The organism is Lysobacter zhanggongensis, from assembly GCF_046638635.1.
In the GTDB taxonomy this organism is placed as follows: domain Bacteria; phylum Pseudomonadota; class Gammaproteobacteria; order Xanthomonadales; family Xanthomonadaceae; genus Novilysobacter; species Novilysobacter luteus.
Genome location: NZ_JBJXHK010000001.1, coordinates 1 through 54,986, shown reverse-complemented (window position 1 = coordinate 54,986; position 54,986 = coordinate 1). Strand labels below are relative to the sequence as shown.

The following is a 54,986-nucleotide window of genomic DNA, read 5'->3' as shown; positions in this document are numbered from 1 at the left end:
CTCGGCGATTTCGCGGTCGCTGGCCATGAAGGTCAGCGCGTTGGCGAGCTTGAGGTCCTTGCCGCTGCGCACGTGGAAGGCCTTCATGCCGGCGGTGAACTTGCCCGAGCAGATCCGCATGAACGCGACCCGGTCACGATGCTGCGGATCCATGTTGGCCTGGATCTTGAACACGAAGCCGGTCAGCTTGTCCTCGGTGGGCGCCACTTCACGGCCGGTGGTGGCGCGTGGGCGCGGCGACGGCGCGTGGCGGACGAAGAAGTCCAGCAGCAGCTGCACGCCGAAGTTGTTGACCGCCGAGCCGAAAAACACCGGGGTCTGCTCGCCGGCGAGGTAGCGTTCCAGGTCGAACGGGTGGCTGGCGCCCTGCACCAGCTCCAGTTCGTCGCGCAGCTCGGCCAGGGCCGGCGCGCCGATCGCCGCTTCCAGCGCCGGGTCGTCGATCGACGGGAAGATGGTCGAGTCCTGGCGGGTGAAGTTGCGCCCCTGCTCGTACAGGTGCACCTCGCCGCTGACCAGGTGGACCACGCCCTTCAGCCGCTTGCCCATGCCGATCGGCCAGGTGATCGGCGCGCACTGGATGCCCAGCACGCTTTCAACTTCGTCGAGCAGGTCGATCGGGTCGCGGCCCTCGCGGTCGAGCTTGTTGATGAAGGTCATGATCGGCGTGTCGCGCAGCCGGCAGACCTCCATCAGCTTGATGGTGCGCTCCTCCACGCCCTTGGCCACGTCGATCACCATCAGCGCCGAGTCGACCGCGGTCAGCACGCGGTAGGTGTCCTCGCCGAAGTCGGCGTGGCCGGGGGTGTCGAGGAGGTTGACGATGTGGTCGTCGTACGGGAACTGCATCACCGACGAGGTCACCGAGATGCCGCGCTCCTTCTCCAGCGCCATCCAGTCCGAGGTGGCGCTGCGGGTGGTCTTGCGCGACTTCACCGAGCCGGCCATCTGGATCGCGCCGCCGAACAGCAGCAGCTTCTCCGTCAGCGTGGTCTTGCCCGCGTCGGGGTGGGAAATGATGGCGAAGGTGCGGCGGCGCAGGGCTTCTTGGGAAACGTCGGACATGGGCGCGGCGCGCGCGGGCGCACCGGGAGGCAAGGGGAGGGCGCGGATTATAGCGGTTGCCCGAAACTGCCCACGCAGTCACACATGCGGCCATTCAGTCGACGCGGCGATGGCCGATACCGCTAGCGGAGGCGGGACACCGCAGCGCGAGAGGAATCAAGGTGCAGATTGTCATCGTGGGGAAAGAGCGCGGCCGGGCCAGCGAGCTGGAGCAGGCGCTGTCGGATTTCGGGCTGGACTGGAACGCCCGCTGGCTCGAGGACGCCGCCACGCTGCTCGACAACGGCGCAACGGCCGTGGAGGCCATCGACGTCGTCGTTTGCGAGATGCAGGCGGGCGACCGTCGTGGCACCGAGGTACTGGCCGCCCTGCGCGAGCGCCACCCGGAAGCAGTGCGGATCCTGCTGCTCGACGACGGCCAGGACGCCGACGCCCTGCGTTCGATGGCCAGCGCGCATCGCCTGCTGCGGCAGCCGCTGGACGCGGGCGAGCTGATCGAGGCAGTCGAAAGCGTAGTCGAACTGCGCGAACTGCTGGACAACCCGGTGCTGAAGGAGGCGGTGGGCCGGATCGAATCGCTGCCGCCGCCGCCCAAGCTCTACCTCGACCTGACCCAGCTCTTGCGCGACCCCGAGACCAGCAGCGCCGAAGTCGCCGAACTGCTGTCGCAGGACCCGGTGCTAGCCGCCAAGATGCTACGGCTGTGCAACTCGGCGTATTTCTCGGCCGGGCGCGTGGTCACCGACATCCGCGCCGCGGTGACGCGTTTGGGCCTGCAGAATACCCAGCAGCTGGTACTCGCGACCGAGGCCTTCGGGACCCCGGCCGAGGTCGACGGGATCGATCGCGAGGCGATGCAGGCGCGCGCGCTGCGCACCTCGCGGCTGGCCGCGCAGATCCTCGGCGGCTCCAGCGCAGAACTGGCCGCGACCGCCGGCCTGCTGGCCGAAGTCGGCCGGCTGCTGCCGGGGATGCGCAGCACGCTGCCCGACGGCACCGAGCAGAACCCCGAGGGCCCGCATTTCGCCGAGGCAGGCGCCTACCTGCTGGGCCTGTGGGGCCTGCCGATGCCGATCGTCGAGGCGGTTGCCAACCACCACCAGCCGGGCCGCATGCGGATGTCCGGCTTCTGGGTCGCCGGTGCGGTGCACGTGGCCGCGGCGCTGGTCGCCGATTCCCCGGTCGACGAGGCCTACCTGCGATCGGTCGGCCAGATCGACAAGCTGCCGAAGTGGCGGCTGCTGGGCGCACAGCTGTCCGAGGCGGCGTAGCGGGTAGGCGATACCCGCCAGGCGCAGGAGTCTGCCCCCCGGACCCGGGTCTGTAGGAGCGGCTTCAGCCGCGATCCCATGATCGTGCGCCCGTACCACTCCACGATCGCGGCTGAAGCCGCTCCTACAAGGGGTTGGCTGGCGCATCCCGGGCGGCGGGCGGCGCGTCCGCAGCACCGAGATCCAGCAACCCGTCCGGGCCCCCCATCCGGAAGGGCAGCGACACCAGCCGCATGCCGCGGTTCACCTGCACCACGAAGTGCAGGTGCGGCCCGGTGCTGAAGCCGGTGTTGCCGGATACGCCGACCTGCTGCCCGGCGCGCACGTACTGGCCGCTGCGCACCAGCACGCCGCCCGACGCGAGGTGGGCATACAGCGCCATCGATCCGTCGTCGTGCAGGACGCGGACGAAGTTGGCACGCCCGGCGTAGCGGTCGCGGTCCAGCCCGGTCTGGCCGAAACCGCCCTCGGTCTGCATCACCACGCCCGCACGGGCGGCCAGTACCGGCGTGCCGACCGGGGTCGCGAAGTCGATCGCGTAGCGATTTTCCGGGTCGCCGTGGCTGAAGCTGCCGCCGTGCCCCTGGTCGACGCGCGCGGTGCGCGCCTGCAGCGGCAGCCGGTAGACCACGTCGCGCGGGGCCGCGCTGGGGTGGCCGGGCAGGCTGTCCATCCGGAGCTCGAAACCGGTGGCGCGGGTGCGGTCGGGTGTGTACAGCTCGGCGACCAGCGTGCTGGCGCCGGCGGCCACGGTGGCGCGGGCCGGCAAGACCGGACGGCTGTCGACGTTCTCGCGGCGGCTGTAATGCAGCATCACCTCGATCGGCCCGGCCAGGCTGTTGTCGGCCCAGGCGTGCCAGCCCCCGTCGACCGGCTCGATCCGCAGCCGGGCGATCGGCGCGGGCTCGACCGGCACCGGGATGGTGGTGACCCGCGTGTCGGGTGCGGGGCGCCGGTCGCCGTAGTGGGTGACGCCGTCGGCATCCGTCCACCGGTAGACCTGGCCCGCGTGCGCGGGCACCAGCAGGGCGATGGCTACGGCCGTCGTTGCGATCAGCCGTTGGAGGATCCGCGTCCAGGTACGGCTGCTGACCGACGAGGCGTCCACGTCAACCGCCGCACTCCGCTGCCAGCCCCAGCCCGCGCGCGATCAGTTGCAGGTCGAACGCCGCGACCGCGGAGTCGGCATGCACCGCGAACAACGCCCCATGGGGAAACGTCGGGGTGCTCGCGGCATGCACCACCACGCCGTCGGTGAAGGCGGTGGTCTCGCCGCGGAAGCTGCCGGCCGGGCGCAGGCTGTCGCGCTCGAACAGGTGGAACACGGTGCGCGGCTCCAGCTGGTCGACCGCCAGCCAGTAGCCCGTCTCGGCGCTGCAGGCCCATAGCGCGACACCCTCGGCCTCGGCGGCGAACATGTCGTGCGGCAGGCTCTTCCCGGTCGCGCGGCCGTCGAAGCGGTACTCGCGCAGGGTCGAGGCGATGCCGCCGTCGGCGGTCAGGAAGCGCTCGTCGGCGATCAGCAGCCGCTGGCGCGACGGGTCGCCGGCGATCGACTCAACCACGTGCAGCGCGTCGGCGCCGGTGTCGCCGAACGAACCCGCGTAGCGGCTATGCAGCCGGCCGTCGGCGTCGTGGCGCACCCGGTAGCGACGCACGCGCTGGTCGAGCTCGGCCGCCGGCGGGACCACGTCGTAGCGCTCGCCATACATGAAGTTGTCGGTGACGTAGACCTCCAGCTCACCCGGCGCGATCTCGTTGATCCACAAGCCGTACGGACTGCGCAGCTCGGCGTGACCGAAGCTGCCGGTCGGCTCGAACCCGGGCAACGCGAGCACCTGCACGCGACGGTTGTCGCGCTCGGCCACGAACAGGTGGTCGCCATGCACCGCCACGCCGTTGGGGCGGTCGAACCGGCCCTCCCCGGTACCCGGCCCGCCCACGGCGCGCAGCTGCTCGCCGCTGTCGGCGTCGAACACGAGCAGGCGATCACTCGATTTGGCAGTGGCGATCAGCCAGGTGCCGCCGTCCGGGGTCGGCCAGGTCGCGAGCGAGTCGAGCTCGTCGCCCGGCGCGGCGTGTGCGAGGTAACGCTCGGTGAGCGTCACCGGCGCGGGACCGATGGCGGACGTGGAAGCCGGATCCACCACAGGAGCGCCGCCGGGAGCGGGGGAATGGAGCGGCGTGGCGCAGGCCGCGAGCAGCAGGACAGGCGCGAGCAGGGGAAGACGCAGGTTCATGGGCGCGAAGTGTAAGTGCTGCCCGCGGATTTGAACGGGCCGGAAATGGCGACATGGAACCGATTTTATAGATCGCTTCATACGCATGAAGCGATTGACATGATGCGGAGCCGCGAGCAGAATCCGCCGCACATCCATCGAGACCGGCTGAGGGACAGGCCCTTTGAAGCCGGGGCAACCCAGCGGCGCGCAAGCGTCGCGAAGGTGCCAATTCCTGCGGACGCCGGCTGGCCGGTCTCCGGAAGATGGTTGCGCGCGGTCCCTGCGGGGAGCGCGTGTGCCCGTCAGCTCGATGGCTCCGTCCCTCAAAGGAAGCCACCATGAGCCTGCAGATCCTTTCCGTTCCGTCCCCGCCCCGCTCCGGCCCGGCTGCCGCCCGGGTCGTCGGTAACGCACTGGACGCCGCGTGCGCGACCCGCGTCGGCACCCCCCCGGTCGCCCGCGGTGAGATCGACGTTGTCCTCGACCTGCGCCATGCCGGTCGCCGTGCGCTGACGCTCCGCTACGAGCGGTTCGGCGATGCGACGCTGCCGACGGTTTTCGTCGCTGGCGGCATTTCGGCCGACCGCCACGTCGCCGCCAGCGCCGCGCTGCCCGGCCGCGGCTGGTGGGACGCGCAATGCGGCGACGGCAAGGCGCTGGACCCGCGCCGGCACAGCGTGCTCGCGTTCGACTGGCTGGGTGCGGACGGATGCCTAGACGTGCCGCTGGACCCGGCCGACCAGGCCGACGCCATCGCGGCCCTGCTGGACGCACTGCGGGTCGAGCGCCTGCAGGCGTTCATCGGTTGCTCCTACGGCGCAATGGTGGGATTGCAGTTCGCCGCCGCCCATTCCGATCGGCTTGCGCGACTGGTCGCCATCAGCGGCTGCCACCGCTCCCACCCGCACGCGAGTGCGTGGCGCGCGCTGCAGCGACGCGCGGTCGCGCTGGGCGCATTGCAGTGCGACGACAGTCACGGCCTTGCGCTTGCGCGCCAGCTGGCAATCCTCAGCTACCGCACGCCGGCGGAATTCGACCGGCGCTTCGAGGCCGCCACGGTGGTCGGCGACCGGGTACGTGTGGGGGCCGAGGACTACCTCGACCATTGCGGCGCGACGTTCGCCAACCGCTTCGCGCCGACCGCGTTCGTACGCCTGTCGGAGTCGATCGACCTGCAGGCGCTCAACCCCGAATCGATCCGGGTCCCGGTGACGGTGGTGGCGGTCGCCGACGACCGGCTGGTTCCGGTGTCCGATGCGGTCGAGCTGGCCGAGCGCCTGCGCGGCGACACCCGCCTGCATATCCTGCAGTCGCTGTATGGCCACGATGCCTTCCTGAAGGAGGGGCCGGCGATCTCCGCCATCCTCTCCGAGGCGCTGGCCGGCCAGGAGGTGGCGGCATGAGCGTCGACCCGCTCCAGGTCCCCGCAAGCGCCGGCCGCGGGTGTACCACCGCGGTGCGCGCCGGGATCGACCATGACACCGCGTTCGGTGCGGTGACCCCGCCGCTGGTGCTGTCGAGCAACTTCAGCTTCGCCGGCTTCGGCGAGAAGCGCAGCTACGACTACAGCCGGAGTGGCAACCCGACGCGCGACCTATTGGGCGATGCGCTGGCCGAGCTGGAGGGCGGTGCGGGTGGCGTGGTAACCGCCAGCGGCATGGCGGCGATCGCGCTGGTGCTGCACGCGCTGCTCAAGCCCGGCGACCGCCTGGTCGTACCGCACGACGGATACGGCGGCAGCTGGCGGCTGTTCAATGCACTCGCCGACAAGGCGGCGTTCGAACTGGTCACGGTCGACCTGACCGACCCGCGTGCACTGGCCGGGGCACTGGCCGAGCGGCCGGCCGTGGTGTGGATCGAGACGCCGTCCAACCCGCTGCTGCGCATCACCGACCTGCGTTTCGTTATCGAGGCCGCGCATGCCGCCGGCGCGCTGGCGGTGGTCGACAACACCTTCCTGTCGCCGGCGCTGCAGCAGCCGCTCGCGTTCGGCGCCGATGTCGTGGTGCACTCGACCACCAAGTACATCAACGGCCACAGCGACGTGGTCGGCGGCGCGGTGGTGTCGGCCAACATGGGCCTGCACGAGCGCCTGTCGTGGTGGGCCAACTGCCTGGGCATCACCGGCTCCCCGTTCGACAGCTTCATGACGCTGCGCGGACTGCGCACGCTCGATGCCCGCCTGCGCGTCCACCAGGAGAACACCGCGGCGCTGGTCGAGTTGCTGGACGGCCACGCAGCCGTGCGCGCACTGCATTGGCCGGGCCGCGTCGCACATCCGGGTCATCTGATCGCCGCCCGTCAGCAAAGCGGATTCGGCGCGATGCTCAGCGTGGAAATCGAAGGCGGCGAGGCCGGTGTCCGGGCCTTCCTCGACGGGCTGCGCTGCTTCACCCTGGCCGAGTCGCTCGGCGGGGTGGAAAGCCTGGTCGCGCACCCGGCGACCATGACCCACGCGGCAATGCCCCCCGAAGCGCGCGTGGCCGCCGGCATCGGCGACGGGCTGTTGCGTTTCTCGGTCGGGATCGAACACGCCGACGACCTGCGGGCCGATATCGCCGCGGCGCTGGACCGGGTTGTCGCGCTGCAGGGGCAGCCGAAACGGAGCAGCCGATGAGCGTGCATATCGCGGCAGTGCGCGCGCCGCGTTCAACCCGGCGCACCCCGGAGGTGCGACTCGCACTGCTTGGCACCGGCACGGTCGGCACCGCCGTGCTGCACCGGCTGGCCGCGCTGCAGGACGAAGGGCATGGCGCGGGCCTGTCGCTTTGCTATGCGGGCAACTCGCGCTTCGCGGCGCGTTCGGCAGACGGCCTGTGTCCACGCACGATGACCGGCCTGGCGACGAGGCCCGTACGCGGTGGTGAACCGCCCGCGCTCGCCCGGATCGACGACGCGCTGTGCGGCCCGGCCCCGCGCATCGTGCTCGACGCCACGGCCAGCGACGCGGTTGCCGCGCAGCACGCAGGCTGGTTATCGCGTGGCATCCATGTGGTGACGGCCTGCAAGCTCGGGCAGGGCACGTCGCTGCAACGCTGGCGCGCCATCAATGCCGCCAGCCAGTCCGCCGGCAGCCACTACGGCGACAGCGCCACCGTCGGCGCCGGGCTGCCCCTGCTGCGTTCGATCCGCGACCTGCGGGCCGGTGGCGACCGCATCCACGCGGTTGCCGGCGTGCTCTCCGGATCGCTGGCGTGGCTGTTCAACCATTACGACGGCAAGCGGCCGTTCTCGGGCTTCGTGCGTGACGCCCGCGACGCGGGCTACACCGAACCCGACCCCCGCGAGGACCTGTCGGGCGAGGACGTACGACGCAAGTTGCTGATCCTGGCCCGCGCCGCCGGCGTGGAGCTGGAGGCCGACGCGGTCGAGGTCGGATCGCTGGTGCCGCCGGACCTGGCACAGGTAGAGGCAGACGAACTCGACACCCGGCTCGAAGCGCTCGACCGGCCGCTGCGCGAGCGCTTCGCCGAGGCGTATCGCCGTGGCGAGAAGCTGCGTTTCATCGCCCGGCTTCAGGACGGCCGTGCGCGCGTCGGGCTGGAGTCGCTGGCCGACGACCACCCTTTGTGCGGCGGAACCGGTACCGACAACCGGCTAGCGATCTGGTCCGACCGCTACGGCACGCAGCCGCTGGTGATCCAGGGCCCCGGTGCCGGGGCCGGCGTCACCGCGGCGGCGCTACTGGACGATGCGTTGCGCATCGCCGCACAGTCCGGGGCGATCAGCACTCGATGACGTTGACCGCGAGGCCTCCGCGGCTGGTTTCCTTGTACTTGTCCTTCATGTCGTTGCCGGTGTCGCGCATCGTCTTGATGACCTTGTCCAGCGAGACCTTGTGCTTGCCGTCGCCGCGCATCGCCATGCGGCTGGCATTGATGGCCTTGACCGAGCCCATCGCGTTGCGCTCGATGCAGGGAATCTGCACCAGGCCGCCGATCGGGTCGCAGGTCAGCCCGAGGTTGTGCTCCATGCCGATCTCGGCGGCGTTCTCAATCCGGCTCGGGCTGCCGCCGAGCGCCGCGGTCAACCCCGCGGCGGCCATCGAGCAGGCCACGCCGACCTCGCCCTGGCAGCCGACTTCCGCGCCCGAGATGCTGGCGTTCTCCTTGTAGAGGATGCCCACCGCGGCCGCGGTCAGCAGGAAGTCGCGCACGCCCTGCAGGTTAGCGCCGGGGATGAAGTGGTCGTAGTAGTGCAGCACCGAGGGGATAATGCCGGCCGCGCCGTTGGTCGGCGCCGTCACCACGCGGCCGCCTGCGGCGTTCTCCTCGTTGACCGCCAATGCGAACAGGTTCACCCAGTCCAGCATCGTCAAGGGGTCCTCGGTCGCGGCTTCCGGCCGCGCGACCAGCTCGGCGTGCAGCAGTGGCGCGCGCCGGGTGACGTGCAGTCCGCCCGGCAGCGTGCCGGACGAACGGATGCCGCGGTCCACGCACGAGCGCATCGCCGCCCAGATCTCGTCGAGCCCGGCGTCGATCTCTGCGCGCGTACGCCAGACCTGCTCATTGGCATACATGAGTTCGGCGATCGTGATGCCGTGGGCCGCCACCTGCGCCAGCAGCTCGTCGCCCGAGTTGAACGGGTAGGGCACGTCGGTCGTGTCGGCCACGATCCGGTCCTCGGCCGCCTCGTCCTGGTTGACCACGAAGCCGCCACCGACCGAGTAGTAGTCGCGCGTCGCAATCACTTCGCCATGCGTGTCGTAGGCGGTGAAGCGCATGCCGTTGGTGTGGAACGGCAGCTTCTGGCGCTTGTTCATGATGAGGTCGTGCTTCTCGTCGAAGCCGATCTCGTGGCGGCCGAACAACCGGATCCGCTTGCTCGCGCGGATGCGCTCGAGCGCCGACGGGATCACGTCCGGGTCGATCAGGTTGGGCCAGTGGCCCTCCAGCCCCATCAGCACCGCCTTGTCGGTACCGTGGCCGCGGCCGGTCAGGGCGAGCGAACCGAACACCTCGGCGCGCACCCGCGCGGTCCGCGCGAGGTCGCTGCCGTCACCCGCGCCGCCCTCGATCAGCCAGCGCTCGATGAACCGCGCGGCCGCCCGCATGGGGCCCACGGTGTGCGATGAGCTCGGCCCGATGCCGATCTTGAACAGGTCGAACGTGCTGACAGCCACTGCGCCGATGCTCCCGCCGACGGTGTCGGCCACGGGGCCGGTCGGGGGACGCGGCCATGGGCGGGTATTCTACGGCCCCGCGCTCGCCGCTTAAGGCTTTGCCAGCCGTTTCTCCATGCCCGACGCCGCCACCGATGCACCCGTGCTGGTCCTGTTCCAGCGTGATGACTGCCACCTGTGCGACCTCGCGCTGGAGGTACTGGCCGCGGCGCACTCGCCCGAATTCGAGAGCGTGTTCATCGACGGGGACGCGTCGCTGGAGGATCGCTACGGCGCGCGCGTGCCGGTGTTGCGCGCCCCGGCCGCCGGTCGCGAGCTCGACTGGCCGTTCGACGTGGCGGGCGTGCGTCGTTTCCTCGTGGACGCGCCGGACGAACCGGACGTGCCGCGGCCTCCGACGCGGTGAGGATCAGTCGACCGGCTGCAACCGTACCTTCGTGCTGATCGCAACCGGGTTGGGCAACAGCGACAGGTCGGCCCAGTCGCCACCGCCGACATTGAAGTCGAGCCGCTGCACCGTCGCCTTCCCGTCAAGCACCGCGGTCGCGCCATCGGTGAACGTGAATGTCAGCGTGACCGGATGGACGACGCCGCGCAGGCTCAACTCGCCGTCCGCGGCGTAGCGGCCATCGCCCAGGTCGCGGAATCCACTGGCGGTATAGCGCGCCTGCGGGAACTTCGACACCGCAAAGAAGTCCGGTCCCTTCAGGGTCGAGTCGCGGTCGGCGTTGGCGGTGGTCGCGCTGGCAAGCGGGATCACGACGTCGAGCCGGGCCGCCGCGGGATCGGCCGGATCAAAACTGAGCGTGGTGGTGAACTGGCCGAAGTGGCCGCTGAACACCTCACCGTCGTACTGCGTCGCGAACGCCAGCGTGGAACCGGGGGCCTGCACGTAATCGGCAGCAGATGCCGGTGCGACGGCCAGCAGCAGGGCGGCGGCGGACACGGGCACGGAAAGGCGGGCAACGGCGGGACGCGACATCAGGAAACTCCGGGATCGGTGGGGCGACGGCGCCGCGGCAGCATCCGCCGCAGGGTGTCGTCGCGCTGGAAGACATGGTGGTAGAACGCCGCGGCGGCATGGCCGATGACCACCAGCAGCAACACCCAGAACAGCCATTCATGTGCGGTCTGGCCGAAGTCGCTGAGCGCCTCGTCCGGCGGGCTGAGTTTCGGCACCTCGGCCAGGCCGTACCAGCGCAGCGGCCGCAGCCCGCTGGCGGAGTCGTACAGCCAGCCCGACAGCGGCATCGCCAGGATCAGCGCGTACAACAGCCAGTGGGTCACCGACGCCACCCGCGCCTGCCACGTCGGCGTGCCCGGCAGCGGCCGCGGCGCGCCGGCGTAGAACCGCCAGCCCAGCCGCAGCACCACCAGCGCCAGCACGGTCAGCCCGGTCGACTTGTGCATGTCGTACACCCAGAAGTACTTCGGCGACCGCGGCAGGCTGTCCAACGACAGGCCGACCACCGACAGCACCACCAGCAGCACGACGATCACCCAGTGCAGCAACTGGCTGACGCCGCCCCAGTGGTCGGGTGGATTCTTCCAGCTCATGGTTGTTCCCCTGGCGCGGTGGTGTCGTGGTTGGTCGGTCCTGCCTGCGCTTCGCTGAACAGGCGTTCGGCGAACGAGCGGCTGGCGCGGGTGGCTTCGGCTTCGATGCGCAGCTCAACCGTGTCGCCGATCATCGACGGCCACGCATCGAGGCCATGCGCGCTGCGACTGAGCGTGGCGGTCGCGGAAAAACCGGCGGTCTGCCGGAACGGCGGCATCGGGTGGCGCTCGACCGCGTTGGCGGTGACCTGCATGCACAGCGGGCGGGTGACACCGCGCAGGGTGAGGTCCCCGCACACTTCCGCCCGGCGCGGGTCGAGCGCGGTGACGGTGTTGGAGACGAAGCGCGCGGTGGGGTGGGTGTCGCCATCGAGCAGGTTGGGCGCGAGCGCCGCCCGGTTCCAGCCGGCGTCGCCGAGGTCGAGCCGCGTGATCGGTAGTTCGACCACCAGCCGGGCTCCGTCCCACTCGCCGGGCGTGTAGAGCAGGCCGCCCTCGCTGCCCGAGACGGTGCCGATGGCGCTGGAGAAGCCGGCATGCGAAACCGCGAACACCACCCGCGTGTGGACCGGGTCGAGCTTCCACGCGTCCGGTTCGGCGGCCTGGGCGGTTCCGCCGAAGCCCGCGACGCAGGCGAGCACCGCCACCGCAAGGCGACGCAGGCACACGGTTGCAGCGGCATGGAGGGCGGAAGACGGCATGCCCGGGATTCTAGGCGCTGCTGTCGGGCCGCGCCCACAGGGCGGTGGTACGGACCGTTTCAGCCATGACTTGCCGCGCGCCGCCCGATCGCCGAGGCTGTCGCCAGGGGAGGCGGCCTGGCCGCCGCGCGTAACCATGGAGGGGACGATGCGCATTGCGAACCGTAAGGCGGCGCTGGCCGCAGGACTGATTCTGGGCGTGGCGGCGGCGTCGGCCGCGGGTGCCACGCCTCCGGCTGCCTCGAGCGTGCAGCCGTCGATCCCCGAGATGCCTACCTTGCGCCATGTCGACGTTGCCGACGGGCTGCCGTCGAGCAACATCAACAGCCTCGCGCGCGACCCCGGCGGCTACCTGTGGCTGGCCACCACCGACGGGCTGGCACGTTACGACGGCATCGGCATGCGGGTCTGGCGCCACGTGCCCGACGACCCGGAATCGCTGCCTGGCAACTACCTCACGGTGCTCCACGTCGCGCCCGACGGCCGCGTCTGGGTCGCGCCGGAAGGCCGCGGGCTGAGCGTGCTCGATCCCGCCGCCGGCGACGGGTTCCGCCACTACCGCAGCGCGACCCACCCGGCGATGGGCAGTGACGAGGTCTGGGCGATCGCCAGCCAGGGTGGCGCGCTGTGGTTCGGGACGTTCGGCGGCGGCCTGCACCGGCTCGACGCCGATGGCGGCATCACGCGGCACGTCTCGCGCGAGGGCGACCCGCGCAGCCTGCCGTCCGACATCGTGCTTTCGCTCAACGTCGATGCGCACGGCGACCTTTGGATCGGCACGACCGCGGGGCTGGCGCGCTGGACCGGCGAGGGATTCGAGCGGGTGCCACTGCCCGGCGCGTCACCGGCGCCGACGGTGTTCTCGGCCACGCCGGTCGGCGACAGCCTGTGGGTGGGCGCGAGCACCGGCCTGTTCGAGCTGACCGGCGACCACCGTTGGCGGCAACCGGCGTGGTCGCCGATGTTCGAGTACCCCAATGCGGTGTTCGGGGTGCTGGCGGGGCGACGTGGGGAGCTGTGGCTGGCCAGCCACCGCCAGTTGTGGCGGACCGCCGGTGGCGAAGTGCCGGTGCCGGTGCCGGTCGGCGCCAAGGGCCCGGTGCTGCCGATGTACCAGATGCTCGTACAGCCCGACGGCGCGATGTGGTTCCCGGTGCCCGGTGTCGGGCTCGGTTACCTTCAGCCGGACTGGCGGCGGATCGCACAGTTCCGCGGCGCCGGCGACGGACTCGCGGCGGGGTTCTATCCCGCGGTCGCGGTGGCGCGCGACGGCGGTGTGTGGCTGGGCGGCGAGCGTGGTGAGCTGGAGCGGCTCGGGCGCGATGGCGCGGCGACGCCGGCGGGCAACGCATTGCTGGAGCGCCTGGGGGGTGCCCAGGCGATGTCGCTGCTGGAAGCCGCGGATGGCGCGTTGTGGCTCGGCCAGCGCCGGACCCTCTTCCGGCTCGACCTCCATCGTGGCCGCGTTGCGAGCTGGTCCGCCGGCGACGGCCCCGATGACGCCCTCGCCGGGCCGGTCGACCTGATCGCGCAGGCACCCGACGGCACGGTCTGGGTGTCGTTCGCCGGTGCCGGCCTGCAGCAGCGCAACCCGGCCACCGGCGCGCTGCTGGCGACGGTGGTGCCGGGTCCGGAGCAGGGGCTGGGCATGGGAGATACGGAAGCGCTGGTGTTTGATCCCGGCGGCCGGGCCTGGATCGCCACGGCGCAGGGCGTGCGGCGGTGGGATGGCGACAGCGGCCGGTTCGAGGCGCCCGCGGGCATCGCCGTCGATGACCGCGTGTTCGCGCTCGGTTTCGCGCCTGACGGAAGCCTGTGGCTGCAGCGGCTGTCCGGACTGGAGCAGTACCGCGCGACGGGTGACACCTGGCACCGCGTCGCCCATGCCGGCACCGCGCAGGGCATTCCCGCCGCCGAAGCCGCCGGCTTGCAGGTCGACCGCGACGGGCGCGTGTGGCTGGCGACCCGCCGCGGGCTGTTCCGCTGGGACCCGGGCAGCGACCATGCGCGGCGGTTCGGGTTGCCCGATGGCCTGTCGAGCCAGGAGTTCGTCGACCGCAGCCTGGTGCTGTCGGAAGACGGCGTGCTGACCGCGGCGCTGGCCGACGGCGGCGTGGTGATGGTCGACACGTGCGTGCCAGATCCGCCGCCGCGGCAATCACCCCTGCACGTCGACCGGGTGGAGGTGCGGCGGCAGGGCGACTGGGTCGCGCTTGACCCGCGCGCTTCCCTGCAGGTCGGCCCCTCCGACCGGGAGCTGCGCGTACAGCTGCGCCTGCTCTCGTTCGACGACCCGCAGGCCAACCGCTACTACACGCGGCTCGATGGTTACGACGACGACTGGGTGTCGCACGGTGCAAGCGGCGAACGCGTGCTTGCGGGGCTGCCACCGGGTGCGCACGTGCTCCGCGCGCGGGCGATCGATGCGTCCGGCAATGTGGCCGACGAGCAGGTGCTGGCCTTCACCGTGCAACCGCCGTGGTGGCGCACCGGCTGGGCTGCGGCCGGCGCCTTCGGGCTGCTGCTGTTGCTGTTGTGGGCTGCCGCCGACCGATACCGCGCACGCCTGCGCCAGCGCCACGCGTGGCAGCGCGCCGAGCACGAGCACGAGGTCTCCCGCCAGGCGTCGCTGGCCAAGACCCGCTTCCTCGCCACGCTCGGCCACGAGGTCCGTACCCCGATGACCGGCGTGCTGGGCATGACCGAGCTGCTGCTGGACACCTCCCTGGCGCCGGTGCAACGCAACTACGCCCAGTCCATCCGCGACGCCGGGCAGCACCTGCTGCGACTGGTCAACGATGCACTGGACCTCGCCCGTATCGAGTCGGGCAAGCTCGCCCTGGCCGAGCAACCCTTCGACCTGCGCGCGCTGGTCGACGAGGTCGTGGCCATGATCGAACCGTTGGCGCGGGCGCGGGGCCTCGCGTTCCGGCTCGAGATCGCCAACGACGCGCCGCGCAATCTCCTCGGCGACCCGGTCAGGGTGCGGCAGATCCTGCTCAATCTGCTGGGCAACGCGATCAAGTTCACCGGCGAGGGCTGGGTGGCGCTGGAAGTGGGCAGCGCTGGCGACACGGACGTGGTCCTGTGCGTCGCCGACAGCGGCCCCGGACTCAACACCGAGCAGCAGGCGCGGCTGTTCCGCCGTTTCGAACAGGCCGACGGCGCGCGAACGGCCGCGCGTTATGGGGGCAGTGGGCTGGGCCTGGCGATATGCCAGGAGCTGGCCGCGGCAATGGACGGCGCGATCACGGTCGACAGCAGCCCGGGCAATGGCACGCGGTTCGAGGTGCGCCTTCCACTGCCCCGTGTGGAACCGCCCGCCCGCCCGGTGTCGGACGGACCGGTCCCGGTAGTGCCGCACAAGGTGCTGCTGGTGGAGGATGACGCGATGGTGGCCGAGGTGATCACCGGCCTGTTGCGCGCGCAGGGCCACACCGTCGTGCATGCGGGGCACGGACTGGCGGCACTGGCCGAGGTGGCGTCGGGTGGTTTCGACGTCGCGCTGCTGGACCTGGACCTGCCCGGCATGGACGGTCTCGCGCTGGCGCGGCAACTGCGCGGGCAGCGGTTCGACGCGCGACTGGTGGCCGTCACCGCCCGCGCGGAGGCGGAGGTGGAGCTGCTGGCGCAGGCGGCCGGTTTCGACAGCTTCCTGCGCAAGCCGGTCACCGGCGCGATGCTGCGCGCCGCGCTCGAGGCCGGCGACGCGGATCTCGCCCGCGGAGCACTCGATTACGCGTAGGCCGGCACGAGCCGGCTACGCGCCGGGGCCGTGGGTGTCAGCGCGACGTCGGCCCGCTGCCGAACAGCACCCGGCGCTCTTCGTCCGACATCGGCCTGTCGCGCTTGTACGCGTCGCCTTCGACGTAGGTGCGTTGCGCCGCCGGACGCTCGTTGATGGCATCGAACCAGCGGTGCAGGTTCGGGAACGCGGCCAGGTCCTGGCCATGCGATTCGTACGGCCGGATCCACGGGTGGCAGGCCATGTCGGCGATGGAATAGTCACCGGCGATGTATTCGCGGTCGGCCAGGCGCCGGTCCAGCACGCCGTACAGCCGCGCGGTTTCGCGGACGTAGCGGTCGATCGCGTAGGGCACTTTTTCCGGCGCGTAGATGTTGAAGTGGCCGTTCTGCCCGGCCATCGGGCCCAGCCCGCCCATCTGCCAGAACAGCCACTGCAACACCGCGGCGCGACCGCGCAGGTCGGGCGGGAGATACCGGCCGGTCTTTTCGGCCAGGTACAGCAGGATCGCGCCGGATTCGAACATCGACCACGGGTCGCCGCCGCCAGCGGGGGCGTGGTCGACGATCGCCGGGATGCGGTTGTTGGGGGCGATGGCCAGGAAGGCAGGCTCGAACTGGTCGCCGCGGCCGATGTCGACCGGCAACTCCCGGTAGGCCAGGCCGGTCTCCTCGAGCATCAGCTTGACCTTGTGCCCGTTGGGCGTCGGCCAGTAGTGCAGGTCGATCATCGGATCACCTCGCGCTCAATTCGTGCACGGCCTCGACCAGCACCGCTACGTGCGCGGGGTCCATGTCCGGCGACATGCCGTGGCCGAGGTTGAACACGTGGCCCTCGCGCGACCCGCCGTTGCCGTCGCGGTAGCTGTCGAGTGCGCGGCCGACCTCGGTGCGGATCGCCTCCGGGCTGGCGTACAGGGTGACCGGATCGAGGTTGCCCTGCAGGGCGACCTTGCCGCCGGCCCGGCGCGCCGCCTCGCCCAGTTCGATGGTCCAGTCCACGCCGACCGCATCGGTCCCGCTGGCGGCCAGGTCGGCCACGTGCGGGCCGTTGCCCTTGCCGAACAGGATCAGCGGCGTGCGATCGGTACCTTCGCCGCGTTCGAGTTCGGCCGCGATGCGCTTGAGGTAGCGCAGCGAGAACTCGCGGTACATCGCAGGCGACAGCACGCCGCCCCAGGTATCGAACACCTGCAGCGCCTGCGCGCCCGCCGCGCGCTGCGCCGAGAGGTAGGCGATCACCGCATCGGTGGTGACCTCCAGCAGGCGGTGCATCGCCGCCGGGTCGTTGAGCGCGAGCGACTTCACCCGGGCGAAGTCCTTGCTGCCGCCGCCCTCGACCATGTAGCAGGCCAGCGTCCACGGGCTGCCGGAGAAACCGATCAGCGGCACGCTGTTGTCCAGCTCGCGGCGGATGGTCGAGACCGCGTCAGTCACGTAGCGCAGGTCGCTCCCCATGTCGGGCACGCCCAGCCGCGCGATGTCGGCGGCGGTGCGGACCGGTCGCTCGAACTTCGGGCCCTCGCCCTCGACGAAGTACAGCCCCAGCCCCATCGCGTCGGGCACGGTGAGGATGTCGGAGAACAGGATCGCCGCGTCCAGCGGGAACCGGCGCAGCGGCTGCAGGGTGACCTCGCAGGCCAGTTCCGGGTTCTTGGCCATCGCCAGGAAGCTGCCGGCGGCCTTGCGCGTCGCGCGGTACTCCGGCAGGTAGCGTCCGGCCTGGCGCATCAGCCACACGGGCGTGCAGTCCACGGGCTCGCGGCGCAGGGCACGCAGGAATCGATCGTTACGGGGCTGGGTGGTCAATGACGGGTCCTCGGTCTGCGTGCGCCCGCCGCGGCGCATGGGGCCTGCATGGTAAGCCGTGGCGGCGTGGAGCGGCCTGCGCCCGGGGCCCGAAGGACAGGATGCAGCGTTCCGCCTCAGCGGCGACCGTCGGTGCCCTGGCTGAACATCAACTGGAATCCGCGCTTGAGTTGCTGGTCGCGCGCCTGCTCCAGCGCCTGCAGCGCGCTGTCGTGGTCGAGGAACTGCTCACGACGCACCTGGCTGCGGCCGCCGATCTGGCCGGTCTCGCGCACCAGGGTCCAGCCGCCAAGCAGGTCGGGCTGCAGCATCAGCTGCACGAAGCGCGGGGCTTCGGGGCCATCGGGGCGTTGTTGCAGGAGCAGGCGCATGGGCCGGGATTGTACGGGCCCGCCCGCCCGGCGGTGTCGACACCGGCGCTATTCCGACAGCACCGCGAGCACCGCGTGGTCCTGCACCCCGGCGACGACGCGCGCCGCACCGGCCCGGTCCCACAGCACGAACCGGATGCCGCCGGCATCGGCCTTCTTGTCCAGCCGCATGCGTGCCAGCAGCGCCGCCGGCGCCAGGCCGGTCGGGAGCCGGGTCGGAAGGCCCAGTCGCTCCAGCAGGGCGGCCAGGCGCTCGGCATCGGCCGCCGGCGCAAGGCCCAACCCGGCTGACAGCCGTGCGGCCAGCACCATTCCGATGGCGACGGCCTCGCCATGGTTCAGCCCGTCGCCCGCGCCGGCGTAACCCTGCGCGGACTCGATCGCGTGGCCGAAGGTGTGGCCGAAGTTCAGCAGGGCACGGTCGCCGCGTTCGTACGGGTCACGCGCGACAACTTCGGCCTTGTACTGGCAGGACTCGGCGATCGCCCGGGCCAGCGCATCGCTGTCGCGTGCGAGCAGCGCCGCGGCATGGTCCTCGAGCCAGTCGAGGAACCCGGCATCGAAGATCGCCCCGTACTTGACCACTTCGGCCAGGCCCGCGCGCAGCTCGCGGTCGGGCAGGGTGTGCAAAGTGGCGGTGTCGGCAAGCACCGCGCGCGGGGGATGGAACGCGCCCGCCAGGTTCTTGCCGGCCGGCAGGTCGACCGCGGTCTTGCCGCCCACCGACGAGTCGACCATCGCCAGCAGCGTGGTCGGCAACTGCACGACGTCGACCCCGCGCATCCAGCACGCGGCGGCGAACCCGGCGAGGTCGCCGACCACGCCGCCGCCGAGCGCCAGCACCGTGGCATCGCGGGTCGCGCCCAGCGCGGCAAGCGCGTCGAGCACCTCGCCGAACCGCGCGAGGGTCTTCTCGTGCTCGCCGGCCGGCATGACATGGCGTGCGACCGAGAGATCGGGGCGCGCATCGCGCAGCGCTCGCTCAACCGTCCCCGCATGCAGCGGCGCGACATGGGTGTCGGTGACCAGCAGCACGTGGCGCCCGCGTACGTGCGTGAGCAACTGCCGGCCATCGCCAAGCAGGCCTTCGCCGATCGTGATCCGGTACGGCGGTGCACCACCGACGTCGACCACGCGTGTCGCGCTCATGCGGCGGCCCCACGCTGCCAGCGACGGCCCAGCTCGAGCGCCAGGCGGGCGGCGGCTTCGGCCGCTTCGAGGCCCTCGGTATCGAACTCCAGGTCGGCGACCTCGCGATACAGCGGCGTGCGGGCGACGGCCATCGACCGCAGCACTTCGTCGCGGTCATGGCGCTGCAGCAGTGGGCGGGTGTGATCGCGGGCGAGGCGCTCCAGTTGCCGGGCCGGCGTGACCTGCAGGTGCACCACGTAGCCGCGGCGTCGCAGCAATGCACGGTTCGCGGCATCGAGCACCGCGCCGGCGCCGGTCGCCACCAGCACGCCGTCGTCCGCCAGCAGCTCCGCGAGCATCGCCGACTCCCGCTCGCGGAACCCGGCCTCGCCCTCGCACTCGAAGATGGTCGCCACGCTGGCGCCGGTCTGCTGCTCGATCGCCCGGTCGCAATCGGCCAGCCGCAGGTCGAAGTGTTCGGCCAGGCGGCGGCCGATGCAGCTTTTGCCGGCGCCGGTCGGCCCGACCAGGATGAGGTTGGCGGCGGGGTTCATGCGGCCGATTGTAGGGCGACGGTACCGCCCCGTAGCGACTTCTTAACACCGGCCGCCCTAGCGTGGCCCTACCGGTCGCAGCCGCGCCCGGACCGATGGAAGGAGAGTGCCATGGCAGTCGCGAAGGTGATCGAACTCAACGCATCGTCGTCCAAGAGCATGGAGGACGCCGTGCAGGTGGGCCTGCGCAAGGCCGCCGAGTCGGTCAAGGGCATCAAGGGCGCGTGGGTCAAGGAGGTCAAGGTGGTGACCTCCGACGACGGCACGATCACCGAATGGCGGGTCGACATGAAGGTGACCTTCGTCGTCCAGTAACCGGGCGGAAGGCCGGGTGCGCGGCGTGCACCCGCGCCGCCGTCCGGTGACAATGCCGGCATGGAAACTCCCGACCTGCTGCGCGACGCGCTCGCGACCTTCGACGAACTGTTCGCCCAGGCACGGACCGCCGGCGAACCCGACCCGACCGCAATGGTGGTCGCCACCGCCGGCCTCGATGCGCGGCCGTCGGCGCGCACGGTGCTGATGAAGGCGCACGACGCGCGCGGATTCGTCTTCTACACCCACCTTGACGGTCGAAAGGGGCGCGAACTGCAGACCAATCCCCAGGCGGCGCTGCTGTTCCACTGGCCGCGCGTGCAGGAGGGGGTGCAGGTGCGCATCGAGGGGCCCGTGGAACTGGTGTCCGACGACGAGGCCGACGCCTACTTCGCCAGCCGCCCGCGCGGCAGCCAGGTCGGCGCATGGGCGTCCAAGCAGTCCGAGACGATGGAGACCCGGCAGCGCTTCGAAGAGCGCATCGCCGAGGTAGAGGCCGAGTTCCAGGGACGCGACATCGCGCGTCCGCCGCGGTGGTCGGGCTTGAGGGTGCGGCCGATGGTGATCGAGTTCTGGTACGCCCGCGGCCATCGCCTGCATGAGCGCACGGTTTACGAAAGCGACGTGGCCGGCGTCTGGTCCAAGCGGATGCTGTATCCGTGACCGGACCGCGGCGCATCGTCTGCCTGACCGAGGAGCCGACCGAAACCCTGTACGCCCTCGGCGAGCAGGACCGCATCGTCGGCATCAGCGGCTTCACCGTACGGCCGGCGATCGCCCGCAAGCAGAAGCCGAAGGTCAGCGCCTTCACCAGCGCGAAGATCGGCGAGATCCTCAAGCTCGAGCCGGACTTCGTGGTCGGCTTTTCCGACATCCAGGCCGACATCGCCGCCGAGCTCATCCGCCACGGTGTCGAGGTGTGGATCAGCAACCACCGCAGCGTCGACGGCATCCTCGACTACATCCGCCGGCTCGGTGCACTGGTGGGCGCGTACGAACGCGCCACCGCCTACGCCGACCACCTGCAGCGCGGCCTGGATGGCATTGCCGACGCCGCCGCGCGGCTGCCGCGCCGGCCGAAAGTCTATTTCGAGGAGTGGGACGACCCGCCGATCACCGGCATCCGCTGGGTCGCCGAGCTGGTGCGCATTGCCGGGGGCGACGATATCTTCCCCGAGCGCGCGGCCGAATCGCTTGCCCGGCAGCGCATCCTCGAGGACGCCAGCGAGGTCGTGCGCCGCGCGCCGGACATCATCCTGGGGTCGTGGTGCGGGAAGAAGTTCCAGCCGGCCAGGGTCGCCGCGCGTCCGGGCTGGGACACCATCCCCGCGGTGCGCGACGGCGAGCTCCACGAGATCAAGTCGCCGATGATCCTGCAGCCCGGCCCGGCGGCGCTCACCGATGGCGTCGGTGCGATTGCCGCGATCATCCGCGACTGGGCGATCCGGCACGGCTGAGCCGACGCGCAGGCCCCGCAAGGCCGCCTTCACGCCGCCTGTGGCATACCTCCGCCATTCCACGACGAGGGAGTCCCGCCATGTTCCGCAAGTTCGTAGTCACCCCGCTGCTGATCGGTTCGCTGACGTTGTCGATGGTGGTTGCTCCCGCCACCGCGACCGCCGGGGTCATCAGCACCCAGCAGGCGCTGTCGGCCGAGATGCGCGCAGCCAAGGAAACCCAGGTCCGCAGCTCGCTCGCGCGCGACGACGTGCGCCAGGCCATGCAGCGCCTGGGCGTCGACCCCGCCGATGCCGATGCGCGCATCGCATCGCTCAGCGACGCCGAACTGGTGCGCATGCAGGGTGAGCTCGACAGCCTGCCGGCCGGCGGCGACGCGCTTGCGGTGATCGGCGTGGTGTTCCTGGTGCTGCTGATCCTGGAACTGGTCGGCGTCACCAACATCTTCAACCGGGTCTGATGCCGGCGGTTCGGACGCACGTCCGGGCCGGGCGATGGGCGGCGGTGGGCCTCGCGCTCACCGCCGCCTTGCTGTTGCCCGCGTGCTCGATCAACCCCGACTGGCAGCTCGCGCGCGGCGATGCGCCCGCAACGGCCGTGTTACTGGACGTGCCGTTCCATCCGCAGACCGAGTACCAGTGCGGCCCGGCCGCGTTGGCGACGGTGCTGGGCGCGAGCGGCGTGGCGACCAGCCCGGAGGCGCTGGTGCCGCAGGTCTACCTGCCGGGGCGCGAGGGCAGCCTGCAAATGGAGCTGGTGGCCGCGACCCGCCGCGCGGGCCGGATTCCGTATGAGGTCGAGCGCGACCCCGAGGGGTTGCTGGCCGAGGTCCACGCCGGACGCCCGGTGCTCGTGCTACAGAACCTGCTGGTGCGCAGCGTGCCCAAGTGGCATTACGCGGTGCTTGTCGGCGCGGCGCCGGCGCGCAACGAGGTCCTGCTCAACAGCGGTACCGAACGCGGATTGTCGATGCCGGCGTCGAAGTTCCTGCGCACGTGGGACTGGGCCGGCCGATGGGGCCTGGTCGCGCTGAAGCCGGGCGAGCTGCCGGCGCAGGCCGACCCGGCCCGCTACCTGGCCGCCGTCGCCGATTTCGAAGCGGTTGCGGGCGCCGGGGATGCGGCACCGGCATACCGCGCGGCGCTGGAGCGCTGGCCTGATGACCCGCGCACGCACCTCGCGCTGGGCAACCAGGCCTATGCCGCCGGCCAACTGCGCCAGGCGGCCGGGCACTACCGCACGGGCCTGCAGCACGCGGCGGACGACGCCGTGCTGGGCAACAACTACGCCAGCGTTCTCGGCGAGCTGGGGTGCCGCAAGGAAGCGCATGCAGCACTGGAACGCGCGCTGGCAACGGCCGGACAGGACAGCCGATGGCGCGCGCAGCTGGAGGAAACCCGTGCCGAGCTGGCGTCCGGCGACGTTCCGCGCAGCGACGCGTGCCGCCGCTTCGCGGATCCGCCGTAGCGCTCAGCGGCCGATATCGCGGTTGAACTGCATCCGCATCGGCGCGGCGCCGTCGCGCCGGATGTCCAGCTCGAACGACAGCGTCTCGGGCGGGTCAACCCGCAGCGTCCCGACGTGGTCGACCAGGTCGCCGGCCTGCAGCTCGCGCATCGGTATGGAGTGGCGGTTGCCGCGCAGGTCGGTCGCCGTTGCGGTGACGGTCACCGGGACCGATACCTCCTGCATCGGCGGTCCCTGGCGCACGCCGACCAGCAGCATCACGATCCCATCGCCGCGCTCGATGCCGTACTGGGCGGCGACCGCGTCGCCAAGGGCGGAGGTCTGCATCACCGTCGCCCGGACGGTGGTGTCCCCGGATTGCAGGATCGCTTCCTGGGGGGCGGCCGCGGGATTGGCCGACGGCGGAGGGGCGGCATCGCACGCGGCCAACAGCAGGAGCGGCAGTGCGAGTCGGCAGGGGGACGGGAAAGCGATGCGCATGCGATGGCCTCAGTTGTTGGCGGCTGACAGTTCGCGGCCACGCTCGGCCGCGGCAGCCACTGCCCGGTCGACCAGCTCGCGCAGGCCGCCGGTCTCAAAGGTTTCGATCGCCGCCTGGGTGGTGCCGCCCGGTGAGGTGACCTTGCGGCGTAACGCATCGGCCGGTTCGTCCAGTTCGGTGAGCATCCGTGCCGCGCCCAGCAGGGTGTGGCTGGCCAGCTGGCGCGCGGTCGCTTCCGGCAGCCCCTGCCGCACACCGGCCGCCTGCATCGCCTCCGCCAGCAGGAACACGTAGGCCGGGCCGCTGCCCGACACCGCGGTGACCGCGTCCATCTGCACCTCGTCGTCGATCCACACGACCGGGCCGACTGCCTCGATCAGGTGGCCGGACTGCTCACGCTGCCCGGCGTCGACCTGCGCATTGGCGAACAGGCCGGTGATGCCGACCCCGAGCAGGGCGGGTGTGTTCGGCATCGCCCGAACCACCGCGACATCGCCGCCGAGCCAGTCCGAAAGCTGCCGGGAGGTGATGCCGGCAGCGACCGAGATCGCCACCGGGCGCGTGGACTGCGCCACCGGGGCCAACGAGTCGCACACCGTGCGCATCACCTGTGGCTTGACCGCCAGCAACCAGATGGCGGCGCCTTCGACCGCCTCGGCCGCGGTGGCGAAGCAGCGCACGTCGAAATCGGCCTGCAGCGACTCGCGCAACGCGTCAACCGGCTCGGCAACCCGGATCCGCGCGGGATCGGCGCCGCGCGCGATCATTCCGCCGATCAGGCTGCGCGCCATGTTGCCGCCGCCGATGAAGGCGACCACGGGGGAGTCGGTCGCGGGAGTGGTGTTGGCCATGGGGGCGCCTCGGTACGGATCAGCGCCCAGTGTAAGAGCGAGTGCCGACCGCTGCCTCCCCGCTCACTTCGGCGGGCGCGCGCCAAACAGGGCGGTGCCGATGCGGACCATGGTTGCGCCCTCTGCCACCGCCACCTCGGCATCGCCGCTCATCCCCATCGACAGGGTGTCGACCGCCGGGTACTGGCCCCGCAACCGTTCGAACAACGCCCGCGCACGCCGGAACGACGGCCGCGCCAGTTCGGGGTCGTCGTGCGCGGTCGGGATCACCATCAGGCCGCGCAGGCGCAGGGTGGGGTGGGACACGATCGCCTGTGCCAGCGCGTCCATCTGGTCGGGGCGGCAACCATGCTTGCTGGCCTCGTCGTCGATGTTTACCTGCACCAGTACGTCCAGCGAACCGCGTGCCGGGTCCCGATGGCGGGCGAGGGCGTCGACCAGCCGCGGCCGGTCTACCGTCTGCACCCAGTCGAACAGCGCGGCCGCCTCCCGCGCCTTGTTGGACTGCAGGTGGCCGATCAGGTGCCACTCCAGCTTTCCCGCCGTTTCACCCAGCGCCGCCGCCTTGGCCACCGCCTCCTGCACGTAGTTTTCGCCGAACGCGCGCTGCCCGGCCGCGGCCAGCGCGGCGACCGCCTCGGCCGGCTGGGTCTTGCTGACCGCCAGCAACCGCGGCACTGGCCGGTCCGCCGTGTCGGCCGCGTTCCGCAACCGGAGGGAAACCGCGTTCAGCAATCGGGTCGACACGTGGCGTCCTTTCTGGTGCTGGGGGTGAATGGGGGGTGGCGGCGGGAAACCGCGCCGCGACCGGAAACCTGTGACATCAGGCTGGATTGGCGCCGCGACTCGGGGGCTATACTGCCGGGCAGGGGCTTTTCGTGCATCAGTCAACCGCCACCGGCGACGCCGGGCGGGCTGGCCGGTGGACACCATCATCGCAGTGCGGGGGAGCACGCATGGATATCGCCGAACTGTTGGCGTTTTCGGTCAAGAACAAGGCATCCGACCTGCACCTGTCGGCGGGCATGCCGCCGATGATCCGGGTCGACGGCGACGTCCGCCGCATCAACATCCCGGCGCTGGACCACAAGGCGGTGCACGCGCTGGTCTACGACATCATGTCGGACAAGCAGCGGCGCGACTTCGAGGAGTTCCTCGAGGTCGACTTCTCCTTCGAGATTCCGGGCCTGGCCCGCTTCCGCGTCAACGCGTTCAACCAGAACCGCGGCGCCGGCGCGGTGTTCCGCACGATTCCGTCGGACATCCTGTCGCTGGAGGACCTCGGCACGCCGCGGATCTTCAAGGAACTGATCGACCAGCCGCAGGGCCTGATCCTGGTGACCGGCCCGACCGGTTCGGGCAAGTCGACCACGCTGGCGGCGATGATCGACCACATCAACAAGAACGAGTACGCGCACATCCTCTCGGTCGAGGATCCGATCGAGTTCGTGCACACCTCGCAGAAGTGCCTGATCAACCAGCGCGAAGTCCACCGCGACACCCACGGCTTCAACGAGGCGCTGCGTTCGGCGCTGCGCGAGGACCCCGACTACATCCTGGTCGGCGAGTTGCGCGACCTGGAGACCATCCGCCTGGCGCTGACCGCCGCGGAAACCGGCCACCTGGTATTCGGCACCCTGCACACCTCGTCGGCGGCCAAGACCGTCGACCGCATCATCGACGTGTTCCCCGCCGGCGAGAAGCCGATGGTGCGCTCGATGCTGTCCGAATCGCTGCGCGCGGTGATCTCGCAGGCGCTGCTGAAGAAGGTCGGCGGTGGCCGCACCGCCGCCTGGGAAATCATGGTCGGCACCCCGGCCATCCGCAACCTGATCCGCGAGGACAAGGTCGCGCAGATGTATTCGGCGATCCAGACCGGCCAGCAGTCCGGAATGATGACCCTGGACCAGCACTTGCAGGACCTCGTCAAGCGCGGCCTGATCCTCAAGCCGCAGGCCCGTGAGTACGCCAAGGACAAGCGCCTGTTCGACTGACGGCCCCAAGACTGAGGCCGCCTGCGGTTTGTCCGGGGCGGCAAGAGGACTACCGCGATGAGTACGACCCCGAATACCCCGACCGCAGGCACCGCTACCGGCAGCATCGACTTCACGTCGTTCCTGAAGCTGATGGCGCACCAGAAGGCCTCCGACCTGTTCATCACCGCCGGCATGCCGCCGTCGATGAAGGTCAACGGCAAGCTGCAGCCGATCACGCAGAACCCGCTGACGCCGCAGCAGAGCCGCGACCTCGTGCTCAACGTGATGAACCCGATGCAGCGCGAGGAGTTCGAGAAGACCCACGAGGCCAACTTCGCGATCGGCGTGGCGGGCGTCGGCCGCTTCCGCGTGTCGTGCTTCTACCAGCGCAACCAGGTCGGCATGGTGCTGCGCCGCATCGAGACGCGGATCCCGACGATCGAGGAGCTCAACCTGCCCGCGGTGATCAAGACGCTGGCGATGACCAAGCGCGGCATCATCATCTTCGTCGGTGCAACCGGTACCGGTAAGTCGACCTCGCTGGCGGCGATGATCGGCTACCGCAACCAGAACTCGACCGGCCACATCATCACGATCGAGGACCCGATCGAGTTCGTGCACAAGCACGAGGGCTGCATCATCACCCAGCGCGAGGTCGGCATCGATACCGACAGCTGGGAGAACGCGCTCAAGAACACCCTGCGCCAGGCGCCGGACGTGATCATGATCGGCGAGGTGCGCACGCGCGAGGGCATGGACCACGCCATCGCCTTCGCCGAAACCGGCCACCTGGTGCTGTGCACGTTGCACGCCAACAACGCCAACCAGGCGATGGACCGCATCATCAACTTCTTCCCCGAGGATCGGCGCAACCAGTTGCTGATGGATCTGTCGCTCAACCTCAAGGGCGTGGTCGCGCAGCAGCTGATCCCGACCCCGGACGGCAAGGGCCGCCGCGTGGCGATGGAGATCCTGCTCGGCACGCCGCTGGTACAGGACTACATCCGCGACGGCGAGATCCACAAGCTCAAGGAAGTGATGAAGGAATCCGTGCAGCTGGGCATGAAGACCTTCGACCAGGCCCTGTTCGAGCTGTACCAGGCCGGCGAGATCAGCTACGAGGATGCACTGCGCTACGCCGACTCGCAGAACGAGGTGCGCCTGCGCATCAAGCTGGCCCAGGGCGGCGACGCGAAGACGCTGTCTGCCGGACTGGACGGCGTCGAAGTGGCGGAGCTGCGCTGAGGCGCGGCTACACCGCCGGCCACGACGACCGCGCGGTTTCGCCCGCCCCGGTGGATTGACCGCGTGGCGGGCACGGGGCTGGCAGCCCGAGCATCGCCATGAGCGTCTGCGCGTCGAACGGCGCGTGGACCTTCACGTCGTTGTCGAAGTAGCAAAAGACGTCGCGCCGTGCCCGCTTCGTCGCGGGGCCGCCGACCCGCTCGGCGTCAGGCGCTTCGCCGCCGCCCGACCAGTGCCGGATCCGCCCCGCCCATCGCGACAGCGCGGCGTCGGAATACCCGCTGACGTACAGCTCGGCGTCGCCATGCAGGCGCAGGTAGAGGAAGTCGGCGGTGACATCCTCCAGGTACGGCCACCGGCCCGCCGTGTCGGCCACCACAAGTGCCGTGCGGTGGCGCCGTAGCAGCTGGACGAAGCGCCGGTCCAGGAAGCTGTCGTGGCGGACCTCGAGCGCGTGACGTAGCGGCCGGTTGCGGTCGATGGCCAGCGCGCTACGCCCACGCATCAGCGCGACGTCGCGCCGACGTGCCAGCGACAGTGCGGCGTCGGTGTCGCGGGGCAGGGCGGAAAGGAACGCGTCGATCAGCGCCTCGTCGAACTTCAGCGTGGGCGGCAGTTGCCACAGCATCGGCCCGAGTTTGCCGCCGAGCCGGAGCACCCCCGAGGCAAGGAAGTTCGCCAGCGGCCGCTCGACGTCGCGCAGCCGCTTCAGGTGGGTGATGTAGCGTGGTCCCTTGACCGCGAACACGAAGTCGTCGGGCGTGGCGTCGTGCCACGTCGTGTAGCTGTCAGGTGACTGCAGCGAATAGAACGAACCGTTGATCTCGATTGTCGGGAAGCAGCCGGCCGCGTATTCCAGCTCGCGCCGCTGCACGAGGCCGGGCGGGTAGAACTCGCCCCGCCACGGCGCATAGCGCCAGCCCGAGATGCCGATGCGGATCGTCATCCCGGAAGCGTCGCCCAGGGCCGGTGTCGACCCCGTGGAGGGTCAGCCCTCCCCGGCGTACTGCGACAGCCCCAGCTGTTCCAGGCCTTGTTCGAAGCGCACGTCGATGGGGATGCCGGCGGCGTCCAGCCGGGCCAGGTCGGCTTCCAGTTCCGGCTTGACCACGCCCATGGTGTCGGTCATGCGCTTGGCCTCGGCGTAGTCGCCGTCACCCTGCACGGTGAGCAGTTTGGCGCTGAGTTCGTTCATCGCCGTGCGCATCCGGTCCAGGTCCACCCGGTACCGCCCGGTAGCCTCGTCGCGTGTGAACGCACCGGCGTCGGCGAAGTAATTGAAGCGCAGCATGTTGGCCTTGCCGTGCGCGTCGCTGGCACCGAAGCGGACCGAGCGCAGGATGCCGGCAAGGAAGGTCACGTAGCTGTCCATGAGCCGGTCGTCGGTCGCCGTGGCGACATCGGGTTCACCGGCCTCGCCGCCGTCCAGCTCGCCCTGCCGGCCGAGCGCGTCGACCATGTACAGCCCCAGGATGTCGGCCTTGCCTTCCTCGAAGCTCGACGCGTATTCCTTCAGCGCATCGCCCACGGTGCCCTTGCCGTCCAGGGTGTTCTTGATCCCGAGCCCGTGCGCGACTTCGTGGAACATGGTGTTGCCGAAGAACGCATCGAAAGTGACGTGCTCGAGCTGGTCCTCGGCGATCAGCAACTCGGCGATCGGCACCAGGATGCGGTCGAACTTGGCCTGCATGACGTTTTCCAGCTGCAGGCGCCGGGTGCCCTTGGCCAGCTGCACCACTTCGTCATTGGGCAGGTTGATGGCGATGGTCTTGCCGCCGACGTTGGCGCTGCCGCCGTAGTACACCGCCTGGTACGCACCCAGGTCCGCGTCGGAACCGGGTACCTCGGCCTTGTAGGCGTCGTCCACCGGCAGGCCCTGCTGCAGTGCCGGCAGGAACGCGGCAAACCGCGCCAGCCGCTCGCTCCAGGCCTGGTCCTTGACCAGCACCAGGCCCTCGTACGCCGCCTTGTAACCGAACAGCTGGTCCTCGTAGGTCTCGATCGGACCGATCACGATGTCGACCGGGTTGGTCTTCATTTCCATCCACGCCATGTCGCTGGGACGGAAGTCGTCGGTGAGCAGCGCGTCGGCACGCATCCGCAGGTAGTCGGCAAAACTCTTGTCGGCGCTCAGGTCGGCGGCCTCGCGGAGCAGGGCGGCCGCGCGCTCGAGGTCGTCGCGGTAGGCCTCGTGGTAAGGCACCGTGACCAGCTGGCCGTCCTTGCGGCGCAGCAGGGTGTAGTTGGAGGTCTTGTCGGGGAGCTTGGCGGACTCGAACGCGGCCTTGCTCATGTCCACCGGGTAGAACGTGCCCCCCGGCGGCCGCGGTTCGATGCCTTCGATGAAGGGCGTGTCCTCGTTGAGCCGGTCCCACGGACCGAAGTTGATGAGGACCAGCTCCCGGGTCGCCTCGTCCGGGGCGCGCTCGAGCAGCGCATCGCGCTCGCCGTCCCAGGACTGGCGCCACCACAGGTCGTCCATCACCTGCGAGGCCTGGACGAGCTTGGCGATCATCTGCTTGCCACGCGCATCGAATGCAGACAGGTCGGCCTCGAGCGGAACCACGGCGTAGTCACCCACATGTTCGCGGGCATAGGCTCCGGGACGGGTGGCGGCCTTGTCCGCAGTGTCGGCGGTCGCGTCGGCGGGCGCCGTGGCCGGCGGCTGGCAGCCGGACACCATCGCGGCCGTGCAGGCCAACAGGAGGGCGTGCAGGCAGGGGTGAGCGTGCATGCGGGTCCAGGACATCGCGGTTCCTCGGCAGGCGTCGGGCGGAAGCCATCCTACGCCAGCGAACCCGAACGGGATCAGACCGTGCTGGGCGCCCTGGCGTGCTGCAGCACGGTCCGGATGACGGTTGGCATCTTCTCGAGGGCGTCCTTGCAGATATAGGCATCGGCGCCAGCCATCAGCGTGGCTTCGGCGGCCAGCGAGTCGACCGGGGCGCCCGAACAGAACACGAAGGGCACGCCTGGCGCGCACGCACGTACGTAACGCAGGGCTTCGAGCCCGTCGAACCCGGGCAGGCCGAGGTCGGATACGACCAGGTCATGGCCACCGTCGGCCAGTGCAGCCTTCAGGGCCGCCTCCCGGTCCACGCGCACCCAGGACGCCTCGATGCCCGCGTCCGCCAGCTCGAGCGCAAGCAGTTCGGCATCGTCGGCGGAATCCTCGACCAGCAGGATCTTCAGTGCAGGCACGGCTGCCACCTCGTCACTCGGCGGGTGCTTCGTTGAACACGGCCCAGAACTGGCCCAGCGTCTTGACCGCGGTGAAGAACTGGTCGACGTCGACCGGCTTGACCACGTAGGCGTTGACGCCCAGGTCCCAGCTGCGGGCGAGGTCGCTTTCTTCGCTGGAGGAGGTGAGCATGACGACCGGGACGCGCTTGAGCGACTCGTCGTCGCGCATGCGCTGCAGCACTTCCAGGCCATCCATGCGCGGCATCTTGATGTCCAGCAGCAGCACCGCCGGGTTGCCTTCCGGGCGGTCCGCCCACGGGCCGCGGCGCATCAGGTAGTCCATCGCCTCGACGCCGTCTTCGACGTGGACCACGGGGTTGACCAGGTTGGCCTCGCGCAGCGCGTCGAGCGCCATTTCGGCATCGGCCGGGCTGTCTTCGGCCAGAAGGATGGTGCGGATGGGGGTGCTCATTCAGTGGGCCCTGTCTTCTGGTTGGGGTCGAGGCTGGCGGGAAGCGTGAAGTGGAAGGTGGCGCCGGCGTCGGGCTCGGCTTCGGCCCACACTTTGCCACCATGGCGCACCAATACGCGGCGGACGCTGGCCAGGCCGATGCCGGTGCCGGGGTACTCCGACGCCTTGTGCATGCGCTGGAAAACGCCGAACAGCTTGCCCGCGTACTGCATGTCGAAGCCGGCGCCATTATCGCGGACGCTGAAGTGGTGGCTGCCATCGGCCATTCGCTCGTGGCCGACCTCTATAAGCGCCTGCTCGCGCGCTCCGGTGTACTTGACCGCGTTCCCGAGCAGGTTCAGCCAGACCTGGCGCAGCATATTCTCGTCGCCGACCAGGATCGGCAGCGGTGCGATCCGCCACTCGATGCGGCGCCCCGGGGTGTCGGCTTCGGCGTTGGCGTCGAGGATCGCGCGGGTCTCGGCGACCATCGATTGCATGTCCACCGCCTGCAGCCGCATCGCGCTGCGCCCGAGCCGCGAGTACACCAGCAGGTCGTCGATGAGGGTCGACATACGGCGCGCCGAATTGCCGATCACGTCGATGTAGTGGCGGGCCTTGTCGTCGGCGCTATCGCCCAGGTGTCGACCGAGTTTGTCGGCAAACCCGGCGACGTGCCGCAGCGGCGCGCGAAGATCGTGCGAGACGGAGTAGCTGAAGGCCTCCAGCTCGCGGTTGACGTCGGAGACCTGTGCCACCTTGCCCTCCAACTGCTGGTTGAGCTCGCGGATACGGTTCTCGGTCGCCTTGGCGGCGGTCACATCGCTGATGGTGAGGAGCACGACCCGGTCTTCGCGGTCCGGCAGCGGCATCCGCCGCGCGTTGATCAGCATCACCCGTTCGCTGCCGTCGCTGGTGGTCTGGTGGTGCTCGTAGTCCCACAGCTCACGTCCGCGCACCAGCACGTCGTTGAGGCGTTGGCGCAGCGCGTCGTCGCGCCACGCACCATCACCGGTATCCGCCAGCTCACGGCCGTCCAGCGCCTCTTCCCCGGGCTGTTCCGGCGCCCCGTACAGCTCGGCAAACGCGGGGTTGTGCATCACCACCCGCTGGTGGTGGTCGACCAGTACGATCGGTTCACGCACCGTGTGCAGGATCGCCATGGCGCGTGAATTGGCGCGACGTGATTCGCGCTCGCTCTCCATCCGTCGCACCGAATGGCGCCTCGCAAGCCAGCCGACCAGTGCGAACAGCAGCAGTTGTGCCGCCACGGTCGCCCAGATCAAGCCCAGTGCCTGGCGCCGCAGCCGGTCGGCATGCGCCAACCGTACTCTCAGCAATCGCGATTCCTCGGCCAGGATGCTGTCGACCAGGGGGCGCACCGGGTAGCGCACGACGATCTCGCCGGCCGCCACCGGCAGCGCACCGTCGGAGGACGCCACTTCGTCGATGAACGCCGCGCGCCGTGCCAGCAGGCCCTTGAGCTCGCCGACGCGCAACTGCTGGTCGGCGTGCCCGCGTGTAAGTTCGGCCAGGGATTCCACACCCTCGGGGATCCTGCGGCCGCTGTCGGCCAGGCGGGTCTGGATCAGCGGGGTGTCGAAGCCCGCCACCAGTGCGAGCACAGCGGCTTCGTTGTCACGGATGTCATAGGCCAGTGCATGCAGCGTGGCTTCGACGCGGCCCGTTTGTTCCACCTCGCGCGCAGCCTCGACGCCTTCCTTCAACACGGAGGAGAGGAACACGAACGGCAGCACCACGATAGCGATGACCGCAACCACCATGGCCGGCAACTGCCAACGTTCCCGCTTGTCGATGTGGGTATCCGGCACGGCCCCTGCCTCTCCGGGCCCGTGCGGCCGCGGATGGTTGCGATCGGCGATGATCGCCCGTCCCCGGGCCCGTCGCAACCGCAGCATCCACGGGCCCGTACGCGCGCCGCGGGCTAGAATGCGCGCATGAAGCCCACTCCCACCCCGCTGGCCAACCAGCTGCTGATCGCATTGCCCTCGCTGGCGGAGACCAACTTCTCGCGCAGCGTCGCGCTGATCTGCCAGCACGACGAGGACGGCGCGATGGGCATCGTGGTCAACCGGCCTTCGGAGTACACCCTGGGCGAGGTTCTCGGCCAGATGGGCGTGGAGGGCGGCAGCGACGCGATGAAGGCGCAGATCGTGCTTGCCGGCGGCCCGGTCCACCCCGAGCGCGGGTTCGTGCTGCACGACGGCGGCATGCAGTGGGATTCCACCCTGGCCATCACCGACTCGCTGTTCCTGACTACCTCGCGGGAGATCCTCGAGGCGATGGTGAGCGGTGAAGGGCCGGCGCACGCGATCGTCGCACTGGGTTGCGCGGGCTGGGGATCCGGCCAGCTGGAACAGGAGCTGACCGAGAACGACTGGCTGACCGCGCCGGCCGATGCCGAGCTGTTGTTCGACCTGCCGCTGGACGCGCGCTGGCAAGCCGCCGCCGGCCGCATCGGGGTCGATTTCGCCCACCTGGCCGACTATTCCGGCCACGCATGAGCGCGGCGGGAACCAGCACGTCCACGCTCCGCCGCGACGGTACGGTGCTCGGCTTCGACGTCGGCTCGCGCCGCATCGGTGTCGCGGTCGGCAGCGCATTCGGCCACGGCGCACGCGCACTGGCGGTGGTTGACGTGCACGGTCACGGTCCCGACTGGGTAGTGCTTGACCGCCTCCTCAAGGAGTGGCGACCCGACGGCCTGGTGGTCGGCGATCCGCTGACGCTCGACGACGGCGACCAGCCGGCGCGCGTGCGCGCCCACGGGTTCGCACGCGACCTGCAGGGCCGCTACCGGTTGCCCGTGGTGCTGGTCGACGAGCGCTCCAGCTCGATCGAGGCCGCGCAACGGTTTGCCGCCGACCGCGCCAGTGGCCGCAAGCGCCGGCGCGACGCCGAGGCGCTCGACGCCGTGGCCGCGGCGGTCATCGTCGAGCGCTGGCTCGCTGCCCCCGACAACGCGGTCGACATTGCCGACCTCCCCGCGGCGACGCCGCCTCCCGCATCCGCTCCCTGAGTCCGCCGCATGACCCTTCCCGCCGTACCGTCGTCGCCGCTCCGGCACCTGCTGACGCTGGAAGGCATGCCGCGCGAACAGCTGCTCGCGCTGCTGGACCGCGCCCAGCACCATGCCGACGGCCACGACGATCGGCAGGCACTGGCCGGCACGGCGGTCTGCACGCTGTTCTTCGAACCGTCGACGCGGACCCGCCTGAGCTTCCAGCTGGCGGCGCAACGCCTTGGCGCCGACGTGCTGAACTTCGACGTGTCCACCTCGTCCACCCGCAAGGGCGAGACCGCGCGCGACACCCTCCGGACGATCGAGGCGATGGGCGTGCGCGGGTTCGTGATCCGGCACCAGGACGACGGTGCCGTTGCTACCCTGGCAGAAGCCGCCGCGCCGGGTACCGCGCTGGTCAACGCCGGTGACGGTCGCAGCGCGCACCCGACCCAGGGGCTGCTCGACATGCTGACGCTACGCCAGGCAAAGGGCGGCGACTTCAGCGGGCTGACGGTTCTGATTGTCGGCGACGTCAGGCACTCGCGCGTCGCCCGCTCAGACCTGCACGCGCTGCAGGCACTCGGCACCGGCGAGATCCGCGTCTGCGGCCCCCGGTCACTGCTCCCCGACGACGCCACCCTCGCCGGTTGCACCGTGAGCCACGATCTCGATGCCGCGCTCGACGGCGTGGACGCAGTGATGATGCTGCGCCTGCAACGCGAGCGGATGGACGAAGGCCTGGTCACATCGCTCGACGAGTACCACCGCGACTACGGCCTCGATGCTGCCCGCCTGAAACGCGCTGCGCCCGACGCGGTGGTCATGCACCCCGGTCCGATCAACCGCGGCATCGAGATCACCGACGAAGTCGCCGATGGTCCCCAATCGCTGGTGCTGCAGCAGGTCCGCAACGGGGTGGCTGCACGGATGGCGGTTCTCGAGACGTTGCTGCGTGGCGACTAGCACCACGTAACCGGCGCCATCACCGCGGGTCGGCCGGCGGCATTGTGTGCCGGATCCGGACGAAACGTGCGAATCGCGGTACCCCGTTGGATGTCAGGCCGTTATGGCGATACGTCACCCAAGCGCCCAGCGGCGGTGGATCGGCGCGCTGCGCATCGGTGAAACCGCTGCCGAGTCGGAAGCGCAGCCCGTCCGCACGCTCCACGACCAGTGCGCCGAGCATCCCGGTGTACTTGCCGGTGCCTGCCGTGTGCCCGACCACCCGCGCCTCCGCATCCTCATACGGCTTGTACTTGAGCAGCCAGTCGCTGCGACCCGCGCCGTAGTGTGCATCGCGGTGGTGCAGCATCAATCCCTCGCCACCGGTGGCGACCACGGCCTTGAGCCGCGCATCCAGCGTCGCCGGATCTGCCACGCGGAACTGCACAACCGGCCGCAGCCAAGCCGCAGGGTGCCCAGCCAGCAAGGACCGCATCGCGCGTACGCGGGCATCAAAGCGTCCGCCATGTGCGGGCAGGTCGAACACCATGAATCGCATCGCGCGCCACGCAGGGTCGTCCGGTCCGCCCGTGCGTATCGTTGTGCTGGCTTGCTCGAACCGGCCGCGGCCAAGCCACAGTTCGCCGTCCATCGCGATGGTGGGCCAGCCATTGGTAAACCAGCCGGGCGCGGGGATCAGGTGGCCGCCACGCGTCCACAGCTGCTGGCCGTCCCAGTGCCCGCGGACACCATCGAGCTTCTCGCTTACCCAGTACTCGCTTACGTCAACCCCGGCCTTGTAGCCGGTGGCGAGCATCAGTGGCGGAGGGGAGGGTGGGCTGGCCGGTGCAACCGCGAAGGCCAGGCACAGCAACAGCAGGCAGATCGTACGGATCATGTCGGTCTCGTCCTTGAGTCGATAGGGCAGCCGCCGTCCTGGCGGGTGTGGCGCGAAAGCGTAACAGCCCCGGCCGACTTCGATCGACGATCCTGATTGTGGATCGGCGCGCGGCGCGCACTCGCCACTAATCACCCGAATTACAAGCGCGCCCAGACCTGTCGAAGCCCGACGAGATGGACAACGCCAAAAGACAGGCAGATGGCCGAGCTCCAGAACCAAAACGTAGTGCTGTTGCCCGGAAAGTACGCCATGAGCGGAGTGAAGGACACCCCGCGTAACACGTAGACGCCAGTGATAGCGCACAGCGCCAGGCGAGTAAGCGGGAGCTTGCGGATGACACCCGCACCAGACAATGCGTAGAGCGACCAAACCAGCAACATGACCGTAATGACCAGGGTTGCGACAGTGGGGTACCAATGTCCAGCCAGGTCCATTTCTGCCATTTGCTCGCCGGCACCGAGAAAGCGATACCAAGGCGCACCGAAAACAATGCACCCAAGGTGCAGCACGGCAGCAAGGGCACTGAGCGCCGCGCCGGCGATGAGGAACTTGTTGCGAGTTCTGCCCATAATCCTTGTGTGTTGGTTTAGCAGCTAACGCCTGCACTAAGCTGACCTGCGTAGCGCGTTCGGCTTGAATGAATTGTTAGCGCAGACCCAAGGCACCAACCTCTTGCCACTGATAATACTTCTTGGTGGCGATGCCAAGCAGGTCCCGGTCTTCCGGAGTGTCCCCGTAAGCGTAGACCTCTGGGAAAGCCAGCAAGTCGTAGCGCTCGCGCACTCGTCGAGCCTTCTCCGCCAGCACGCATTGCTGCCCCTCGTAGTGGCCGGTCAAGATGCCATCACGACGCTGTAAAGATGAACAGAGAAGCTCCACGCCTTGTGCGTCGCACCACGGGGCGAGATATGCGTCGAGGCCGCCTGAAACCACAACAACTCTGTGCCCTTGAGCCTTGTGCCAGGCGATGCGCTGCATTGCCTCAGGACGCAGGACATTTGGCAGATAGTTCTTGGCAAAGTCACGGCCGAACGCGGCCACTGCCGAAGCCGGGACGCCGCTGTACCCGAAGCGAACAATGGCGCGGCGAACAAGAGTTCCAGAGATGACCCGCAGCCTGTACCCAAGAACCAAGGGGGCCAACAGAAGCCATCCAGCGACTAGCCGGCGGCGCGAGATCGAGCGCCGCAAGAATTCCGGCATGGTCTCGTGCGTGGTGATCGTGCCGTCAAAATCAAAAAGTGCAAGGGACATGTTTCTGGGGCTATCACCCTAAGTCGTGCCGTGCAGCGATGCGGTATCCGTCTTTGCTGTCGAAGCAGAAAAAGTAGGCGATGTGACCTGGCCTACAGCTCCGAAATGCTCCCGGCGGCCATGCCTAGCGCCAGGACGATAGCCGGAAGCCCAACAAGAACTAGCTCCGCGAGCCGCATTTTCGGTCGGGGGGTGGGGAGCCTGCGAAACCCCGCGACGCCAACGGCGAGGGCCGCTACGGAGAGGGCGCCAGCCAGTAGCGCTGCAAGCAGGATTGCTGAGACAAGCGGCATGCTGCAAACATAACCGTCCTGCACGCTGGCCCATTGCGAGAACCGATGCGCCTGCCACGTATAAGAAGCGCTCGGCAGCACGACCGACATGATCCCCAGCAGCCATGACCAGCCTCTCGCGGTTCTGAACAATGCCGTACTTTCCATGTAGGCCTCACGCCTGAGTTAAGCCGCGCCGCGAAGCGGCGACAGCCTCGAGTTGTTAGCGAAACAACTTCGGCTTGAATGAACTGTTAGCCAAGCAATGGCAAAGCTCATTCTGCCATCGCTTTGGTGTAACGAGGTAAGTCCAGCTTGAACGAATTGTCAGAGCCCGCCCCAGGCCCTTAGTGCATCTGCCCGCTGATCGTACAGCTGAACTAGGCAGGAGAGCTCAACGCTGTTCTTGTCGGTGCCAGTGCCGACGAACTTGCGAGCGGCTGCACACTCATGCTCGGCGAACTTTCGCCAATGCTCTCTTGCCATACGGAGCTCATCAGCGACTCTGGCGGAGTCAATCTTGGCCTCGGGCGTCTCAAGCGATTGGCGAGAAACAGAGCTGAGTATCTCAGCGAAGAGATCCTCTGCTTGTGCTATCCGGATGTCTAGTTGTGGTTGTAGGCAATCGACCGCGATCTGTACCGGTGGCGCGGTGCAATTGTCGGTGAGAGAACGGGCTAGGCCCGATGAAGAAAATGCAAGGCAGCTAGTTGCAACAAGTAAGCGCAGAAGTGTCATGCGGGCTCTAACACCTTATGTCTTTGAAGTTCCGTAGCCTAGACGTCGAGAGCCCGGTGTGCGCGCCCGATAACGCCTCGGTGTCAGCAGCACCGTAATTCAGCAGGGGCCGCACACCGGGTACTCACTTCCAAACGCCCGAACAGTTGCGCGAGAAACACTCGCACCGATAAGCGTGGGCTGGAGGTGAGGCGCTCTCGACCTTTCCTGCTCTAACGGAGGTGGGCATGACTGCGGTGGGCATCGATGTCAGCAAGGCCATGTTGGACCTGGCGTTCAACGACGCGACGAAGGTCTATCGCTTTCACAACACTCCGGCGGGGATCCGCCGCCTTGTCGAGTTGTTACGTGCCCGTCCCGGTGTCCGGATCGTGTTGGAGGCTACCGGCGGGTACGAGGAAGCCGTGCTCGATACCTGTGCCGAGGCCGGTCTGTGGATCGCGCGGATCAACCCGCGGCAGGCGCGGGACTTCGCCAGGGCGGCCGGACAGTTGGCCAAGACCGACAACCTGGACGCTCGCATGCTGGCGGAGATGGCGGCAGTGTTCCATGCACGGCTGCGTCGCCATGTGCCCGCGGAGCCTTGGCAGGCAGAGCTCAAGTGCTGGTTGCGGCGCCGCCGCCAGATCGTCGACAACATCCAGCGCAGCCGACAGCAGATGGCGCTGACCCTGCCGGCGATACGCCTGCTGGTGAAGAAGACGCTGGTGTCTCAGCAACGGGAGCTGGCGACTGTCGACGCGGCCTTGAAGGCGCTGTTGCAGGCGCATACGACCCCGGCGCTGAGCTCGACGAAGGGGCTGGGGCCGGTGTTCCAGACCACCGCTTTGGCCTTGCTGCCCGAGCTGGGGCTGTTGAGCCGACACCAGATCGCCAAGCTGGTCGGGGTCGCACCGCTCAACCGCGACAGCGGCAAGACCCAGGGCAAACGCCAGATCTACGGTGGCCGCTCCGAGGTGCGCGTGGCGCTGTACATGGCCACGCTGTCGGCGGTGCGCTGGGACCCGACCATGCGGGCGCACTATCAACAACTGCGTGCGCGGGGGAAGCTTGCGAAGGTCGCCTTGGTCGCGTGCATGCGCAAGCTGCTGACGATCGTCAACGCCCGCCGCCGGGACGAACTGCAGGGTATGGATGCGATCGCCTGCGCCGCCTGATGGGGGGTGAAGCTCAACACCTGAGTTAAGCCGAAACTGCTTCGTTACGCCTAAGGCATGGAAAGCTTTTCCTGCCATGCCTTAGGCGTAACGAAGCAGTTTCGGCTTGAACGAATTGTTAGGCTTCACCGATTCGATAATACCGGCTTGCCCCAACGTTGATGAGGTGCACTGCAATAAATACGAGTGAGACACCTACAAGAAGGCCGCATGCGTACCAACCAGCTCTAGGCCAAAAATCTTGCCGCCCGGGCTGATCGCCAACGACCAGAACACCGATGAGAATTACGGACATTAGAGCGCACACGAGGATGTTTGGCACCGCTAGTGCAATCCAAAGGGCCTCCTTTCTAGGATTCCAAGAGCTGGAAAATAGCTTACGGAGGGCTTGGAATACGAAGCCAGAGCCACAAGAGATGCCGCAAAGGTATCCGCCACCAAAAAGTACAAATATCTCGATGAATTTCACAGTGAGGCCTAACACCAGAATTAAGCCGACCCGCGAAGCGGGTTCGGCTTGAATGACTTGTTAGGCGGCGCAGGTTAACAAAGTAAGTGCAACACCCGTGCCGCCCGGAAAAGAAGAGGTGAGCTGGCAGACTGGGAGGGATTTCTCCGGCAAGAGACGATCCCGCATGTACCACCAGCTCACCGAGCCAGAACGATACACCCTGTCCGTGTTGAGACGGGAAGGGCGAACGTTTCGCGCCATTGCCCAAGCACTGGGGCGCAGTCCCAGCACCATCAGTCGCGAGGTTCGTCGCAACGCGACGCTCAATGCTGCGAAGGGTCGCTCGTTCTATGTGCCGAGCAAGGCACAGGAGCATGCGAACGGTCGGCGCAGCCGCAGCCGTCGAGTGAAGCACCACGGCCCCGAGGTGTACGCGCACCTCGAGGCTCGGCTGAGCGAGGTGCGATGGAGCCCGGAACAGATCGCCGAGGGGCTGCTACAAGAGCTGGGTGTGACGCTAAGTCATATGACGATCTACCGGCACGTTCGCCGGGATCAGCGCGCCGGCGGCAGCTTGTTCAAGCAACTCCGACAGGGTGGTAAACGCCGGCGCAAGCGCACGTATGGCGTTGAAAAACGTGGAAAATTGGGCGGCAAGGCGATGATAGACAGCCGCCCTGGTGTGATCGAGCTGCGGCAGGAAGTCGGGCATTGGGAAGGCGACACGGTGATGGGTGCCAGCGGCGAGCGTACCTGCCTGTTGACCTTGGTCGAACGTGCTACCGGCCTTGCGCTGGTGACTCGGCTGCCGCACCGCACGGTGCGTGCCGTAAACCGGGCGGTAATTGGCGCGATCCAAAACAGCGGTTTGCCGTTCAAAACGATCACCTGGGACAACGGCACGGAATTCCACGGCTATCGACAGATCGAGGAAGCCACTGGTGTGTGCAGCTACTTCGCTTACCCGCACCACCCGTGGGAGCGGGGTAGCAACGAGAACTTCAACGGCTTGCTCCGGCAGTACTTCCGGAAAGGGCGAAGCTTGTCCTGCAAACGTCAGGCCGACTGCGACCAGGTGGTCGCTAAACTGAACACACGACCGAGGAAACGCTATGGCTTCCAAACCCCCGCCGACCGCATGCGCGAACTCTCAGGGGTGTTGCACTTGGAGTGTTAATTCACCCCTCAGCTACTTCATCTCGGCTTGCGCTGCAAACAAGGACTTTACCGGAACCCCACCTTGCTTCGCTGGCGTGAACTTAAGAGAAAGCCAGTAATCGCGTTCTCTGCTGGTAAGTGCGACGCGCTTTGGATAATAGGTCCCTGCATCTACCACGTCACCCGATTCGCTGATGAGTAACGCGATGCAAACAGGCAGCCCTCGAGCCTCCGACAGGAGGCGAGAAGGGTCGAAGCGCAGAGGTGACGCCAATGATGCGGGCATCTCCAGCGACCACGATGGCTTGTACTCAGGGACCTGCTCTGTGATCGAAGCGAGCTCCGTCGCATTTTGGCAGTAGCTATTTGGATCCTCAGCAAAGGCTGGGGCGCTCAGAGCACAAAGCGTGCTCGCTAGAATCAGGGTGCGCATTTCTCTCTCCTGAGGTCTAACACCTGAGTTAAGCCGACCCGGGTAGTGGAGCCGACGACATGGCAAGCTTTACCTGCCATGTCGTTGGTGGAACGAAGCGGGTTCGGCTTGAACGAATAGTTAGGGTTGCCTTCGTAGCCGGAGCTTGCTGAAAAATGCCCTGTGACAGAGCCACACGATCAGGGGTAAAGCGATGATCACAATCGCACTGGCGACTTCTCCGAAGGGCGACGACCAAGCGGGTGCCAAGCCGGTTCGGCGCAGCGTCGGCGATGCGCCAAACTTGAGCCAAGCAACATAAATAGCCGTGGAAGCCAGCGCAGTGACAACCAAGAGCCAAGCTACCGCTGAAAAGTCTACTCGGCGCCTTATGTTTGTGATTTTCATAGCCTAACACCTGAGTTAAGCCGCGCCGCGAAGCGGCGTCGGCTTGGACGAACTGTTAGGCCGCATCCGACCATTCCTCGCGCGAGACTGCAAGCAGTGCCTGACCCGATTCCTTGCTGCAAAGGACGCGGACCTCCCGCCGAGACGCGCCGTGCTTCACCCGAACCACCAGCGCGAAGTTCTCGGTGCGGCGCCAGAATACGAAGAATGGCCGGAGCGTGCGGCTCACTGATCTAAGCCAGAATGTCGCGCCAGGCTCTTGGAGCAGCGGATTGAGGGCGGAGTAACAAGCCTCATTCACCGGAACGGTGATCTCCGTCCCGCGGCGATGCGAAAACAGCACTAACCGTACCGACGACGGCAGTGCGTTTGCTATTTCGAGAGTGTCGAAGCTTCCCATGCGGCCTAACGCCTGAGTTAAGCCGAACCGCGTAGTGGAGCCAAAGGCATGGCAAGCTTTTCCTGCCATGCCTTTGGTGTAACGAGGTGGTTTCGGCTTGAACGAATTGTTAGGCCTCTCGGCCCGAGTGCCTTCTGCGGAGCCAAATGGCGAGCGCGGCATAAACGACGAACGATGCCCAGAAGAGCAACCAATACAGAAGCACCAAGGACGACAAAGCCACGCCGAGCGCAATGCCCGAGAACGATACTAGCGTCAGATTTGTGCGCGTAGGCTCAAGCCCGCCAATGAACATCTTGCTGCCAAGCAAAGGCGAGTTTTTCAGTGCGGGCACAAGCCACGCGGCGATCAGCCCGAAGCCGCCCCACGCGACAAATACGCAAGCGCAAGCCAAGCCGAAGTTGGTCACAAATTCCATCGATGTGTCTCGGTGAGGCCTAACACCAGAATTAAGCCGTGCCGCGAAGCGGCATCGGCTTGAATGACTTGTTAGGGCGCAACAGCATGAGCCGCACCCTTTCCGTTCTTGACCAAGTAGATGATACGGCCGGATGGCACCTCTTGATTCAGGGTGAACCGGATCTTCGCGGTACACCGGCACGCCGCAACCGGCTCACCGCCGCTGTCCGTGTCAATTGCTAAGGTGAGCGAACCCCAGTCGGGCAAGAATTGAGGTCGCGTGACGCGCTCGCCGCAACTCAGTCCGACCAGTCCAGATACTAGTAAGCGAGCATCGGCGCGCTCGACGGTAAGTCGATCTTGGCCATATGGATCGTAACTTTCATCGCAGGCAGCAAGCTCTTCAAAGCTGAAGGACTCGGCAGAGGACGCCGTGCCTGCGAATGCAGCAACCAAGAAAGCTATGAGTAACGTGAGCCTATCCATTGCGCCCTAACACCAGAATTAAGCCGTGCCGCGAAGCGGCATCGGCTTGAATGAATTGTTAGGCATCAGTTGCCGACAAGGTTGGCAAAACATGCAGCTAGTTTGCCTTCCAGCTCTTGAATCGAGGGAGATGCCCCCACAACGGCGGCCATCCTAGCAGCAGCGAGAGTGAGCTCCTCTTCTGTGCGGGCATTGCGCATCTCGGCAAGTGGGGCCTCGAACAAGCAAATGCATCCATCGCGCAACGCCGGCGACATTTGTTCACTCCACCATTCAGTCGACGTAATCTCGGACCTGGCTTCTGTCTCGCTTGCAGCAGGATTTCCGGCCTCAGCGCGGCGCGTCATGTAGCCGTCTACAACTTGGTCCTCGATGGCGCGGCGACACCCGTAAATCGCGGACTCCGCGGCTTGCTCACGTCTTTGCTCAAATGTAGGCGCTAGAGCGGCACCCAAGCTCGGCGGTGGAGCGAGGAGAACCAAGGCGAGAACGGAGTGCATCGCGTGCTTCATGTGATCGTCAGAAGTCAAATTGATGTGCTGCGGCAGTCTTGCTGGGCCTAACACCGGAATTAAGCCGACCCGCGAAGCGGGTTCGGCTTGAATGATTTGTTAGGCGCCACCGCTACGGCGCCCATGTCTCGTTTGAGGCATTTCGAGGCTGGGTCGCAACGCAAAGAACCAGACATCACCGATGACGCAGATCGCAGCTGCTACGCCCACAGCAACTTTGAAGGCGAAGGGCCAGTTCGCGAATTGGTACGCGTGTGGCAGCAATGCGGTGAACTCGTACGGCCAGAGAGTGCCAAACAGAAGGGCAGTCCCGACGACAACGTGCAAAAGCGTCAGCCAAATTGTCTTGGCGCCTGTTGTTCCTTCAGTCATTTGAAGTCTCCATGTGACGCCTAACGCCAGAATTAAGCCGACCCGCGAAGCGGGTTCGGCTTGAATGAATTGTTAGGGGGCAGGCTGGTCATAGTTGACTGTGACCATGTAGTACGTCACGCCCTCATGTGTGTGAGAGTTGAACGAGCTAAACACGAACTCAGCATCCGGTTGTGTTACCGGTGCCATTTGAGCCTTGCCGCCATCAGCTGCGATTGCCTTGGCAGACTCTGCAAGCGCAACCAGACTTTCACCCGAGAGACCAGGTGTTTCCATGGGGCCGTAGAGCTTCTTTAGAGTGGTGTAAGTCTCTATCCAAACTTGCGTAGCCTTGGAAATGTCAGTGCCCTCGTACGTACGAAGAGCGATTCGCCAGAGGCGGCCATCCTTGAGGTAGAACTGGGCGTTTTGGCTCTTGCCGCCAAAATCGGCGCTGTATGTCTCAAGATCACCATTAGAGAACGCGCGATACGGGCCGTGGCTTTCGACAGCCCTGATCTCATACGCCGACATGCCGAAGGTCCATGGGCCAAGACCTCCAGCCAAGGCCGGAAAAGCTGCGAATAGCAGAAGCACAAGTGCCACGAATCTCATTCCTGCCCCCTAACGCTCAAGTTAAGCCGAATTGCAGCGCGTAGCCGGGCACATGGCAAGCTCTCTCTGTCATGTGGCTGGCGTAGCGATGCAATTTCGGCTTGAACGCATTGTTAGGCCTCCACGCCATAAAGGGCCTTGGCCTGGCTCTTGGTGATGCACTCTAGCTGAGGTGGGCCACCGCCGTGCAATTCGCCTTGCGGAAAGGTCCGCTGCCAAAGACGACCGTCGTCGGGATCTCGATACAGAGTGGACCAGCCGTCCGGGCTATCGGTTATCCGGACGAGATATGAGGCGAGGAGCGAGCTTATGCGATTGCATGTGTCATCGCCGACAACACCCGTCTCGGTACTGACCCATCGCCCGGTTAGCAAAGTCTCGCTCGGATCAATCATTGAGGCCTAACGCCTGAGTTAAGCCGACTTGCGTAGTGGAGCCAAAGCCGTGGCAAGCTTTTTCTGTCATGGCTTTGGTGTAACGAAGCAAGTTCGACTTGAACGAATTGTTAGGCAGCTCAGCCCCATACCGCCACGCTGCCCCCGCCTTGTCCGACGGCCACTATGCTCGACGGTCCCTCTACTTGCCAAGCCTCGTAGCCGCTTGAGTCTGAAACAATTTGAAGGACTTCTTGGCGGAAGTGGAGAGTGAGATCAGCTGTTCCTTGCGTTACTTCGAGCGCATTGAGGGTCTGACCGACAAGTTTGCTGGATAGCTCGGATATGGCTTGCACAGGAGTACTGCGGCCAAACAGTTGCTCGTCGTCTCTGCTAGTGAGTACTAGCTTGCCGGATGAGAGAAGGCGCCACAGCGACTCAATCTGTACACGGTATCCGCCGGAAAGCTTGATGACGCAAGGGCACCCCTCCCATCGTTCGACGCTAACGATGGTCTGGCCAATGAGTTGCGAAGTCCAGGAATCTTCCATGAGCTGCCTAACGCCTGAGTTAAGCCGACTTGCGTAGTGGAGCCAAGGCCATGGCAAGCTTTTTGGCCATGGCTTTGGTGTAACGAAGCAAGTTCGGCTTGAACGAATTGTTAGGCTTTGCCCTCTTAACCACGAGCTTCTCTACCGGGCTCATCCTCTGCGACCGTTGTCCGCCAATAAAAGCCGGACTTGACCCACACTACGGCGGTTTCAGTGAGCTTTCTGAACTGATCCAATAGTGGCTTGCCCACTACTAGATTTCCATCAGTGTTCTCGCGGAGCAGATCCTCTTGGCCTGACTTGACGAGAAAATCAACTACGTCGTCTTGATACAGACATCCGGATTTATGGATCTCCGATAGCATCCAGTTTGCTGCTGCGAGCTTATCGCTCATTTCTTCTCCAGCGTGACTGATCTCAGTGAGTCAGGCGGGAAATGTCCGGCCTCCAATTTCTTGCCAGCGAACCATTGGCACTTGTAGCTCCCGTATGCGTTGTCTGGAGCTGTCTGGACGGTCATCTCTGGGCCGCCGGACTTGAGTTGGACGATGTCACCGACACTGAACGCTGCTGCTTTTGTCATTACGAACTCCCTGTTGGAATAGTGCAAAGCCTAACACCAGAATTAAGCCGACCCGCGAAGCGGGTTCGGCTTGAATGATTTGTTAGGCGGTGCTACTAGTGGCAGTACGACAAAGCATCGACGTCGCTTTCCCACCGCCCGTTGACTTGCACGAATTGATAAGCCACGCCTGAGCATGGCGCGCAGCTTACCGCACGGTACTGGCCTGACACTCCCTGATACCAGCGGACCAGTGTGCCTGGTGACTCAGAAATCGAGGCGAGCATAGCGGTAGCCTCTGGCGGTGTAGGGACGGGTGACCAGCCCTTTGAGGCGGGAGCTAAGCTCTCGCACCTCTGGCCGATTGACGCGCAGCCAGTCAATCCGAGAATCGCCAGAACGAAGAGGAGCTTCATGCGCCGCCTAACACCTGAATTAAGCCGAGCCGCGACGCGGCTTCGGCTTGAATGAATTGTTAGGCGCTATCGGGACTGCCGCCGATAGCACCATCCGAGATAGATAGTTGATAGCGAGAATGCGACAAAGAGCCAAAACGCCCACTTGCCATTAGAGAGCCTTGCCTCGTGCGCACTTGCTGATTGAACAATGGGGCGGCCATTGACGGAGAGCTCCCATAACTCGGGCTCGTCAGGGCCGACATAGCCAATTGTTCCCGAGTTTCCGGGTTTAATGAGCTTTGAGGCAGTCCCGTAGGCTGGCAGGATGCTCGGGTAAGTGAACTCCAAGCTGGAACGATCGATATGGAAGTGGATCGTCCGGGCGCGACCCCCGCGCACTTCCTCCGCGGTCGTAATGAGCCCGGCAGCATGCTCAAGCTGCGTGGGCTTGGGTGAAAGCGAGAGCCGCCAGCCGCAGAAGGCTGCGACTGATACAGCAAGCCCGAGTAGTAGATGCAGCCAATGCACGCGTTGCTGGGACATAGCGCCTAACGCCTGAGTTAAGCCGACCTGCGTAGCGTAGCCGACAACATGGCAAGCTTTTCCTGCCATGTTGTTGGTGTAGCGAAGCAGGTTCGGCTTGAACGAATTGTTAGACCTTTGGGTTGGGGCGCGAGCACTTGCTGCATTGGACAGAGAACGAGCCGTCAAGTCTGCCGTGCTTGCGAGCCCATTGCTGTAGCTGGGCAATTTGCGAGGAACACACCTTGATGTAGCGACGCTCCGTGAAGCCGCCCGGCTTAGTGTTGCCAGTGGCCGGATTGACCGAAGTGCATCCCGAGCGATGCAGAACAATGTAAGAGGGCGACGGTGTGCGCCACGAGTTCAAAACGTAGCCGTCCGGATTGGCAACCAACCAATCACGGTATGCAATGTCATTGCCATCAAACACAGTTGCCATTTTCAAGTCCCCATGTAGCTTGGGCAAAGGTCTAACGCCTGAGTTAAGCCGACTTGCGTAGTGGAGCCAAAGCCATGGCAAGCTTTTTGGCCATGGCTTTGGTGTAACGAAGCAAGTTCGGCTTGAACGAATTGTTAGGCCCCGGGTGTGTTGCGTGACGCTTGGGCCTGAGCTTTGCTGCAAATGGATTGTAGCTCCCGCGCGAACTTGAACTGCCGAAAAATCCGGTGCGCGTGCAGGGTGAGAAGGCCACCAAACGCAGCGCCAACTAGAACCGGATAGTGCAGGAGCCAGCCGGCTACTGCCATGACGAGTGGCAGAAAGAGCTCCACGAACCATGTTGGGAAGCGAACCTTTGCCTCGGGAGGCATGGCGGCAAAGAGGGAGGCGACTCGAAGTTCTTCTGGGGTCAGCTGCATAGTCTTTTACGGGGCCTAACGCCTGAGTTGAGCCGACTTGCGTAGTGGAGCCAAAGTCATGGCAAGCTTTCCCTGCCATGGCTTTGGTGTAACGAAGCAAGTTCGGCTTGAACGAATTGTTAGACCTGCCAGCCGCGGGCTATGAGTCACCAAAGATGATCTCCACTGGTGTTTGGTTGCGGCATGTCTGCGCCTGGGGCGCGAATTGCCACTGCGCGACAGCCTCAAGGATTGCCTCAATGTAGCCGACGGGCTGGCCGGACGAGCGTCCGGCGGGGTGCCACTCGGCGGAAACAATGGTTGGGGATTGCACGCTGCCATTGATGTCGACGAGGTACGAGACAACAGCTTTTCCCTCGAACTCGTTGTGTAGGCGAGGCGGAAGCTTCGGGGCGACCTTGTGAATCGGCGAGAGATGGTCTTTACAAGCCGGGACAACACCCTGACCGGAAACGGCAACCGCTGAATAACAAACAAGAGCTAGCGCGATCAGGATGCGAGGTAATTTCATGGCAGGTCTAACACCAGAATTAAGCCGTGCCGCGAAGCGGCATCGGCTTGAATGACTTGTTAGGCGCGCTATGGAGAGCCACGCCGCTCATCGATGACCCCTACCGCAGCCGCGATGGCGAGTCTACGGTACTCGTCGCGGTTCTCCCGCGCTGTCTGCTCAGCCAAACCGGCCGGCCAAACACTCTTGTTGATTTCACGGTACTGCGAGGCGACCGCCTCTTCCAGGCTCTTCAACTCAGTCAAGCACTTCTCCGCCGCCAGCCGGGCAATGACCGCGGACTCGTTGCCTGATGGAAGTTGCTCAACGGACTTGTCGAGTACGCAGAACACGAACGTGTCGAGGTCAGGTTGCACCCGCTCCGCAATGTCCGCACCTGTAACAGGTCCAGATAGCGGGATAAGAACTAGGCCCAGAGATAGTCATGTGAGCGCCTAACGCCTGAGTTAAGCCGACTTGCGTAGTGGAGCCAAAGCCGTGGCAAGCTTTTTCTGCCATGGCTTTGGTGTAACGAAGCAAGTTCGGCTTGAACGAATTGTTAGGCATCAGCCCCGGCCCTGCCACGAACCGTGGCGAGTTGGCGACCGAGGATCGTGCCCGCAAGTAAGCCAACAGCCAGAGTGAGCCAGCCTAGGACCAGAAGGACGAACGGCGTACCACCGAGCCATTCAGGAAGCACCACGCCAAGAGTGAAAGAGAACGCCCTTTCGAGCAAGAACGCTGAAGCCGCATGCAGGAGTGGCCTATGAGCTTGCCGATACGACATTGCCGCGAAGATGGTGATGGCAAAGCCCAGCGACAAAGCCGCGCCCAACAGCAAACGTTGTTTGAACGCAGTCGCATCGATGCCCGAGACGCCGGCCTCAATGAAACCGACAAAGACCTCGGATGCAAACAGAATGGCAGCGAAGGCAGCAACTCTTTTCCAGTTCACGGCGATGCTCGTCTGATGCCTAACACCTAAGTTAAGCCGAGACGCGTAGTGGAGCGAAGCACATGGCGAGCTGTATCTGCCATGTGCTTTGCGGAACGAAGCGGCTTCGGCTTGAACGCATTGTTAGGGCCCACCCAGAGCGGTCCCGGCGAAGAGTGCCACAAACGGCGCTACGAGAAGCACAACTGAGACCACAAACAACGCCGGGTCTGTGGTGCGTTGACCGGGATGCCGGCGATGCCAGCGAAAGCTCATGTATGTGCCAATTGCCAGAAGCAGAAGCGCCAACGGGTACGCAAGTACACCGAGGTAGAAAATGGTTGCACCGTCGCCCCAAACCTCTTGGCCTGACGGGCGGAAAATGAGCATGTACCAAAGAATGTAGGCAACTAGGAACGCGCTGGGAGCCCAGGAAGCGACGAGAAACGTCTTTGACCAATTGCGACTCTGCATCAGCGGGCCCTAACGCTTGAATTAAGCCGACCCGCAACGTGCCAGTCTATGAGTGGATGGAGTTGAACAACAACACATTTCATCGAAGCGACGAAGCGGGTTCGGCTTGAATGCATTGTTAGCTGCGCACGGCCGGAAGCGCTGCCCCAATAAAGCAAGCTGCACCCCAGGCCAAGGGACCAACCGCGTTTTCCGAGTAGGGCTGGAACGTCAGCTCTTGCAGGCCTATAGCCAGCACGAACGGGACCGACCAAGCTGCGGCCCAAGCGCCTGCGAAAAGTGCCATGCGGAGGTTGGCCGCAGTAAGCGTACGTACTCGGTGCCTTTGCCGGGCCGCCCGGACCACAGCAATGCCCGCAACGCTACCGAGAACCACGGGGAAGACCAAACCAACCCCTAGGGCACGCTGGAGTTCGTGACCCAGTGCCAAGTACAGCCCACCAATGAGGAAGAAGGCTGGAAAACCGACTTTCATGAGTGTCGTAGCCATGTGCCACGCACTACGGTTAAGTGAGCCTATGGTCACGTTGCGATGAATCCCCATGCGCAGCTAACACCAGAATTAAGCCGTGCCGCGAAGCGGCATCGGCTTGAATGAATTGTTAGGGGCCATACTCGTATCTGTGATTGCACGATGGGCAAGTAATTTCAATGAGCTTGCCGATGGGGACGGTCGAGCGCCACGCACACTTTGGGCATTTGGCTATGCCGGCGACGTTCGCTGCCGGCGGGGGTGAGTCTGTTGTCTGGTCTGCCGGCCTGGGCGCGAAAATCCTGCGCAAGGTACGAGTCACATAGAACCAGACTATTAGAGCGAGAACTACCCCAATGATTGTCTCAACTACGTGCGGGTTTCCTACGTTGCTCATCCACAGGGCGAACACCGCAAGGCCAGCAACTAGTCCTATGAGCTTCGTCATACTTGCAATGGCCCCTAACACCTGAGTTAAGGGGTGCCGCGAAGCGGCATCCCCTTGAACGAATTGTTAGAGGGCTGGCTGCGCAGTTGTCGCCAAAGCGCCACGCAGATCAGCAACGCAACCACATTCACTCCAACGGCAATTGGCTTTGGCTGGTTGATGGTCAGCTCGAAGCGGCTACCCACCCAAGTTAGGAAATTGATCTTTCCAGGAGAGAATTGAACCCACACGCCAGCGAGGAACCCGGCAGAGAACATGTAGCTCAGCAGGGGTGACTGGAGAATCGGGATCTGGATGAGCCAGAACCGGAAGTTATTGCGGGTTGCGTTGGGGTGTCGCTCCAGCATCTGCACGCCGCACCAAATGCCCCACACATATAACGGCATGAACAGGGCCAAGATGATCTTTGAGGCGAGAGGTATCTCGTTGAAAAGCATGGTCCAGATGAGCGTGGCGCCGACGGCGCCGCCACCTAGTGCTGCGATTCCCAATGCACGCCGCCACAAATCGGTCATAAGCCCTCTAACGCTCAAGTTAAGCCGAATTGCAGCGCGTAGCCGGGCACATGGCAAGCTCTTTCTGCCATGTGGCTGTTGAACGCAATGTTAGGCCTCATGGCTGGCATACCACGGCCACGGCCTCGACTGTATCGGCGGATGCCGAAACCTGCAGCCAACAGCTGACGTCCGCCGGCTGGTACTCAACGAAGGTGCCGGTCTCTCTTTCAGCCGGTAGGGAAGGGCCATACAGGCGACTCACCTCTGAGGCCGGCATGCCCGGACAGAGGCCGCGCGGCGTGCAGGCCGCTGGTCCGGTGCCGCGAAGCGCTAGGACGCGTTGCTGTACGCCCGCAGCACGTTGCTCAAGCCAGCCCACCGTAACAACAAGGCCGGGGTACTGGAGCTCGGTGCCTTCGCCGGTTTCGACTCGCCGCGAAGGCGCGCCCAAAAGTCGAATCACGCTCGCCTCCGTGGCGCCGGACACTACGCCCCCAATAATCAATTCAGAAGGCGGCAGCTCGCCGCACCAGGCGGGGGCCGTTAGGATGAGTACTGAAAGAGCGAAGGTGTTTCGCATGAGGCCTAACGCCTGAGTTAAGCCGACCCGTAGCGGGGTGGCGACTGGGTGCTAGCGTAGCGGAAAAGCACCCAGGCGACGCCCCGATGCGGGTTCGGCTTGAACGAATTGTTAGGCGGACTAGCGTGTAACCACATCTAGCCACTCTACGAGCCTGCGAGCTGCCAAATCTGCGCGGTCTTCCGTACCCGAAAGTCCCATGTTTTGGTCGGCCACTTGCACAAGATGCTTGGCAAGCACAGCGCTCTCAGCTCCTTGCCACAACAGCGTACAGACGTGATCGACGTAGCCGTCGTACTCATCGCGGGCTTGTGGGACACCCGCCACCCCGATTGGATCCCAGACGTAGTGGAGAACCTCACCAACAGCGCGGCGCAGGGCTTTCTCTTCGGGTCCCAATCGGTCTCTCATAGTCCGCCTAACACCTAAGTTGAGCCGAATTGCAGCGCGTAGCCGGACACATGGCAAGCTCTTTCTGCCATGTGGCTGGCGTAGCGATGCAATTTCGGCTTGAACGCATTGTTAGACCGGGGCTATGGGTGCGAAGCCGCGTGTAACCGTAGCGCCTTGTCTTTGTCTGTCAGTGGCCTGAGGAAGACGCCAGGCTTGATGCCGACAAAATCGGATCCTTTGAGCAGCACGAGGCGCACCTCCTGGTCTCCTTCATGTGCTTCTTGAATCTGGCCAAGCTTGTAATGAAGGTGCGAAGCCAGAGGAACCGGGATGACGTCCGGAACCTTTGCGGCGTTTGACACAAGAACTTGATCCACTTGGATGAGCAGCCTGATGGTGTTGTCGAGGCTGGGCCCGGTACGAGCCTCCGGGTCTTCAACCGGGCGACCCTGTCCATCAACCATGTCCACGCCCGCGACGCGACCCACCAGAATGTGGTCCGCCTGTTGCGCCATTTCTTCCAACGTGGCCTCGAAGGGGAAACCGGCCATGGCGATGGCTGGCACCAGAGCAACCAACAGCAACAAGGCGCGACGCATGTGACCTCCCCCGGTCTAACACCGGAATTAAGCCGACCCGCGAAGCGGGTTCGGCTTGAATGAATTGTTAGGGCGCGCCACTTGGTGCCTCACTTGCCAGAAGTGGCTAATTGCTACGAAACCAGTCATCTGCCTCAGGATCCCAGGGCCATATACCTGAAGTGTTAGGCCAAATGAGCTGCAGCGCCTCAAAGTTTGGGCCGCCATGTAGCCAACAGGCCGAGCGCATGTACTCGCTGCGGTAGTGGCGGGCCACATGGCCAAACTGTACTGCAAAGCCCTCAAGAAATCCGAGGTAGAGCACGCCCGGAGAGAAACGCTCACCGGCCTTGACTCGGCGGTTGTACTCATTTACCAGCCAGTGGCCAATCTTTGAGTCAAGACCAACAACAATCAACTCTGGTGCATCGGATGATTGAGCGACGCCAATTGAGTATGAGAAAGCTGGTTGATCTCCGTCTGGATCCAAGACAGAGGTGACGCTGCAACCGTGTTCCTTGATGTGCGCAAGTATGTTGCGCTCGTACTCTTCCATAGCGCCCTAACACCTGAGTTAAGCCGCGCCGCGAAGCGGCGTCGGCTTGGACGAATTGTTAGGCGCTTGAGCCGTGATCTTGCGCCAGCAGCTTTTCCAGCATTGGCCGAGTGTACGCCGCCTCGGGATCTAGCTCAGCCGGGTCCGAGGCGCTTTTCCACTCACCCGCATCAAATGCCAGATAGATCTCGTTGCACGGTTCGGGCAAGTACGCTGTGCCGGCCTTGAAGGAGTAAGGCCACAGCCAGTTCATGGCGGTGTCCGCGACTTCAAAGGTGAGCTCCTCGGCCATGTAGCTCTTGGCGATGAGCACTGCCAGTTCATTGCACATGCGCTCGACCGACCAGCCACGTGCGGCCCGCTCCTCCTCGAGAGCTGGTTCTCGCAGCGTGCCGGGCGTTTCGAATAGCGAGAGCAAGGAATGTTTCACCAAGCNCTTCCTGCCATGTTGTTGGTGGAGCGAAGCAAGTTCGGCTTGAACGAATTGTTAGGCCGTGTAACCGAAGTGCGACTTCATTAGCTTGGAAGCTCTAAGCATGAGAACAAGCGCTCCCGCACCCGCGAAGATCGCTACCAAGCCTGCATGGCGGGGTTGGATGTACGCCAACACTGAAGAAATAGCCGCAAGTGCCGCCATGCAGATCAAATACGTCAAGTACGGTCTAAAGCGCAAGGCGCTTTGAACTCTTGGATGTAAAAGAGCTGCAACGAATGCGGCAAAAGCCAAGAGCGCGAACTCCCAACGTACCAACAGAACAACAAACGGCAGCCCGCCGATTTCCAGAAGCGTGAGCAGACTTAGCTTTGACAGTGCGCGCGTACTTTCATCCATCAAGCGCTCCAAAGGCCTAACGCCTGAGTTAAGCCGACTTGCGTAGTGGAACCAAAGCCGTGGCAAGCTTTTCCTGCCATGGCTTTGGTGGAACGAAGCAAGTTCGGCTTGAACGAATTGTTAGGCACCGGGTGCGTTGCGTTGCGCTTGGGCCTGAGCTTTACTGCAAATGGATTGTAGCTCCCGCGCGAACTTGAACTGCCGAAAAACCCGGTGCGCGTGCAGGGTGAGAAGGCCACCAAACGCAGCGCCAACTAGAGCCGGATAGTGCAGGAGCCAGCCAGCTACTGCCATGACTAGTGGCAGAACGAGCTCCACGAACCATGTTGGGAAGCGAACCTTTGCCTCGGGAGGCATGGCGGCAAAGGGAGATGCGACTCGAAGTTCTTCTGGGGTCAGCTGCATAGTCTTTTACGGGGCCTAACACCTAAGTTAAGCCGAGACGCGTAGTGGAGCAAAGCACATGGCAAGCTGTATCTGCCATGTGCTTTGCGGAACGAAGCGGCTTCGGCTTGAACGCATTGTTAGGCCGGCACATCCACGAAGGCTACTCACAGCCCACTCCGTCATTGTCCCGATCCAGATGCGGACCATACCCCGGATCGCCGCGACGGACGGGCGCCGCTCCCGCCGCTCGAGCGGAAGCACAGTTGGCGAACGCGCCTTGCTGGCGAGGGGCAGTGTAAGTGGGCGCGAGGCCTGGTCTTGGCGCCGAAGAACTTGCCGCAGGAGGCGCGCGGTGACAGTGATAGTCACCTGTCTTTCGGTTGTTGTGGCAGCCCTCGCTGTTGAGGCCGCCAGGGTGGCCAAATGCAAGCGCCGGAACAGCGATAAAAGCTAAGACTAGGCAGCGAATGTAGTTTGATCTCGGCATGCACCCCCCGTGCGGCCTAACACCAGAATTAAGCCGAGCCGCGAAGCGGCTTCGGCTTGAATGAATTGTTAGGCGGCAACCCCTGATCTAGCAATTGCCGCAATAGGGTTGGCGGACAGGGCCATTGGAGCTGGCCTA

General features: G+C 66.1%; 57 protein-coding genes, 2 pseudogenes and 1 riboswitch (1 of these 60 running past the window's edge). Of the genes and pseudogenes, 19 read left to right on the top strand and 40 right to left on the bottom strand.

All coding sequences use genetic code 11. The features are described 5' to 3' along the window. Nucleotides 1–1,065: the 5' portion of a peptide chain release factor 3 gene (locus ACKVMH_RS00290; RefSeq protein ID WP_412698804.1), read on the bottom strand. 540 nt of this gene lie to the left of the window's left edge; only the first 1,065 of its 1,605 coding nucleotides appear in the window; its start codon is at nt 1,063–1,065; its stop codon lies off the left edge, out of view. A 161-nt stretch (nt 1,066–1,226) separates the two neighbouring features. Between ACKVMH_RS00290 and ACKVMH_RS00285 the strand changes: the two genes are divergently transcribed. Continuing rightward, the gene (locus ACKVMH_RS00285) at nt 1,227–2,336 is read left to right on the top strand and encodes an HDOD domain-containing protein (RefSeq protein WP_412698803.1); all 1,110 of its coding nucleotides are present in this window, start codon (nt 1,227–1,229) and stop codon (nt 2,334–2,336) included. A gap of 124 nt (nt 2,337–2,460) precedes the next feature. Here ACKVMH_RS00285 and ACKVMH_RS00280 read toward each other — a convergent pair whose 3' ends face one another. After that, nucleotides 2,461–3,444 (bottom strand): peptidoglycan DD-metalloendopeptidase family protein, encoded by a 984-nt coding sequence (locus tag ACKVMH_RS00280; protein WP_412698802.1) that lies wholly within the window; start codon nt 3,442–3,444, stop codon nt 2,461–2,463. A gap of 1 nt (nt 3,445) precedes the next feature. Continuing rightward, nucleotides 3,446–4,576, bottom strand: a complete 1,131-nt coding sequence (locus tag ACKVMH_RS00275) for an NHL repeat-containing protein (protein ID WP_215219722.1) — start codon at nt 4,574–4,576, stop codon at nt 3,446–3,448. Nucleotides 4,577–4,707: 131 nt separating this feature from the next. Then, nucleotides 4,708–4,828: riboswitch (SAM riboswitch) on the top strand. A gap of 68 nt (nt 4,829–4,896) precedes the next feature. Here ACKVMH_RS00275 and metX point away from each other — a divergent pair. The 3 genes from metX to ACKVMH_RS00260 are packed head-to-tail and all read left to right on the top strand — an operon-like array spanning nt 4,897 to nt 8,296. Then, entirely contained in the window at nt 4,897–5,961 is a 1,065-nt protein-coding gene (metX, locus tag ACKVMH_RS00270) for a homoserine O-succinyltransferase MetX (RefSeq protein ID WP_412698801.1), read from the top strand. Beyond that, nucleotides 5,958–7,175 carry a cystathionine gamma-synthase gene (gene metB, locus ACKVMH_RS00265; protein ID WP_412698800.1) on the top strand — a complete coding sequence of 406 codons (1,218 nt, stop codon included), beginning with the start codon at nt 5,958–5,960 and terminating at the stop codon, nt 7,173–7,175. The genes metX and metB overlap by 4 nt, the downstream gene beginning before the upstream one ends. Further along, nucleotides 7,172–8,296 (top strand): homoserine dehydrogenase family protein, encoded by a 1,125-nt coding sequence (locus ACKVMH_RS00260; protein WP_412698799.1) that lies wholly within the window; start codon nt 7,172–7,174, stop codon nt 8,294–8,296. Before metB ends, ACKVMH_RS00260 begins: the two co-directional genes overlap by 4 nt. On the opposite strand, the gene ACKVMH_RS00255 is transcribed toward ACKVMH_RS00260, so the two are convergent. After that, a complete protein-coding gene (locus ACKVMH_RS00255) occupies nt 8,283–9,680 on the bottom strand; it encodes an L-serine ammonia-lyase (protein ID WP_215220275.1) in 1,398 nt (465 codons plus the stop codon). The two genes, ACKVMH_RS00260 and ACKVMH_RS00255, sit on opposite strands and share 14 nt — an antisense overlap. A gap of 115 nt (nt 9,681–9,795) precedes the next feature. Between ACKVMH_RS00255 and ACKVMH_RS00250 the strand changes: the two genes are divergently transcribed. Beyond that, nucleotides 9,796–10,086: a glutaredoxin family protein gene (locus ACKVMH_RS00250; protein ID WP_412698798.1), complete on the top strand. Its 291-nt coding sequence runs from the start codon at nt 9,796–9,798 to the stop codon at nt 10,084–10,086. A gap of 3 nt (nt 10,087–10,089) precedes the next feature. Here ACKVMH_RS00250 and ACKVMH_RS00245 read toward each other — a convergent pair whose 3' ends face one another. Genes ACKVMH_RS00245 through ACKVMH_RS00235 form a run of 3 tightly spaced genes read right to left on the bottom strand, consistent with a single transcriptional unit; the run spans nt 10,090 to nt 11,938 of the window. Further along, a complete protein-coding gene (locus tag ACKVMH_RS00245) occupies nt 10,090–10,662 on the bottom strand; it encodes a YceI family protein (protein WP_412698797.1) in 573 nt (190 codons plus the stop codon). Next, nucleotides 10,662–11,237 carry a cytochrome b gene (locus tag ACKVMH_RS00240; protein WP_412698796.1) on the bottom strand — a complete coding sequence of 192 codons (576 nt, stop codon included), beginning with the start codon at nt 11,235–11,237 and terminating at the stop codon, nt 10,662–10,664. Before ACKVMH_RS00240 ends, ACKVMH_RS00245 begins: the two co-directional genes overlap by 1 nt. After that, entirely contained in the window at nt 11,234–11,938 is a 705-nt protein-coding gene (locus ACKVMH_RS00235) for a YceI family protein (protein ID WP_412698795.1), read from the bottom strand. The genes ACKVMH_RS00240 and ACKVMH_RS00235 overlap by 4 nt, the downstream gene beginning before the upstream one ends. A 148-nt stretch (nt 11,939–12,086) precedes the next feature. Here ACKVMH_RS00235 and ACKVMH_RS00230 point away from each other — a divergent pair, with 148 nt between their 5' ends. Then, nucleotides 12,087–15,683 carry a sensor histidine kinase gene (locus tag ACKVMH_RS00230; protein WP_412698794.1) on the top strand — a complete coding sequence of 1,199 codons (3,597 nt, stop codon included), beginning with the start codon at nt 12,087–12,089 and terminating at the stop codon, nt 15,681–15,683. Nucleotides 15,684–15,720: 37 nt separating this feature from the next. On the opposite strand, the gene ACKVMH_RS00225 is transcribed toward ACKVMH_RS00230, so the two are convergent. The 5 genes from ACKVMH_RS00225 to ACKVMH_RS00205 form a co-directional block, all read right to left on the bottom strand. Beyond that, the gene (locus ACKVMH_RS00225; protein WP_412698793.1) at nt 15,721–16,413 is read right to left on the bottom strand and encodes a glutathione S-transferase N-terminal domain-containing protein; all 693 of its coding nucleotides are present in this window, start codon (nt 16,411–16,413) and stop codon (nt 15,721–15,723) included. A gap of 4 nt (nt 16,414–16,417) precedes the next feature. Continuing rightward, nucleotides 16,418–17,530, bottom strand: a complete 1,113-nt coding sequence (gene hemE, locus ACKVMH_RS00220; RefSeq protein ID WP_215219732.1) for a uroporphyrinogen decarboxylase — start codon at nt 17,528–17,530, stop codon at nt 16,418–16,420. Nucleotides 17,531–17,607: 77 nt separating this feature from the next. Further along, nucleotides 17,608–17,862: a WGR domain-containing protein gene (locus ACKVMH_RS00215; RefSeq protein WP_215219733.1), complete on the bottom strand. Its 255-nt coding sequence runs from the start codon at nt 17,860–17,862 to the stop codon at nt 17,608–17,610. Between the two features lie 48 nt (nt 17,863–17,910). Continuing rightward, nucleotides 17,911–19,011, bottom strand: a complete 1,101-nt coding sequence (gene aroB / locus ACKVMH_RS00210; protein ID WP_412698792.1) for a 3-dehydroquinate synthase — start codon at nt 19,009–19,011, stop codon at nt 17,911–17,913. Beyond that, nucleotides 19,008–19,547 carry a shikimate kinase gene (locus ACKVMH_RS00205; RefSeq protein WP_412698791.1) on the bottom strand — a complete coding sequence of 180 codons (540 nt, stop codon included), beginning with the start codon at nt 19,545–19,547 and terminating at the stop codon, nt 19,008–19,010. Before ACKVMH_RS00205 ends, aroB begins: the two co-directional genes overlap by 4 nt. A gap of 111 nt (nt 19,548–19,658) precedes the next feature. Between ACKVMH_RS00205 and ACKVMH_RS00200 the strand changes: the two genes are divergently transcribed. The 5 genes from ACKVMH_RS00200 to ACKVMH_RS00180 all read left to right on the top strand — a co-directional run bounded on the left by ACKVMH_RS00200 (nt 19,659) and on the right by ACKVMH_RS00180 (nt 22,787). Further along, nucleotides 19,659–19,862, top strand: a complete 204-nt coding sequence (locus ACKVMH_RS00200; RefSeq protein ID WP_215219736.1) for a dodecin family protein — start codon at nt 19,659–19,661, stop codon at nt 19,860–19,862. 60 nt (nt 19,863–19,922) lie between these two features. After that, complete coding sequence (gene pdxH, locus ACKVMH_RS00195; protein WP_412698790.1) at nt 19,923–20,525, top strand: pyridoxamine 5'-phosphate oxidase; 603 nt, start codon at nt 19,923–19,925, stop codon at nt 20,523–20,525. Beyond that, nucleotides 20,522–21,319: an ABC transporter substrate-binding protein gene (locus tag ACKVMH_RS00190; protein WP_412698789.1), complete on the top strand. Its 798-nt coding sequence runs from the start codon at nt 20,522–20,524 to the stop codon at nt 21,317–21,319. Before pdxH ends, ACKVMH_RS00190 begins: the two co-directional genes overlap by 4 nt. 80 nt (nt 21,320–21,399) lie before the next feature. Beyond that, nucleotides 21,400–21,780: a PA2779 family protein gene (locus tag ACKVMH_RS00185; protein WP_215219739.1), complete on the top strand. Its 381-nt coding sequence runs from the start codon at nt 21,400–21,402 to the stop codon at nt 21,778–21,780. A 44-nt stretch (nt 21,781–21,824) separates the two neighbouring features. Beyond that, a complete protein-coding gene (locus ACKVMH_RS00180; RefSeq protein WP_412698788.1) occupies nt 21,825–22,787 on the top strand; it encodes a PA2778 family cysteine peptidase in 963 nt (320 codons plus the stop codon). A gap of 3 nt (nt 22,788–22,790) precedes the next feature. Here the strand turns inward: ACKVMH_RS00180 and ACKVMH_RS00175 are convergent, their stop codons facing one another. The 3 genes from ACKVMH_RS00175 to ACKVMH_RS00165 form a co-directional block, all read right to left on the bottom strand. Then, nucleotides 22,791–23,267, bottom strand: a complete 477-nt coding sequence (locus ACKVMH_RS00175; protein WP_412698787.1) for a DUF4426 domain-containing protein — start codon at nt 23,265–23,267, stop codon at nt 22,791–22,793. A 9-nt stretch (nt 23,268–23,276) separates the two neighbouring features. Then, a complete protein-coding gene (proC, locus tag ACKVMH_RS00170) occupies nt 23,277–24,119 on the bottom strand; it encodes a pyrroline-5-carboxylate reductase (protein WP_412698786.1) in 843 nt (280 codons plus the stop codon). 63 nt (nt 24,120–24,182) lie between these two features. Further along, entirely contained in the window at nt 24,183–24,866 is a 684-nt protein-coding gene (locus tag ACKVMH_RS00165; RefSeq protein WP_412698785.1) for a YggS family pyridoxal phosphate-dependent enzyme, read from the bottom strand. A 209-nt stretch (nt 24,867–25,075) separates the two neighbouring features. Between ACKVMH_RS00165 and ACKVMH_RS00160 the strand changes: the two genes are divergently transcribed. Together ACKVMH_RS00160 and ACKVMH_RS00155 are read left to right on the top strand one after the other, a co-directional pair. After that, nucleotides 25,076–26,113: a type IV pilus twitching motility protein PilT gene (locus tag ACKVMH_RS00160; RefSeq protein ID WP_215219744.1), complete on the top strand. Its 1,038-nt coding sequence runs from the start codon at nt 25,076–25,078 to the stop codon at nt 26,111–26,113. Between the two features lie 57 nt (nt 26,114–26,170). Beyond that, a complete protein-coding gene (locus ACKVMH_RS00155) occupies nt 26,171–27,340 on the top strand; it encodes a PilT/PilU family type 4a pilus ATPase (RefSeq protein ID WP_412698784.1) in 1,170 nt (389 codons plus the stop codon). A gap of 7 nt (nt 27,341–27,347) precedes the next feature. Here ACKVMH_RS00155 and ACKVMH_RS00150 read toward each other — a convergent pair whose 3' ends face one another. From ACKVMH_RS00150 to ACKVMH_RS00130, 5 genes are read right to left on the bottom strand one after another with little or no spacing between them, the layout of a single operon-like run. After that, entirely contained in the window at nt 27,348–28,286 is a 939-nt protein-coding gene (locus ACKVMH_RS00150; protein ID WP_412698783.1) for a DUF72 domain-containing protein, read from the bottom strand. A 42-nt stretch (nt 28,287–28,328) separates the two neighbouring features. Continuing rightward, the gene (locus ACKVMH_RS00145) at nt 28,329–30,089 is read right to left on the bottom strand and encodes a dipeptidyl-peptidase 3 family protein (protein ID WP_412698782.1); all 1,761 of its coding nucleotides are present in this window, start codon (nt 30,087–30,089) and stop codon (nt 28,329–28,331) included. A gap of 59 nt (nt 30,090–30,148) precedes the next feature. Continuing rightward, nucleotides 30,149–30,541: a response regulator transcription factor gene (locus ACKVMH_RS00140; RefSeq protein ID WP_412698781.1), complete on the bottom strand. Its 393-nt coding sequence runs from the start codon at nt 30,539–30,541 to the stop codon at nt 30,149–30,151. 13 nt (nt 30,542–30,554) lie between these two features. Further along, nucleotides 30,555–30,995, bottom strand: coding sequence for a response regulator (locus ACKVMH_RS00135; protein ID WP_412698780.1), 441 nt, complete (start codon nt 30,993–30,995; stop codon nt 30,555–30,557). Then, nucleotides 30,992–32,758 carry a sensor histidine kinase gene (locus tag ACKVMH_RS00130; protein WP_412698834.1) on the bottom strand — a complete coding sequence of 589 codons (1,767 nt, stop codon included), beginning with the start codon at nt 32,756–32,758 and terminating at the stop codon, nt 30,992–30,994. Before ACKVMH_RS00130 ends, ACKVMH_RS00135 begins: the two co-directional genes overlap by 4 nt. A gap of 174 nt (nt 32,759–32,932) precedes the next feature. On the opposite strand from ACKVMH_RS00130, the gene ACKVMH_RS00125 reads away from it, so the two are divergent. The 3 genes from ACKVMH_RS00125 to ACKVMH_RS00115 are packed head-to-tail and all read left to right on the top strand — an operon-like array spanning nt 32,933 to nt 34,962. Further along, complete coding sequence (locus ACKVMH_RS00125; RefSeq protein ID WP_215219750.1) at nt 32,933–33,499, top strand: YqgE/AlgH family protein; 567 nt, start codon at nt 32,933–32,935, stop codon at nt 33,497–33,499. After that, nucleotides 33,496–34,014 carry a Holliday junction resolvase RuvX gene (gene ruvX / locus ACKVMH_RS00120; RefSeq protein WP_412698779.1) on the top strand — a complete coding sequence of 173 codons (519 nt, stop codon included), beginning with the start codon at nt 33,496–33,498 and terminating at the stop codon, nt 34,012–34,014. The genes ACKVMH_RS00125 and ruvX overlap by 4 nt, the downstream gene beginning before the upstream one ends. 9 nt (nt 34,015–34,023) lie before the next feature. Beyond that, entirely contained in the window at nt 34,024–34,962 is a 939-nt protein-coding gene (locus ACKVMH_RS00115) for an aspartate carbamoyltransferase catalytic subunit (RefSeq protein WP_412698778.1), read from the top strand. 19 nt (nt 34,963–34,981) lie between these two features. Here the strand turns inward: ACKVMH_RS00115 and ACKVMH_RS00110 are convergent, their stop codons facing one another. From ACKVMH_RS00110 to ACKVMH_RS00095, 4 genes are all read right to left on the bottom strand, one after another. Continuing rightward, entirely contained in the window at nt 34,982–35,839 is an 858-nt protein-coding gene (locus ACKVMH_RS00110) for a DNA ligase (RefSeq protein WP_412698777.1), read from the bottom strand. A 140-nt stretch (nt 35,840–35,979) separates the two neighbouring features. Then, a complete protein-coding gene (locus ACKVMH_RS00105; RefSeq protein WP_412698776.1) occupies nt 35,980–36,411 on the bottom strand; it encodes a hypothetical protein in 432 nt (143 codons plus the stop codon). Between the two features lie 76 nt (nt 36,412–36,487). Continuing rightward, the gene (locus ACKVMH_RS00100) at nt 36,488–37,096 is read right to left on the bottom strand and encodes an HAD family hydrolase (protein ID WP_412698775.1); all 609 of its coding nucleotides are present in this window, start codon (nt 37,094–37,096) and stop codon (nt 36,488–36,490) included. Nucleotides 37,097–37,695: 599 nt separating this feature from the next. Next, complete coding sequence (locus tag ACKVMH_RS00095; protein WP_412698774.1) at nt 37,696–38,106, bottom strand: lysozyme inhibitor LprI family protein; 411 nt, start codon at nt 38,104–38,106, stop codon at nt 37,696–37,698. Nucleotides 38,107–38,333: 227 nt separating this feature from the next. Between ACKVMH_RS00095 and ACKVMH_RS13650 the strand changes: the two are divergent. The 3 genes and pseudogenes from ACKVMH_RS13650 to ACKVMH_RS00085 all read left to right on the top strand — a co-directional run. Then, nucleotides 38,334–38,768 (top strand): annotated as a pseudogene (locus tag ACKVMH_RS13650) (IS110 family transposase); the annotation flags it as partial. 120 nt (nt 38,769–38,888) lie between these two features. After that, nucleotides 38,889–39,263: pseudogene (locus ACKVMH_RS13645) on the top strand (transposase); the annotation flags it as partial. Between the two features lie 635 nt (nt 39,264–39,898). After that, a complete protein-coding gene (locus tag ACKVMH_RS00085; RefSeq protein WP_412698772.1) occupies nt 39,899–40,891 on the top strand; it encodes an IS30 family transposase in 993 nt (330 codons plus the stop codon). Between the two features lie 12 nt (nt 40,892–40,903). Here the strand turns inward: ACKVMH_RS00085 and ACKVMH_RS00080 are convergent, their stop codons facing one another. From ACKVMH_RS00080 to ACKVMH_RS00005, 16 genes are all read right to left on the bottom strand, one after another. Further along, nucleotides 40,904–41,305 (bottom strand): hypothetical protein, encoded by a 402-nt coding sequence (locus tag ACKVMH_RS00080; protein ID WP_412698771.1) that lies wholly within the window; start codon nt 41,303–41,305, stop codon nt 40,904–40,906. Between the two features lie 896 nt (nt 41,306–42,201). Continuing rightward, a complete protein-coding gene (locus ACKVMH_RS00075; RefSeq protein ID WP_412698770.1) occupies nt 42,202–42,510 on the bottom strand; it encodes a hypothetical protein in 309 nt (102 codons plus the stop codon). A 1,423-nt stretch (nt 42,511–43,933) separates the two neighbouring features. After that, nucleotides 43,934–44,446 carry a hypothetical protein gene (locus tag ACKVMH_RS00070; RefSeq protein WP_412698769.1) on the bottom strand — a complete coding sequence of 171 codons (513 nt, stop codon included), beginning with the start codon at nt 44,444–44,446 and terminating at the stop codon, nt 43,934–43,936. Between the two features lie 122 nt (nt 44,447–44,568). Continuing rightward, nucleotides 44,569–44,850, bottom strand: a complete 282-nt coding sequence (locus ACKVMH_RS00065) for an Imm27 family immunity protein (RefSeq protein ID WP_412698768.1) — start codon at nt 44,848–44,850, stop codon at nt 44,569–44,571. 119 nt (nt 44,851–44,969) lie between these two features. Then, nucleotides 44,970–45,380, bottom strand: a complete 411-nt coding sequence (locus ACKVMH_RS00060) for a DUF6188 family protein (RefSeq protein ID WP_412698767.1) — start codon at nt 45,378–45,380, stop codon at nt 44,970–44,972. Nucleotides 45,381–45,505: 125 nt separating this feature from the next. Further along, nucleotides 45,506–45,775 (bottom strand): DUF6953 family protein, encoded by a 270-nt coding sequence (locus tag ACKVMH_RS00055; RefSeq protein ID WP_412698766.1) that lies wholly within the window; start codon nt 45,773–45,775, stop codon nt 45,506–45,508. Beyond that, nucleotides 45,772–45,963, bottom strand: coding sequence for a YodC family protein (locus ACKVMH_RS00050; protein WP_412698765.1), 192 nt, complete (start codon nt 45,961–45,963; stop codon nt 45,772–45,774). The genes ACKVMH_RS00055 and ACKVMH_RS00050 overlap by 4 nt, the downstream gene beginning before the upstream one ends. Before the next feature lie 1,896 nt (nt 45,964–47,859). Then, a complete protein-coding gene (locus ACKVMH_RS00045; protein ID WP_215219758.1) occupies nt 47,860–48,231 on the bottom strand; it encodes an energy transducer TonB in 372 nt (123 codons plus the stop codon). Between the two features lie 68 nt (nt 48,232–48,299). Then, nucleotides 48,300–48,587: a hypothetical protein gene (locus ACKVMH_RS00040; protein ID WP_412698764.1), complete on the bottom strand. Its 288-nt coding sequence runs from the start codon at nt 48,585–48,587 to the stop codon at nt 48,300–48,302. A gap of 182 nt (nt 48,588–48,769) precedes the next feature. Next, on the bottom strand, nt 48,770–49,165 hold the full coding sequence (locus tag ACKVMH_RS00035) for a hypothetical protein (protein WP_412698763.1): 396 nt from the start codon (nt 49,163–49,165) through the stop codon (nt 48,770–48,772). A gap of 1,399 nt (nt 49,166–50,564) precedes the next feature. Then, nucleotides 50,565–51,053, bottom strand: a complete 489-nt coding sequence (locus ACKVMH_RS00030) for a hypothetical protein (protein WP_412698762.1) — start codon at nt 51,051–51,053, stop codon at nt 50,565–50,567. A 1,095-nt stretch (nt 51,054–52,148) separates the two neighbouring features. Beyond that, nucleotides 52,149–52,607, bottom strand: a complete 459-nt coding sequence (locus tag ACKVMH_RS00025; RefSeq protein ID WP_412698761.1) for a hypothetical protein — start codon at nt 52,605–52,607, stop codon at nt 52,149–52,151. A 106-nt stretch (nt 52,608–52,713) separates the two neighbouring features. After that, entirely contained in the window at nt 52,714–53,142 is a 429-nt protein-coding gene (locus ACKVMH_RS00020) for a DUF4262 domain-containing protein (protein WP_412698760.1), read from the bottom strand. A gap of 58 nt (nt 53,143–53,200) precedes the next feature. After that, nucleotides 53,201–53,572 carry a hypothetical protein gene (locus ACKVMH_RS00015; protein WP_215219765.1) on the bottom strand — a complete coding sequence of 124 codons (372 nt, stop codon included), beginning with the start codon at nt 53,570–53,572 and terminating at the stop codon, nt 53,201–53,203. A gap of 57 nt (nt 53,573–53,629) precedes the next feature. After that, nucleotides 53,630–53,974, bottom strand: a complete 345-nt coding sequence (locus ACKVMH_RS00010) for a hypothetical protein (RefSeq protein ID WP_412698759.1) — start codon at nt 53,972–53,974, stop codon at nt 53,630–53,632. A gap of 547 nt (nt 53,975–54,521) precedes the next feature. Further along, the gene (locus ACKVMH_RS00005) at nt 54,522–54,848 is read right to left on the bottom strand and encodes an excalibur calcium-binding domain-containing protein (protein ID WP_412698758.1); all 327 of its coding nucleotides are present in this window, start codon (nt 54,846–54,848) and stop codon (nt 54,522–54,524) included. Nucleotides 54,849–54,986: the final 138 nt, after the last annotated feature.

Bases quoted from the DNA above. Each gene is read 5' to 3' on its own strand.
- ACKVMH_RS00080 (WP_412698771.1), bottom strand. From the start codon at position 41,305: ATGCGCACCCTGATTCTAGCGAGCACGCTTTGTGCTCTGAGCGCCCCA.
- ACKVMH_RS00105 (WP_412698776.1), bottom strand. From the start codon at position 36,411: ATGGGCAGAACTCGCAACAAGTTCCTCATCGCCGGCGCGGCGCTCAGT.
- ACKVMH_RS00005 (WP_412698758.1), bottom strand. From the start codon at position 54,848: ATGCCGAGATCAAACTACATTCGCTGCCTAGTCTTAGCTTTTATCGCT.
- ACKVMH_RS00115 (WP_412698778.1), top strand. From the start codon at position 34,024: ATGACCCTTCCCGCCGTACCGTCGTCGCCGCTCCGGCACCTGCTGACG.
- ACKVMH_RS00185 (WP_215219739.1), top strand. From the start codon at position 21,400: ATGTTCCGCAAGTTCGTAGTCACCCCGCTGCTGATCGGTTCGCTGACG.
- metX (WP_412698801.1), top strand. From the start codon at position 4,897: ATGAGCCTGCAGATCCTTTCCGTTCCGTCCCCGCCCCGCTCCGGCCCG.
- ACKVMH_RS00060 (WP_412698767.1), bottom strand. From the start codon at position 45,380: ATGGAAGATTCCTGGACTTCGCAACTCATTGGCCAGACCATCGTTAGC.
- ACKVMH_RS00235 (WP_412698795.1), bottom strand. From the start codon at position 11,938: ATGCCGTCTTCCGCCCTCCATGCCGCTGCAACCGTGTGCCTGCGTCGC.
- ACKVMH_RS00245 (WP_412698797.1), bottom strand. From the start codon at position 10,662: ATGTCGCGTCCCGCCGTTGCCCGCCTTTCCGTGCCCGTGTCCGCCGCC.
- ACKVMH_RS00085 (WP_412698772.1), top strand. From the start codon at position 39,899: ATGTACCACCAGCTCACCGAGCCAGAACGATACACCCTGTCCGTGTTG.
- ACKVMH_RS00010 (WP_412698759.1), bottom strand. From the start codon at position 53,974: ATGGATGAAAGTACGCGCGCACTGTCAAAGCTAAGTCTGCTCACGCTT.
- metB (WP_412698800.1), top strand. From the start codon at position 5,958: ATGAGCGTCGACCCGCTCCAGGTCCCCGCAAGCGCCGGCCGCGGGTGT.
- ACKVMH_RS00205 (WP_412698791.1), bottom strand. From the start codon at position 19,547: ATGAACCCCGCCGCCAACCTCATCCTGGTCGGGCCGACCGGCGCCGGC.
- ACKVMH_RS00260 (WP_412698799.1), top strand. From the start codon at position 7,172: ATGAGCGTGCATATCGCGGCAGTGCGCGCGCCGCGTTCAACCCGGCGC.
- ACKVMH_RS00225 (WP_412698793.1), bottom strand. From the start codon at position 16,413: ATGATCGACCTGCACTACTGGCCGACGCCCAACGGGCACAAGGTCAAG.
- ACKVMH_RS00230 (WP_412698794.1), top strand. From the start codon at position 12,087: ATGCGCATTGCGAACCGTAAGGCGGCGCTGGCCGCAGGACTGATTCTG.
- ACKVMH_RS00215 (WP_215219733.1), bottom strand. From the start codon at position 17,862: ATGCGCCTGCTCCTGCAACAACGCCCCGATGGCCCCGAAGCCCCGCGC.
- ACKVMH_RS00240 (WP_412698796.1), bottom strand. From the start codon at position 11,237: ATGAGCTGGAAGAATCCACCCGACCACTGGGGCGGCGTCAGCCAGTTG.
- ACKVMH_RS00135 (WP_412698780.1), bottom strand. From the start codon at position 30,995: ATGAGCACCCCCATCCGCACCATCCTTCTGGCCGAAGACAGCCCGGCC.
- pdxH (WP_412698790.1), top strand. From the start codon at position 19,923: ATGGAAACTCCCGACCTGCTGCGCGACGCGCTCGCGACCTTCGACGAA.
- ACKVMH_RS00065 (WP_412698768.1), bottom strand. From the start codon at position 44,850: ATGATTGATCCGAGCGAGACTTTGCTAACCGGGCGATGGGTCAGTACC.
- hemE (WP_215219732.1), bottom strand. From the start codon at position 17,530: ATGCGCCGCGGCGGGCGCACGCAGACCGAGGACCCGTCATTGACCACC.
- ACKVMH_RS00030 (WP_412698762.1), bottom strand. From the start codon at position 51,053: ATGACCGATTTGTGGCGGCGTGCATTGGGAATCGCAGCACTAGGTGGC.
- ACKVMH_RS00055 (WP_412698766.1), bottom strand. From the start codon at position 45,775: ATGAGCGATAAGCTCGCAGCAGCAAACTGGATGCTATCGGAGATCCAT.
- ACKVMH_RS00025 (WP_412698761.1), bottom strand. From the start codon at position 52,607: ATGCGTCGCGCCTTGTTGCTGTTGGTTGCTCTGGTGCCAGCCATCGCC.
- ACKVMH_RS00100 (WP_412698775.1), bottom strand. From the start codon at position 37,096: ATGTCCCTTGCACTTTTTGATTTTGACGGCACGATCACCACGCACGAG.
- ACKVMH_RS00050 (WP_412698765.1), bottom strand. From the start codon at position 45,963: ATGACAAAAGCAGCAGCGTTCAGTGTCGGTGACATCGTCCAACTCAAG.
- ACKVMH_RS00110 (WP_412698777.1), bottom strand. From the start codon at position 35,839: ATGATCCGTACGATCTGCCTGCTGTTGCTGTGCCTGGCCTTCGCGGTT.
- ACKVMH_RS00275 (WP_215219722.1), bottom strand. From the start codon at position 4,576: ATGAACCTGCGTCTTCCCCTGCTCGCGCCTGTCCTGCTGCTCGCGGCC.
- ACKVMH_RS00155 (WP_412698784.1), top strand. From the start codon at position 26,171: ATGAGTACGACCCCGAATACCCCGACCGCAGGCACCGCTACCGGCAGC.
- ACKVMH_RS00175 (WP_412698787.1), bottom strand. From the start codon at position 23,267: ATGCGCATCGCTTTCCCGTCCCCCTGCCGACTCGCACTGCCGCTCCTG.
- ruvX (WP_412698779.1), top strand. From the start codon at position 33,496: ATGAGCGCGGCGGGAACCAGCACGTCCACGCTCCGCCGCGACGGTACG.
- ACKVMH_RS00020 (WP_412698760.1), bottom strand. From the start codon at position 53,142: ATGGAAGAGTACGAGCGCAACATACTTGCGCACATCAAGGAACACGGT.
- ACKVMH_RS00075 (WP_412698770.1), bottom strand. From the start codon at position 42,510: ATGGAATTTGTGACCAACTTCGGCTTGGCTTGCGCTTGCGTATTTGTC.
- ACKVMH_RS00125 (WP_215219750.1), top strand. From the start codon at position 32,933: ATGAAGCCCACTCCCACCCCGCTGGCCAACCAGCTGCTGATCGCATTG.
- ACKVMH_RS00200 (WP_215219736.1), top strand. From the start codon at position 19,659: ATGGCAGTCGCGAAGGTGATCGAACTCAACGCATCGTCGTCCAAGAGC.
- proC (WP_412698786.1), bottom strand. From the start codon at position 24,119: ATGGCCAACACCACTCCCGCGACCGACTCCCCCGTGGTCGCCTTCATC.
- ACKVMH_RS00145 (WP_412698782.1), bottom strand. From the start codon at position 30,089: ATGTCCTGGACCCGCATGCACGCTCACCCCTGCCTGCACGCCCTCCTG.
- ACKVMH_RS00130 (WP_412698834.1), bottom strand. From the start codon at position 32,758: ATGGTGGTTGCGGTCATCGCTATCGTGGTGCTGCCGTTCGTGTTCCTC.
- ACKVMH_RS00160 (WP_215219744.1), top strand. From the start codon at position 25,076: ATGGATATCGCCGAACTGTTGGCGTTTTCGGTCAAGAACAAGGCATCC.
- ACKVMH_RS00150 (WP_412698783.1), bottom strand. From the start codon at position 28,286: ATGACGATCCGCATCGGCATCTCGGGCTGGCGCTATGCGCCGTGGCGG.
- ACKVMH_RS00250 (WP_412698798.1), top strand. From the start codon at position 9,796: ATGCCCGACGCCGCCACCGATGCACCCGTGCTGGTCCTGTTCCAGCGT.
- aroB (WP_412698792.1), bottom strand. From the start codon at position 19,011: ATGAGCGCGACACGCGTGGTCGACGTCGGTGGTGCACCGCCGTACCGG.
- ACKVMH_RS00045 (WP_215219758.1), bottom strand. From the start codon at position 48,231: ATGAAATTACCTCGCATCCTGATCGCGCTAGCTCTTGTTTGTTATTCA.
- ACKVMH_RS00095 (WP_412698774.1), bottom strand. From the start codon at position 38,106: ATGACACTTCTGCGCTTACTTGTTGCAACTAGCTGCCTTGCATTTTCT.